The following is a 56,677-nucleotide window of genomic DNA, read 5'->3' on the forward strand; positions in this document are numbered from 1 at the left end:
GTAACCGTCTTCACGCAGGGCCAGTGCCGCGTGTACGCAGCAGTAGTCGAACTCGATGCCCTGGCCGATACGGTTAGGACCGCCACCCAGGATCATGATCTTGTCGCGGGTCGACGGATTGGCCTCGCACTCTTGCTCATAGGTCGAGTACAGATAGGCGGTGTCGGTGGCGAACTCGGCCGCGCAGGTATCAACGCGCTTGTAGACCGGGAACACTTCCAGCTTGTGACGGTGACGACGCAGGTTCTTGTCGGTGATGCCCAGCAGCTTGGCCAGGCGCTGGTCGGAGAAGCCCTTGCGCTTGAGGCGCAGCATCAGGTCCTTGTCGATCGCCGACAGGGCCAGGGTCTTGACCTTCTCTTCGTCCTTGATCAGGTCTTCCATCTGCACCAGGAACCAGTGGTCGATACCGGTCAGGGCGAAGATTTCGTCGCAGGTCATGCCCGAACGCATGGCGTCGGCGACGTACCAGATGCGCTCGGCGCCCGGTACGGTCAGCTCGCGCTTGAGGATGCTGGCAGCGTCAGGGCTGGCCAGGTCGACTTTCGGGTCCAGGCCGCTAACGCCGACTTCAAGGCCGCGCAGGGCTTTCTGCAGCGACTCCTGGAAGGTCCGGCCGATGGCCATGACTTCACCCACGGATTTCATCTGGGTAGTCAGGCGGGCGTCGGCTTTCGGGAATTTCTCGAAGGCGAAACGCGGCAGCTTGGTGACGACGTAGTCGATCGACGGTTCGAAGGACGCCGGGGTACGGCCGCCGGTGATGTCGTTCTGCAGTTCGTCGAGGGTGTAACCGACAGCCAGCTTGGCGGCGATCTTGGCGATCGGGAAGCCGGTGGCTTTCGACGCCAGGGCCGAGGAACGCGAAACCCGTGGGTTCATTTCGATCACGACCATGCGGCCGGTGTCCGGGCAGATACCGAACTGCACGTTGGAACCGCCAGTCTCTACGCCGATTTCACGCAGCACCGCCAGCGAGGCGTTGCGCATGATCTGGTATTCCTTGTCGGTCAGGGTCTGCGCCGGCGCCACGGTGATCGAGTCACCGGTGTGCACGCCCATCGGGTCGAAGTTTTCGATCGAGCAGACAATGATGCAGTTGTCCTTTTTGTCGCGGACCACTTCCATCTCGTACTCTTTCCAGCCGATCAGCGATTCGTCGATCAGCAGTTCCTTGGTTGGCGACAGGTCCAGACCACGGGCGCAGATTTCTTCGAATTCTTCACGGTTGTAGGCGATGCCACCACCGGTGCCGCCCATGGTGAAGGACGGACGGATGATGCACGGGAAGCCGAGCTTCTCGAGGACCGCGCTGGCCTCTTCCATGCTGTGGGCGATACCGGAGCGCGGGCATTCAAGGCCAATGGCCTTCATGGCGGTGTCGAAGCGCGAACGGTCTTCGGCCTTGTCGATGGTGTCGGCGTTGGCGCCGATCATTTCCACGCCGAACTTTTCCAGGACACCTTCGCGTTCCAGGTCCAGGGCGCAGTTCAGGGCAGTCTGGCCACCCATGGTCGGCAGCAGTGCGTCGGGGCGCTCTTTTTCGATGATCTTGGCAACGGTCTGCCACTTGATCGGTTCGATGTAGGTCGCATCAGCCATGGCCGGGTCGGTCATGATGGTGGCCGGGTTGGAGTTCACCAGGATGACGCGATAGCCCTCTTCGCGCAGCGCTTTGCACGCCTGGGCGCCGGAGTAGTCGAATTCGCAGGCCTGGCCGATCACGATCGGGCCAGCGCCGAGAATCAGGATGCTTTTAATGTCTGTACGTTTTGGCATGGGTTGTCACTCAATTCCGCAGGTCAGTCGGCAAGCCGCATTGAACAATCTTGGGGGCGGCACCTGAACGCGGCTTGCACCGGTCCAGGGCCTTCTCGCCAGGTGCTCAGCGGCGCTTGGCCATGGCATCGATGAAACGGTCGAACAGTGGCGCGACGTCGGTCGGGCCCGGGCTGGCTTCAGGGTGACCCTGGAAGCTGAACGCGCTCTTGTCGGTACGCTCGATACCCTGCAGGGTACCGTCGAACAGCGACTTGTGGATGGCGCGCACGTTGCCCGGCAGGGTCGCTTCGTCAACCGCAAAGCCGTGGTTCTGGCTGGTGATCATCACCACACCGGTGTCCAGGTCCTGGACCGGGTGGTTGGCGCCGTGGTGACCATGACCCATTTTCACGGTCTTGGCACCGGAGGCCAGGGCCAGCAGCTGGTGACCCAGGCAAATGCCGAACACCGGGATCTCGGTTTCGAGGATGTCCTTGATCGCCTGGATCGCGTAGTCGCAAGGCTCCGGGTCGCCAGGGCCGTTGGACAGGAACACGCCATCGGGGTTGAGCGCCAGGACTTCGCTGGCCGGGGTTTGCGCCGGCACCACGGTCAGGCGGCAGCCGCGGGCAACCAGCATGCGCAGGATGTTCAGCTTGACGCCGAAGTCGTAGGCCACCACGTGGTACGGCAGCTCGGCGGCTTCAATGGTGGCGTGGCTGTCGGTCTTCAGCTCCCAGACGCTGGAGCGCCATTCGTAGCTGCTCTTGGTGCTGACGACTTTTGCCAGGTCCATGCCCTTCAAGCCCGGGAATCCGCGAGCAGCGGCGATTGCCGCTTCTTCGCTGATGTTGTCGCCGGCAAGGATGCAGCCGTTCTGCGCGCCCTTCTCACGCAGGATGCGGGTCAGGCGACGGGTATCGATACCCGCGATCGCCACCACGTTGTTGGCCTTGAGGTAATCAGGCAGGGATTGCTTGTTGCGCCAGTTGCTCGCGATCAGAGGCAGGTCGCGAATCACCAGACCAGCCGACCAGACGCGGTCGGATTCGGCGTCTTCCGGCGTGGTGCCGGTGTTGCCGATGTGCGGGTACGTCAGGGTAACGATTTGCTGCGCATAGGAAGGGTCAGTCAGGATTTCCTGATAGCCGGTCATTGCGGTGTTAAACACCACCTCACCAACGGTCTGACCGTCGGCTCCAATGGCTTCACCGCGAAAAATGCTGCCATCGGCAAGGGCGAGTATGGCTGGCTTAGTCAAGAAGACCTCCCGTAAATCAAGCCTGAAGGGGCGATCGCAGGTTGCAAAAAAGCGGAATGACGTATAGACACGTCACCCCGCTTTCTTCGTCGAATTATCTGCGCGCTTTTAGTGGACACACTAAAGCTGTAGCTTACAGAAAAATGCTTTTTTGGTCTACCACTTAAGTGCCTGAAAGGCGCAGGAATGCGACAGGGCGCACTGGGAGGGTCTTGTGGGAGCGGGCTTGACCCGCGATTGCGGCGTGACAGACAAACCGCAATCGCGGGTCAAGCCCGCTCCCACAGGGGATATGGCGCAGATCAACGCAGGTCGAGCACGTCCTGCATGTCGTACAGGCCAGGCTCGCGCCCGTCCAGCCACAGGGCGGCACGCACCGCACCCCTGGCGAAGGTCATGCGACTGGAGGCCTTGTGGGTGATCTCCAGGCGCTCACCTTCAGCAGCGAACAGCACGGTGTGATCACCGACCACATCGCCGGCACGCACGGTGGCGAAGCCGATGGTCTGGCGATCACGCGCACCGGTCTGGCCTTCACGGCCATACACCGCCACTTCCCGCAGGTCACGACCCAGCGCACTGGCAACCACTTCACCCATGCGCAGCGCGGTACCCGACGGCGCATCGACCTTGTGCCGGTGGTGAGCCTCGATGATCTCGATATCCACGTCATCGCCCAGCACCCGCGCAGCCATGTCCAGCAGCTTCAGGCTGAGGTTGACGCCAACGCTGAAGTTGGCGGCGAAGACGATCGGAATGTCCTTGCCCGCCTCGACCAGCAACTGCTTCTCTTCAGCGGAGAAACCGGTGGTGCCGATGATCATCGCCTTGCCTGCCTTGCGGCAGAACGCCAGGTTCTTCAGGGTCACCGACGGGTGAGTGAAGTCGATCAGCACGTCGAACTCGTCGGCGACCTTGGCCAGGCCGTCGGACAGCAGCACGCCGATCCGGCCCAGCGCCGCCAGTTCACCGGCATCGGCGCCGACCAGCGAGCTGTCCGGGCGGGCGATCGCCGCGGTCAAACCGGCACCCGGGGCTTGCTGCACCGCTTCGATCAGGGTCTTGCCCATGCGCCCTGCCGCGCCCATTACCGCTATACGTCGCATGCCCTATTCCTTCTTACAGATCGCCGAAGAAGCGCTTCACGCCTTCGAACCAGCCATTGGCTTTCGGCGAATGGGAACTGTCGCCTTCCAGCGAATCACGCAGCTCTTCGAGCAGCTCGCGCTGACGACGGCTGAGGTTGACCGGAGTCTCCACCGCGACCCGGCACATCAGGTCACCGGCACCACCACCGCGCACCGGCGCCACACCCTTGCCACGCAGGCGGAATTGCTTGCCGGTCTGAGTGCCTTCCGGGATTTTCAGCTTGACCCGACCATCAAGGGTCGGCACTTCCAGCTCGCCACCCAAGGCGGCATCGGTGTAGCTGATCGGCACTTCACAGTACAGATGCTTGCCATCGCGCTGGAAAATCGAGTGCTCACGCACGTTGATCACAACGTACAGGTCGCCAGTCGGGCCACCCTGGGAACCAGCCTCGCCTTCGCCAGACAGACGAATACGGTCGCCGGTATCGACGCCAGCCGGGACCTTGACCGAAAGCGTCTTGTACTCTTCGATGCGGCCTTCGCCGTGGCACGAATCACACGGGTCGGTGATGACCTTGCCCTGGCCGTGGCAACGTGGGCAGGTCTGCTGGACCGAGAAGAAGCCCTGCTGCATGCGCACCTGGCCAATACCGCCACAGGTCGGGCAGGTCGAAGGCGACGAGCCTTTCTTGGCCCCGGAACCGTCACACGGCTTGCAGTTGACCAGCGTCGGCACACGGATGTTGACCGTGGTACCGCGCACGGCTTCTTCCAGGTTCAGCTCCAGGGTGTAACGCAGGTCGCTGCCACGCTGGGCGCCACCACGCGAACCACCACGGCCGCCGCCGAAGAAATCGCTGAACACATCACCGAAGATATCCGAGAAGTTCGCGCCGCCGAAACCGGCACCGCCACCACCCATGCTCGGATCCACGCCGGCATGACCATACTGGTCATAGGCCGCACGCTTGCTGGCATCGGAGAGCACTTCGTAAGCCTCGTTGGCTTCCTTGAATTTCTCTTCCGACGCTTTGTCATCAGGATTACGGTCCGGGTGATGCTTCATCGCCAGGCGGCGATAGGCCTTCTTCAGATCCGCTTCACTGGAGCCGCGCTCAACTCCCAGAACTTCGTAATAGTCACGCTTTGCCATAAGTCTTTGCACTCTTGAGGACGTTCGGCAAACCTCTGCGCATTCCGCGCTGTGCCGCCAGCACCTGCCTCACCTACCCTCCGGGCGGCTGACAGATGCTGTAAAAATTCGGGTATTGCAGACACGCCAACGCGGGAGCAAGCCCCCGCGCGGCGACATCCTACCAGCCAACCATCAAAAAACAGTCAATTGGCCGACAACCTGTAGCAATTACTTGTCTTTGACTTCTTCGAACTCAGCATCGACAACGTCGTCATGCTTGGCTTCCGGCTCGGCCTGCTGAGCGCCGCCCTTAGGCTGTTCAGCCGACTGCTCGGCGTACATCTTCTGGGCAACCGGAGCCGAAACCTTCGACAGCTCTTCGACCTTGGCGTCGATGGCAGCCTTGTCGTCGCCCTTGATGGCGGCTTCCAGGGCAACCACGGCAGCTTCGATCGCAGTCTTCTCGTCGGCAGTGACCTTGTCACCGGCGTCAGCGACCATCTTGCGAGTCGAGTGAACCAGTGCATCACCCTGGTTACGGGCAGTGGCCAGCTCTTCGAACTTGCGGTCTTCTTCCGAATTCGCTTCAGCGTCGCGGATCATCTGTTGAATTTCTTCATCAGACAGGCCGGAGTTGGCCTTGATCACGATCGACTGGGTCTTGCCAGTAGCCTTGTCCTTGGCGCCTACGTGCAGGATGCCGTTGGCGTCGATGTCAAAGGTCACTTCGATCTGCGGCACGCCACGTGGTGCTGGTGGAATGTCGGCCAGGTCGAACTTGCCCAGGGACTTGTTCTGCGCAGCCTGCTTGCGCTCACCTTGCAGCACGTGAATGGTCACGGCGCCCTGGTTGTCATCGGCAGTCGAGAACACTTGCGACTTTTTGGTCGGGATAGTGGTGTTCTTCTCGATCAGCGCGGTCATCACGCCACCCATGGTTTCGATACCCAGGGTCAGCGGGCTGACGTCCAGCAGCAGTACGTCTTTGACGTCACCGGCCAGTACCGCACCCTGGATCGCAGCACCCATGGCAACCGCTTCGTCCGGGTTGACGTCTTTACGGGCTTCTTTACCGAAGAAGTCGGTAACAGCTTTTTGCACCAGCGGCATACGGGTCTGACCGCCGACCAGGATCACGTCGTCGATCTTGCTGACGTCGATACCGGCGTCTTTCATGGCGATGCGGCATGGCTCGATGGTGCGCTGAACCAGGTCTTCTACCAGCGATTCCAGCTTGGCGCGGGAGATCTTCACGTTCAGGTGCTTGGGACCGGTAGCGTCTGCAGTGATGTACGGCAGGTTGACGTCGGTCTGCTGGCTCGAGGACAGCTCGATCTTGGCCTTTTCAGCGGCTTCTTTCAGGCGCTGCATGGCCAGCGGGTCACCTTTGAGGTTCATGCCGCTTTCTTTCTTGAACTCGTCGACGAGGTAGTCGATCAGGCGGATGTCGAAGTCTTCACCACCGAGGAAGGTGTCGCCGTTGGTGGCCAGCACTTCGAACTGATGCTCGCCATCGACTTCGGCGATTTCGATGACCGAAACGTCGAAGGTACCGCCACCCAGGTCATAAACGATCACGGTGTGATCGCCCTTGGCCTTGTCCATGCCGTAGGCCAGGGCAGCCGCGGTTGGTTCGTTGATGATCCGCTTGACGTCCAGGCCGGCGATACGGCCGGCGTCCTTGGTGGCCTGACGCTGGCTGTCGTTGAAGTAGGCCGGAACGGTGATCACCGCTTCGGTCACTGGCTCGCCGAGGTAGTCTTCGGCGGTTTTCTTCATCTTTTTCAGGATTTCAGCCGAGATTTGTGGCGGTGCCATTTTCTGGCCGTTCACTTCAACCCAGGCGTCGCTGTTGTCAGCCTTGACGATTTTGTACGGAACCATCTGGATGTCTTTCTGCACCACTTCTTCGTCGAAGCGACGGCCGATCAGACGCTTGACCGCGTACAGGGTGTTGTGCGGGTTGGTGACCGCCTGGCGCTTGGCCGACTGGCCAACCAGGATTTCGCCATCGTTGGCGTAGGCGATGATCGACGGCGTGGTACGAGCGCCTTCGGCGTTCTCGATGACCTTGACGTTGCCGTTTTCCAGAATGGAGACGCAGGAGTTGGTGGTCCCCAGGTCGATACCGATGATTTTACCCATGTTAACTCTCCCGAAACTTGAATTTGGTTGCCGCAGCAGTGGTGGCTAACTGCGGTAATACTTGAATGCTTGACACCTAGATGGGGGCGCCGAAAACGATTTCAAGCCTGCTCGTCAATCGACGGCGTAACCGCTGCCGGGGCCTTGCTGACCACGACCATGGCCGGGCGCAGCAGGCGGCCGTTGAGCTGGTAGCCCTTCTGGAACACCTTGAGCACGCTGTTGGGCTCGACCTCGGCGCTTTCCTGCATGGCCATCGCCTGATGGTGCTCGGCATTGAACGGTTCGCCGTGCGGATCGATGGCCTCGAGGTTGTAGCGCTTGAGGGTGTCGTGGAACATTTTCAGGGTCAGCTCGATGCCTTCACGCATCGGGCGAATGCTCTCGTCGTCCGCGCTGGACAGCTCCAGGCCGCGCTCGAGGCTGTCGATGACCGGCAGCAGGTCACCGGCGAATTTTTCCAGGGCGAACTTGTGCGCCTTTTCTACGTCCTGCTCGGCGCGGCGGCGCACGTTCTGCAGGTCGGCGGCGGTGCGCAGGGATTGATCCTGGGCCGCCGCCAGCTGCTCTTCGAGCACCTGCACGCGGGCGCTCAGCTCTTGGTCGCCAGTCGCTTCGGCGTTCAGATTCTGTTCATCCAGCTGTTCGTCAGCCATAAAATCTCTCCTCTCGAATAAGGTCTGCGAGCATTACTCGCGCGTCTGCCGGCTATATGGGGTCGCAAAACCCAGGTTCAAGGGCCTTCAAGACGGCTTGCTCACATTCGCTCATAACCCAGCGCAATCAGAACCGCGCCCTGATAACCAAATCGAACTAAACATCAGCATTGTCAGCGGATTTGAAAACACTGTATAAATAACCAGACCTAACGCCTGGGAGCCGCCCCAATGCTGGTGCACCTGTCCGTACACAACTACGCCATCGTCGAACACCTGGACCTCGAGCTCGCCCGCGGGATGAGCGTCATCACCGGTGAAACCGGGGCCGGCAAATCGATCATGCTCGACGCCCTGGGCCTGACCCTGGGCGATCGCGCCGACAGCGGCGTGGTGCGCCCCGGGGCCGACAAGGCCGACATCCTCGCCACCTTCGACCTGGTGGACATCCCCGAAGCGCGCACCTGGCTGGCCGAGCGCGACCTCGAAAGCGATGGCCCGTGCATCCTGCGCCGGGTGATCACCGCCGAAGGCCGCAGCCGCGGCTACATCAACGGCACGCCCTGCCCGCTCGGCGACCTCAAGGCCCTGGGCGAGCTGCTTATCGACATCCACAGCCAGCATGAGCACCAGTCGCTGCTGAAAACCGACACCCACCGCCGCCTGCTCGACGAATACGCCGGCGCCACCGACCTGGCCCGCCAGGTACAGCTGGCGGCCCAGCGCTGGCGCCAGACCCGCCAGGAGCTGGAACGGCTGTCCAATTCCGGCGATGAGCAGCGCGCGCAGCACCAGTTGCTCAGCTACCAGCTCGAGGAGCTGGACAACCTTGGCCTGGGTGAAAACGAACTGGAGCAGCTGGAGCAGGAACACAAGAACCTGACCAATGCCGAAGCGTTGTTCGGCATCTGCCGCCAGGTTATCGACCACTGCAGCGAAAATGATTCAGGCAACGTCCTCAACGCCCTGACTGCCAGCCTCAACCGCCTGACCGCCGTGCAGAATGCGCCCAAGGCCCTGGGTGAAGCCGCCACCATGATCGCCAGCGCACAGATCCAGGTCGAGGAAGCCGTCGGCGAGCTGAACCGCTTCCTCGACAACTTCGATGCCGACCCGGCGCGCCTGCAACAGCTCGAAGAGCGCCTCGACACTATTTATACCCTTGCTCGCAAACACCGGGTGCACCCCACCGAGCTGGCCAGCCTGCAGCAGCGCTTGATGGAAGAGCTGGAAAACCTCAACGCCAACGACGAATCGATCGAGCGCCTGGGTGAAGAACTGGCCGCCTATGCCCGCCATTACCAGGACAAGGCTGGCGAACTGAGCGCCTTGCGCCAGCACGCCGCCAGCCAGCTGGCCAGCGCGGTGGAGCAGGAAATCCAGCGCCTGGGCATGCCGGGTGGCCGCTTCAGCATCGAGTTGCACGCCAACAGCACCGACGAACTGCAGCCCCAGGGCCTGGAACAGGTCGAGCTGCTGGTCAGCGCCAACCCTGGGCAGCCGCTCAAGGCCCTGGCCAAGGTTGCTTCCGGTGGCGAGCTGTCGCGGATCAGCCTGGCGATCCAGGTGATCACCGCACAGACCTCGCGCATCCCGACCCTGGTGTTCGACGAAGTCGACGTGGGTATCGGCGGGCCCACTGCGGAGATCGTCGGCCAGTTGCTGCGCCGCCTGGGCGAGCGCGGTCAGGTACTGACCGTAACCCACCTGCCGCAGGTGGCTGCCCAGGGCCACCATCACCTGTTCGTGCATAAAGTACGTGACAGCGATGCCACCCATACCGCCGTGGCCAATCTGGGCAAGCGCGAGCGTGTTGAAGAGGTTGCCCGCATGCTCGGCGGTATCGACCTGACCAAAGAATCCCTGGCCCACGCACGCAAGATGGTGGTCACCAGCAAGGCCTGAAACACGCGGCTATAAAAAGCCATAAGCCAGAAAGCACGAAGGCGACCCCAGGGTCGCCTTCAGCACTTCTACAGCAATGTAATTATTGCTTACTTTTTCTTGCGTACGTACAGCACCAGATTGTGGTCCACCAGCTCGTAACCGTGCTCTTCCACGATTTGCTTCTGGCGCTTCTCGATTTCAGCGTCAAAAAACTCGATGACTTCGCCGGAGTCGACTACGACCATGTGATCGTGGTGACCACCGTCAGCCAGCTCGAACACGGCGTGACCGCCATCGAAGTTGTGGCGTACAACCAGGCCAGCAGCTTCGAACTGGGTCAGAACACGGTAAACCGTGGCCAGACCGACATCCTCGCCTGCTTCCATCAGCGCCTTGTAGACATCCTCAGCACTCATGTGACGCTGCTCGGTAGAGTCGAGCATCTGTAGAATTTTTACTCGAGGCAGTGTCACCTTGAGACCGGCTTTGCGCAGTTCGCTATTTTCAACCATGGTCAGCTTTCTCGCCGATGCTGCTTCGCAGCTTCTCTGAATACGGGTATGATCGGGGTTTACGTTGTCCAGCCAAGATAGTGGAAGTCGCCCACCGATGCAAAACACCAAGCTCTTGCTAACCAGCCTCACCTTCGTGGGACTGCTCGCACTCGCCGGTTGCTCGTTCCCCGGGGTTTACAAAATCGACATCCAGCAGGGCAATGTCGTCACGCAAGACATGATAGACCAATTGCGCCCCGGAATGACCCGTCGGCAAGTACGGTTTATCATGGGCAACCCGCTGATCCAGGATACTTTCCACACCAATCGTTGGGACTACCTGTACAGCCTGCAGCCCGGTGGCGGTGAGCGCCAACAGGAGCGCATGAGCATCTTCTTCAACGAGAACGATCAGCTCGCCAGCCTGTCCGGCGACTTCATGCCGGGTGTCAGCCGCGACCAGGAGATTCTGGGTGGCAGCAGCGACACCACTGTCAGCCCGGCCGGCACCACCGAACCCGCTGCGCAGGAAAAACCTGCCAAGCCAGGCTCGCTGGAAGCCACCATCCAGAAAGACGTGGACACCATCGAAGTGACTCCGGTACCCGTGCCAGAACCACTGGACACCTCGCCGCAGTAAGCCTGCAGCGCGTATAAAAAAGCCCGGATCAGTCCGGGCTTTTTCTTACCTGTAATTCAGCGTTTGGCTTTCTTGAATACCCTGGCGACCTTGGCGGCGCGCTGCTTGCGCACCTCCTTGGGGTCCACCAGCAATGGCCGGTAGATCTCGATGCGATCACCCGCCTCGACCTGGTGCGCTTCAGGGTTAGCGATCACCCGGCCAAAGATACCGATCGGGCAGGCTTGAATATCAGCCTCGGGAAAATGCGCGGCGATTCCCGAGAGTTTTACCGCTTCAGTGAGCGTCGTGCCCGTCGGCACCTCAACACTGAGCAGCACCTGCCGCTCGACCAGGGCGTACACCACCTCGACCGTTAGCAAGGCTTCAGACATGGAGCTGCTTGGCACGCTGACAGAAGGCATCGACCAGGGTGTTGGCGGCCTGGTTGAACAATGGCCCCAAGGTGGCACGGACCAGTGGCCCGGCATAATCGAACGACAGGTCGAGGCTGATCTTGCAGGCCTTCTCGCCCAATGGCTTGAATACCCAGACACCATGCAACTGGGTAAAAGGCCCTTCTTCAAGGTTCATTTCGATGGACTGACCCGGCACCAGCACATTGCTGGTTACAAACTGCTGGCTCATCCCCCCCTTGGCGACCTCCAGGCGCGCGCGCATGTGCGTGTCGCTTTCTTCCATCACGGTGCTGGACGAACACCAGGGCAGGAACTCCGGATAGCGCGCTACATCATTGACCAGGTCGTACAGGGCCTGGGCGGGATAGGGCAGCAAGGCCGAACGTTGAATATGGGTAGTCATCCAGGGGTCGATTCCAAAGCTGGGCGGCAAATACAACCAGAATGCCGAGGGGCGCCATCGAGCGCATCAAGAGCGCGCATTGTCCGGGATTCACGGCAACGGCTCAAGCACACTGCTACCCCGTAGCCGACAGCGCGGCGACTGCCTATAATGCCGCCCCTATGGCTAACCAAAAGAAACATCCGACAGGGACTATCGCGCAGAATAAAAAGGCGCGTCACGATTACTTCATCGAGCACAAGTTCGAGGCCGGATTGGTCCTGTCCGGTTGGGAAGTAAAAAGTCTGCGTGCCGGCAAGGCGCACCTGACCGACAGTTACGTGGTGCTCAAGGATGGCGAGGCCTGGCTGATGGGCAGCCATATCACGCCGCTGACAGCCGCCAGTACTCACGTCATCGCCGACCCGACACGTACCCGTAAACTGCTGCTCAACCGTCGTGAGCTGGAGCGCCTGCATGCGGCCGTCCAGCAAAAAGGCTACACCTGCGTGGCCTTGTCGATCTATTGGAGCAAGCACTTGATCAAGTGCGAAATCGCACTGGGCAAGGGCAAGAAGGAATACGACAAGCGCGATACCCAGCGCGAGCGCGATTCCGACCGCGAATTGCAGCGCGCGGTGCGCAACAAGGGCAAGGAAGACTGATTCCAGCCTGAAGCGCCTTTATCGCGGGGCAAGCCCGCTCCTACAGGAGCGGGCTTGCCCCGCGATTGCTAACGCCCGCTACGCCGCTCCGCCCGCGCCACCCGCTGAACCTCCTGGCGCACTTCGTCGAGCACCTCCTGCACATAGGTGATGTGCCGGTTGGACACTTCGCGAGCATCTTCCGCACGCCCTTCGACAATCGCCAGGTACAGCTCACGGTGCTGGCTGATGAGCATGTCGCGGGTTTCGGCGCGCTGTTTGTACATGCCGCCGATGTTGGTCACCACGTTGCGCTTGAGCAGGTCGAACAGGCCACGAATGGTGTGCAGCAGCACCGCGTTATGGCTGGCTTCGGCGATCGCCAGGTGGAAACGCGCATCGGCCGCGCCCTCCTCGGCCCGGTCCACTTCATCGGCGCGGGCGTAGCAATCCTGCAGGGTATCGAAGGCCGCCTTGAGCCGCTGGCGATCCGGCTCAGTGGCGCGGATCGCCGCATAATAGGCGCACGATGCCTCCAGGGTATGTCGGAACTCCAGCAAGTCGCGCTGTGCTTCGGGGTTGCTTTCAAGCAACTGCAGCAGCGGGTCGCTGAAGGTTGAGCCGAGCGATTCGGCCACATAGTTGCCACCGCCCTGGCGGCTGACCAACAAGCCCTTGGCCACCAGCTTCTGGATCGCTTCGCGCAACGACGGTCGTGACACGCCGAACTGCTCGGCCAGCGCCCGCTCTGCAGGCAGGCGCTGACCGGCCGTCAAGGTGCCTTCGAGAATCATCCCTTCCAGCCGCTCGACGATATCGTCGGACAAACGGCGTTGGCGGACCTGATCAAAAACCATCACATGCTCTCCACATCCCGAGTGCGTTCGGGGCTGTCTATTCTGGCGCATCCGCGACCCGCCGACACCCATCAGTTGGCAAATTTCCCTGCCGCTCAGTCCCGTGCTCCCGCACAAATCCGACGAAAGTTTTCCTGGGACAAATTGACACAGCCGCAGCGAGGCTTTTAACCTAGCGCCTCGACATTGTAAATTGGTCTTACCAATTATCCAATGCCAGTGCTGACCAACAACAATTAGGGGCCACCCCATATGCAAACCTGGCAACAGCTTTACAGTCCGCTTGGTAGTCTTGGCCTGTCCGCGCTCGCGGCAGTCATCCCGATCGTGTTCTTCTTCCTCGCGCTGGCGGTGTTCCGCCTCAAGGGTCATGTGGCCGGCAGCATCACGCTGGGCCTGTCGATCCTGGTGGCGATCTTTGCCTTCCAGATGCCTGCCGACATGGCGCTTGCCGCCGCCGGATATGGCTTTGCCTATGGCCTGTGGCCGATTGCCTGGATTATTGTCGCCGCCGTGTTCCTGTACAAATTGACCGTCAAGAGCGGCCAGTTCGAAGTGATCCGCAGCTCGGTGCTGTCGATCACCGATGACCAGCGCCTGCAGGTGTTGCTGATCGGTTTCTGCTTCGGCGCCTTCCTCGAAGGTGCGGCAGGCTTCGGCGCACCGGTGGCGATCACCGCCGCCCTGCTGGTTGGCCTGGGTTTCAACCCGCTGTATGCGGCCGGCTTGTGCCTGATCGCCAACACCGCACCAGTAGCTTTCGGCGCCCTGGGCATCCCGATCATCGTGGCCGGCCAAGTCACCGGTATCGACGCCTTCAAGATCGGCGCCATGACCGGTCGCCAACTGCCCCTGCTGTCGCTGTTCGTGCCGTTCTGGCTGGTGTTCATGATGGACGGCCTGCGCGGCGTCAAAGAGACCTGGCCTGCCGCACTGGTGGCCGGCTTGAGCTTTGCCGTAACCCAGTACTTCACCTCGAACTTCATCGGCCCGGAACTGCCGGACATCACCTCGGCCCTGGCCAGCCTGATTTCCCTGACCCTGTTCCTCAAGGTCTGGCAGCCCAAGCGCTCGTTCGCCAGCGCCACCGGCAGCGTTGGCGCCGCCGTGGTCCAGGGCGGCGGCAGCCAGCCTTCGCCGTACAGCTTCGGCGAGATCTTCAAGGCCTGGTCGCCGTTCCTGATCCTCACCGTGCTGGTCACCATCTGGACCCTCAAGCCATTCAAGGCCGCCTTCGCTGCTGGCGGTTCGATGTACAGCTGGGTGTTCAACTTCGCCATCCCGCACCTTGATCAACTGGTGATCAAGTCCGCACCGATCGTTGCCACCCCGACGGCGATCCCGGCGGTGTTCAAGCTCGACCCGATTTCCGCCACCGGTACCGCGATCTTCTTCTCGGCGCTGATCTCGATGCTGGTGCTGAAGATCAATTTCAAAACTGGTCTGACCACTTTGAAAGAGACCTTCTTCGAACTGCGCTGGCCGATCCTGTCGATCGGCATGGTCCTGGCCTTCGCCTTCGTCACCAACTACTCGGGCATGTCGTCGACCATGGCGCTGGTATTGGCCGGCACGGGTGCGGCATTCCCGTTCTTCTCGCCATTCCTTGGCTGGCTGGGCGTGTTCCTGACCGGTTCCGACACCTCGTCCAATGCCCTGTTCAGCTCGCTGCAGGCCACCACTGCGCACCAGATCGGGGTCAGCGACACCTTGCTGGTAGCGGCCAACACCAGCGGCGGCGTGACCGGCAAGATGATTTCGCCACAATCGATCGCCGTGGCCTGCGCCGCCACCGGCCTGGTCGGCAAAGAGTCGGACCTGTTCCGCTTCACCCTCAAGCACAGCCTGTTCTTCGCCACCATCGTCGGCCTGATCACCCTGATCCAGGCCTATTGGCTGACCGGCATGCTGGTTCACTAAAGTGTCAGGGGCCGGACGCGTTGTGGCGCGCCCGGCAGCCGCCCCTTTAACCAACGCTGCGAGACCCCATGATCATTTCTGCCTCTACCGATTACCGCGCAGCTGCCCAACGCAAGCTGCCGCCGTTTTTGTTCCACTACGCCGACGGCGGTGCTTATGCCGAGCACACGCTGCGCCACAACGTTCAGGACCTGGCCGGCATCGCCCTGCGTCAGCGCGTGCTGAAGAACATGTCCGAACTGAGCCTCGAAACCCAGCTGTTCAACGAAACCTTGAGCATGCCCGTGGCCCTGGCGCCGGTCGGCCTGACCGGCATGTACGCGCGCCGCGGTGAAGTGCAGGCTGCCCGTGCGGCAGCGGCCAAAGGCATTCCGTTCACCCTGTCGACCGTATCGGTGTGCCCGATCGAAGAAGTGGCACCCGCCATCGACCGGCCGATGTGGTTCCAGCTCTATGTGCTCAAGGACCGCGGCTTTATGCGCAACGCCCTGGAGCGCGCCAAGGCTGCTGGCGTCACCACCCTGGTGTTCACCGTCGACATGCCGGTGCCTGGCGCTCGCTACCGTGATGCCCACTCGGGCATGAGCGGCCCGAATGCACCGCTGCGCCGGGTCTGGCAGGCCATGACCCACCCGCAGTGGGCCGTGGATGTCGGCCTGCTGGGCAAACCCCATGACCTGGGCAATATCTCCGCCTACCGCGGCAGCCCGACGGGCCTGGCCGACTACATTGGCTGGCTGAGTGCCAATTTCGACCCGTCGATTTCCTGGAAGGACCTGGAGTGGATCCGGGAGTTCTGGGAGGGCCCGATGGTGATCAAGGGCATCCTCGACCCGCAAGATGCCAAGGACGCCGTGAAGTTTGGCGCCGACGGCATCGTCGTTTCCAACCACGGTGGCCGCCAGCTCGACGGCGTACTGTCCAGCGCCCGCGCCCTGCCGGCGATTGCCGACGCGGTCAAAGGCGAGCTGAAGATCCTCGCCGACTCCGGCATCCGCAGCGGCCTGGACGTGGTACGCATGATCGCCCTGGGTGCCGACACCGTGCTCATCGGCCGCGCATTCCTCTACGCCCTGGCCACCGCTGGCGAAGCCGGGGTGAAAAACCTGCTGGACCTGTTCGAGAAAGAAATGCGCGTGGCCATGGTGCTGACCGGCGCCAAGTCGATCAGCGAAATCAACCGCGACTCGCTGGTCCGCGAACTGGGTGCCTGATTGGTGCGCCTTCGAATCACAGCCTGATTGACCGGGGTACGCGGCGCACCAGACGCCACTGCCCCGCGAGGAGATTGCATGAGTCTGCCCGCCGCGTTCCTCGATTCGGTAGCCCGCCTGATACCCGGCGAGCGACGTTTCGACGACCCGCTCTCGACCCTGGCGTTCGGCACCGATGCCAGCTTCTACCGGCTGATCCCCAAGCTGGTGGTACGCGTCGAATCCGAAGATGAAGTGGTCGCCCTGCTCAAGTTGGCCCAGCGTGAGCGCGTGCCGGTAACCTTCCGCGCCGCCGGCACCAGCCTGTCTGGCCAGGCCATCAGCGATTCACTGCTGATCGTGCTCGGCGATAACTGGAACGGCCGCGAGATTCGCGACCAGGGCCAGCAGATTCGCCTGCAACCCGGGGTGATCGGTGCCCAGGCCAACGCCTGGCTGGCACCGTTCGGGCGCAAGATCGGCCCGGACCCGGCCTCGATCAATGCCTGCAAGATCGGCGGCATCGTCGCCAACAATGCCAGCGGCATGTGCTGCGGCACCGCGCAGAACACCTATCACACCCTGGCCGGGATGCGCCTGGTGCTGGCCGACGGCACGCGCCTGGACAGCGAAGATCCGGCCAGTGTCGCCGCCTTCGAACACAGCCACGCCGGCTTGCTCGATGAGCTCGCGCGCCTGGCTCGGGAAACCCGCGCCAACACCGAACTGGCAGCGAAGATTCGCCACAAGTACCGCCTGAAGAACACCACCGGCCTGTCGCTCAATGCCCTGATCGACTACGACCAGCCGCTGGATATCCTCAGCCACTTGCTGGTCGGCTCCGAAGGCACCCTGGGCTTTATCAGTGCCGTGACCTACGACACAGTGATCGATCACCCGAACAAAGCCTCGGCACTGATCGTCTTCCCGGATGTGGAAACCTGCTGCAACGCCGTCACCGTGCTGAAGAGCCAGCCGGTATCGGCCGTGGAGCTACTCGACCGGCGCAGCCTGCGCTCGGTGCAGGACAAGCCCGGCATGCCGGCCTTCGTCCAGCAACTGTCCGAAGGTGCCTGCGCGCTGCTGATCGAATCGCGGGCGGCAACCCAGGCGCTGCTGCACGAACAACTGGCGCAGATCATGGCCTCGCTGGCCAGCTTCCCGGTGGAACAGCAGGTCGACTTCACCGAAGACGCCAAAGAGAACGCCAAGCTCTGGGCCATCCGCAAGGACACCTTCCCCGCCGTCGGCGCTGTGCGCAAGACCGGCACCACGGTGATCATCGAAGACGTGACCTTCCCGGTCGAACAACTGGCCATTGGCGTCAATCGCCTGATTGCGCTGTTCGACAAGCACCGATACGACGAAGCGATCCTGTTCGGCCATGCCTTGGAGGGCAACCTGCACTTCGTCTTCACCCAAGGCTTCAACAGCGCCGAGGAAGTCGCCCGCTACCAGGCCTTCATGGACGATGTGGCGCAGCTGGTGGCGGTGGAGTTCGGCGGCTCACTCAAGGCCGAACACGGCACCGGGCGCAACATGGCGCCCTTCGTCGAGCTGGAATGGGGCAGCGAAGCCTACCAGTTGATGTGGCAGCTCAAACGCCTGCTCGACCCCAACGGCATCCTCAACCCGGATGTGGTGCTCAGTGAAGACCCGCAGATCCACCTGAAGAACCTCAAGCCGCTACCGGCGGCCGACGAGATCGTCGACAAGTGCATCGAATGTGGCTTCTGCGAACCGGTATGCCCCTCCAAAGGCCTGACCCTGAGCCCGCGCCAGCGCATCGTCATGTGGCGCGATATCCAGGCGAAAAAACGTGCCGGCAGCGACACCCGCGAGCTGGAACGTGACTACCAGTACCAGGGCATCGACACCTGCGCCGCCACCGGCCTGTGCGCCCAGCGCTGCCCGGTGGGGATCAACACCGGCGAACTGGTGAAAAAACTGCGCGCCCAGGCAGCCGCTCATGTGAAGACCGCCGACTGGCTGGCCGACAACTTCCACACTGCCCTCAGCGGTGCACGCTTTACCCTGCAGGCGGCCAATGGCGCCCGCCGATTACTCGGCGCGCCGCGCCTGAGTCGCCTGAGCGCCAGCCTGAGCACGCTCAGCCATGGCCGCGTGCCGCAGTGGACGCCGGCCATGCCGCAACCGCTCAAGGCCGTGCAGTTGACCCCGGCCAGCAACGACGCGCGGCCACGGGTGGTGTACCTGGCCGCCTGTGTTTCGCGGGTGATGGGCCCGGCGGCGACGGATCGCGAGCAGACCTCGCTGCTGGACAAGACCCGCGCCCTGCTGGAAAAGGCCGGCTATCAAGTGGTGTTCCCGGACAACCAGGACAGCCTTTGCTGCGGCCAGCCGTTTGCCTCCAAGGGCTACGCCGAGCAGGCCGAGCACAAGCGCCAGGAGCTGATCAACGCCCTGCTCCACGCCAGCCGCGGCGGCCTCGATCCGATCTACTGCGACACCAGCCCGTGCACCTTGCGCCTGGTTCAGGACCTGGCGGAAACGCGCCTGGACCTTTATGACCCGGTGCGTTTCATCCGCACCCACCTGGTCGACAAACTGGAGTTCACCCCCCAGGAAGAGCCGATCGCCGTGCACGTGACCTGCAGCACCCAGCACCTGGGCGAAAGCCAGGCGCTGATCGACCTGGCGCGGCGTTGCAGCAAGCAGGTGGTGATTCCCGAAGGTATTCACTGCTGCGGCTTTGCCGGCGACAAGGGCTTCACCACCCCTGAGCTCAATGCCCATTCGCTGCGCAGCCTCAAGGATGCGGTGCAGTACTGCAGTGAAGGAATCTCCACCAGCCGCACCTGCGAGATCGGCCTGTCGAACCATGGCGGGATCGATTATCACGGTCTTGTCTATCTGGTAGACCGCGTAACCCGGGCGCGAGCAATCTGAACCCTGGACCAGCAGTCGACGTCGCCCGACCGATAGCGTATACTGAACCTCGAGCGTTGAAAAACGCTTACAGCTAGAGCGCAACACATGGGGCCGATTAGGATTCGACGCCGGTAGTGAAACTCTAGGTGCATGCCGAGTTGGTAACAGAACTCGTAAATCCACTGTTGCAACTTTCTATAGTTGCCAATGACGAAAACTACGAGGGTTACGCTCTCGCTGCGTAAGCAGCTGAGCCCGCTCTCCTGGTAGCTTCGGCTCCAGCAATCACTAGGGGATGCCTGTAAACCCGAAGTGATTGTCATACAGAACAGGATCGCCGTGCAGTACGTTGTGGACGAAGCGGCTAAAACTTACACAACTCGTCCAAAGCACCCTGCCCGTCGGGCGGCTGCGGATTAACTCAATAGACACGGCTAAGCATGTAGGACCGACAGCGGATCACTGGCGGACGGGGGTTCAAATCCCCCCGGTTCCACCAAATACGCAAAAAGCGAAAAAGGCATCTGGCGCTCGCGCCGATGCCTTTTTTGTTGCCTTCTCGAAAGCATTGCTCAAGGACGAAGCCCATGCGCCCACTGATTACCTTGGCCCTGATGCTGCTGTGCGGCGCGCTGCAAGCCGCGCCACAGTGCGAGAACTTCCTCGGCGCATTGGGCACCTACCCCAAGGGCATCGAGTACCTGGGCTGCCACCAGGAACCCGAACTGCAGACGGCCCCCTTGATCGCGACCTACAGGGTCAAGGGCGTCGAAGCGGCTGTGGCCGAGCGTTACCTGCAGCAAACCTACGGCATGCCCCGCCTGCTGTTTATGTGCTGCATGTGGGACTCATTTCGCCACTTCCACCGCGACCGGCAGAGCGGCATCGGCTACGAAATCCTCATGGCTTCCGAAGAGACGCCGATCAACGAGCGCACGCAATGGGCACAGATCGGATTCTTCTACATCACCGTCAGCGTGAATACCCTGGAGCCCTGAGCGGACATCAGCCCTTGGCATACTGCAGCAGCACCTCCAGCGGATGGCGCAGCTGGCGGTCAGCCATGCGCTTGACCTGGCTGCGGCATGAATAGCCGGTCGCCAACGCCTCGCCCTGTTTATCCAGCTTGCCGGCCCAGGACTGCTCGAAGATGGTCCGCGAGGTGTCCTGGTTGCGCGCTTCGTGGCCGTAGGTGCCGGACATGCCGCAGCAACCGGTGGCTTCGGTGACCAGTTTCAGCCCCAGGCGGGCAAATACCTGTTCCCATTGACGGGTACTGGCCGGCACGTTGGTTTTCTCGGTGCAGTGGGCCAGCAGGCGGAAGGTTTCGCTGGCACTCGCGGCCTGTTCGGGCAGTACGTCGATCAACCATTCCTGCGGCAACAGGACGTTCGGGCAATCGCTCAGGCCATCAACCTTCTGGTACTCCTGGCGGTACACCAGGGTCATGGCCGGGTCGAGGCCGACCAGCGGCACACCGCAATCGGCCAGGGCCTTGAGCTGGTTGGCGTTGCGAATCGCCGCCTTGGCGAAGGCGCCGAGGAAGCCCTGGACATGCAAGGGTTTGCCGTTGGCGCTGTAGGGCGCGAGGAACACCTTATGGCCAAGACGGTGGGCCAGCTCAATGAACGACGCCAGCAAAGGGGTTTCGAAGTAACGGGTAAAGGCGTCCTGGACCAGCACGATGCTGCGCTCACGCTGGGCTGGGGTCAGCTCGCGCAGCGCCGGCACGCTGGCCGCGCGCACGTTGCAACGGGTCAGGGTGTTCTGCAGGTTGTAGCGGCTGATCAGCGGGCTATCGAGCATGCCGACATGGCGTTCGAGCAGGCGGCTGACCCATTTCGACCCCATCACCGCGTTGTACAACCCTGGCGCATAGGCCATGTAGGGAATGCTGAACTCCAGCGAACCGATCAGGTAGTCACGCAGCGGGCGCTGGTAACGACCGTGGTACAGCTCCAGAAAGCGTGAACGGAATTCCGGCACGTTGACCTTGATCGGGCACTGCCCGGCGCAGGATTTACATGCCAGGCAGCCGGCCATGGCCTCGTAGACTTCGTGGGAAAAGTCAGCCTCGCCACGGGAGCGCGCCTGGTTGTTACGCAGCCGTTTTGGCAGTTCCTTGAGCCAGGAGGCGTTCTTTTTCGCTGCGGCCAGCACGTCGATGTTGGCCGCCCCCTGCAGGCGCAACCACTCTCGGATCAGCGAGGCGCGGCCCTTGGGCGAATGCTGGCGCTCGCGGGTGGCCTTCCACGATGGGCACATGGCGTCGTTGGGGTCGAAGTTGTAGCAGGCGCCGTTGCCGTTGCAGTGCACGGCGCTGCCAAAGCTTTGCCAGACCCGCTCATCGATCTGCCGGTCAAAATCGCCGCGCATCGGTGCTTCGTTGACTTTGATCAGGCCCTGCTCGCTGCCTGGCGGGGTGCAGATCTTGCCGGGGTTGAGCTGGTTGTAGGGGTCGAACGCGCCCTTGAGCGACTGCAGTGCCGGGTACAGTTCACCGAAGAAATCCGGCACATATTCCGAGCGCAAGCCCTTGCCGTGCTCGCCCCAGAGCAGGCCGCCGTAGCGATGGGTCAGCGCCGCCACGGCATCGGAAATCGGCTTGACCAGCGCCGCCTGGGCCGGGTCTTTCATGTCCAGGGCCGGGCGCACGTGAAGCACGCCGGCATCGACGTGGCCGAACATGCCGTAGGCCAGGCCGTAGCTGTCGAGCAAGGCGCGGAAGTCGGCAATGTAGTCGGCCAGTTGCTCAGGCGGTACTGCCGTGTCTTCGACGAACGGCTGCGGGCGCACTTCGCCTTCGACGTTGCCGAGCAGGCCCACCGAGCGCTTGCGCATGGTGTAGACCCGGGTCACGGCGTCGGCGCCTTCGGCCAGGGTGTGGCCCAGGCGCTCAACTCCGGTGTCGGCCTGCAGGTGGGCGACGAAGGCTTGCACCCGCGCGTTGACTTCGGCCGGGTCATCACCGCAGAACTCCACCAGGTTGATGCCCAGGGTCGGGCGCTCAGCTTGGGCAGGGAAGTACTCGGCGACGCTGTGCCAGACGATGTCCTTCATCGCCAGCATCAGTACCTTGGAGTCCACTGTTTCGATCGACAGCGGCTTGTGCGCCATCAGCGCATTGGCGTCGCGCAGGGCGTCCATGAAGCTGCTGTAACGCACGTTCACCAGCACCGCGTACTTGGGAATCGGCAGCACGTTGAGCTTGGCCTCGACCACATACCCCAGCGAGCCTTCGGCGCCGCACAGTACGCTGTTGAGGTTGAAGCGGCCCTGCTCGTCACGCAGGTGCGCCAGGTCGTAACCGGTCAGGCAGCGGTTGAGCTTGGGGAAGATGGTCTCGATCAACTCGCCCTGGGTTTGCTGGATCTGCCGGGCCATGCGGTACACCTCACCGCTGCGCCCTGGCTGCGCGCAGGCCTGCTCCAGCGCCTGGTCGTCAATCGGCAGGGTGTGCAGGCGCTCGCCGCCGAGCAGCACGCTGTGCAGTTCGAGCACGTGATCGCGGGTCTTGCCGTAGGTGCAACTGCCCTGGCCGCTGGCATCGGTGTTGATCATGCCACCGACAGTGGCGCGGTTGGAGGTCGACAGCTCCGGGGCGAAGAACAGCCCGTGAGGCTTGAGCGCGGCGTTGAGCTGGTCCTTGACCACCCCGGCCTGGACTCGCACCCAGCGCTCCTCGACGTTGATCTCGAGGATGTTGTTCATGTGCCGCGACAGGTCAACGACGATGCCATCGGTCAGCGACTGACCGTTGGTGCCAGTACCGCCACCACGGGGCGTGAGCTTGACCTGGCGAAAGCGCGGTTCGGCGGTCAGCGTGGCAACCCGCGCGACGTCGTCGGCATCCAGCGGGAACACCGCCGCTTGCGGCAGGCGCTGGTAGATCGAGTTGTCGGTGGCAAGCACCGTGCGGGTGGCGTAGTCGGCGCTGAACTGGCCACGGAAACCGCTGGCGCGCAGGGCGGCAAGAAAATCGGCGTAGTCGGCAGCAGGGGCGCTGGTCGGCAGTTGGGCGATCATCAAAGGATGGCCTCTTTAATTTGGCTAATCACGGGAATATCGGAACACTTGCTGGCTGAGCATAATTAGGTCAGCCTCAAGACACTGATATGCCAATGATCCCGGAGCGTGCCGCTGGGGACAACTGGATATTTCTGCCGCTATCGATGACTTTTACGAATGAATTACCGCCACCTCACGCCGTCCATGTCATTGCTGCTGGCTTTCGAAGCCGCTGCCCGGCATGAAAGCTACACCCGCGCCGCCACCGAGCTGTCACTGACCCAAAGCGCGGTGAGCCGCCAGGTGCAGGCGCTGGAGCAGCAACTGGGCCTGACCCTGTTCCGCCGCGAAGGCCGTCAGGTGCGCCTGACCGATGTCGGCAGGCTGTATCAGCGGGAAATGAGCGAAGCCCTCGGGCGGATTCGCAGCGCCACCTTGCAGGCCATGGCGTACCAGTCCGGCGAAGGCAGCCTGCGCCTGGCGACCCTGCCGACCTTCGGCTCCAAGTGGCTGATGCCGCGCCTGCATGAGTTCTACAAGCTGCACCCGGGCATGCTGGTGCACATCAATTCACGCATCGAAGCCATCGATTTTGAAACCAGCGGCATCGACGCCGCCATCGTCGTCGGCAATGCCGACCTGCCGGGGCTTGTCTGTCATCGCCTGCATGCCGAAGAGTTGCTGGTGATCCTCTCGCCGGACACCGCCGCCAGCCAGGCCGACTGGTCACCGGCACACCTGCGCGAACAGTTGCTGCTCAACGTGGCCAACAACCCCAACGCCTGGGGCGAATGGTTTTCCCACCATGGCCTGGCGCACCGCAGCATGCGCCTGGGGCCCAGCTTCGAGCTGACTTCGCACCTGATCCAGGCGGTGCGCGCCGGCATCGGCATCGGCCTGGTGCCGCGCATCCTGGTGACCGACGAGCTGGCCAGCGGTGAACTGGTCAGCGTCGGTGCACCCTTTGCCAGCCAGCGCAGCTACTACCTGATCTACCCGCCACGCAACCAGTCGCTGCCGTCGCTGACGGCGTTTCGCGGCTGGTTGCTGGGGCAAATCTGAAGCCCAGGCTCAGATGCTCAGGCAGATCTTGCCGAAGTGCTGGTTGCTTTCCTGGTAGCGGAAGGCCTCGACGATCTGCTCCAGGTCGAAGGTCTTGTCCACCACCGGACGCAGGCCATTGGCATCAATGGCGCGAACCATCGCCTGTTGCTGCGCCCGGCTGCCGACCAGCACGCCTTGCAGGCGAATCTGCCGCACCAGGGCCTGGACCAGCGGCAGGTTGCCCGCCACGCCGGTGAGGATGCCGATCAGCGACACATGCCCGCCAATACGCGCAGCGATCATCGACTGCTCAAGGGTCGCCGGGCCGCCCACCTCGATCACATGATCGACGCCGCGGTTGGCGGTGAGCTGGCGTACCTTCTCGCCCCAGGCCGGGGTGCTGCGGTAGTTGATCAGGTGGTCGGCACCGAGGGCCTTGAGGCGCTCGAGCTTCTCGTCACTGGAGGACGTGGCGATCACCGTGGCACCGGCCAGCTTGGCGAATTGCAGGGCGAAAATCGACACGCCACCGGTGCCTTGCACCAGTACGGTATCGCCTGGCTTGAGCGAGTCATCGGCCATCAGTGCGCGCCAGGCGGTGAGGCCGGCGGTGGTCAGGGTCGCCGCTTCGGCGTGGCTGTAGCCCTTGGGCGCATGGGTGAAAGAGGTCGCACGGGCAGTTACCTGTTCGCGGGCATAACCGTCGATGCCATCACCCGGGACCGTGGCGAAACCTTCGACCAGCGGCTGACCGTCCAGCCAGTCCGGGAAGAACGTGCTGACCACCGCATCGCCAACGGCGAACTCGCTCACGCCAGCACCCACTGCGGTCACCACACCGGCGCCGTCGGCCATGGGAATACGCGGCGCAGTCGGCCCCCACATGCCACTGACCACGGCGAAGTCGTGATAGTTGAGCGAGTTGGCGTGCAGGCGCACGCTGATTTCGCCGGCTTGCGGCGCCGCAGCCTCACGGGTGCCGACCTGCACCTTGTCGTAACCACCGCCGGTCTGGACGATAATGGCCCTGCTGGTCATGGAAACCTCCTGAGTCGATAGACAAATAGCTGACCAGTCTTTGCCTGCCCCTGCCCCAGGTCAAGCACCAGCGCTTGCATAGTTCGCCAGCAAACCACAATAATGCGACTAATTATCAATTACTCAATATTGCCCCACCATGCCCGCTCCCGATCATGCTGCCCTGCACGCGCTCTACAGCGAACATAACGGTTGGTTGAAGAACTGGCTGCGTGCCCGCCTGGGCAATGCCAGCGACGCCGCCGACCTGGCCCAGGACACCTTTATCCGGGTTTTGAACGCGCGCAATGCCGACACCATTCGCGAGCCGCGCAGCTACCTGGGGGCCATTGCCCATGCGTTGATGATCGACAAGTTTCGCCGCAAGGCGCTTGAACAGGCGTACCTGGACGAACTGGCGCTGCGCCCGGAGCGGGTCGCCGAATCGCCGGAAAGCCGCTTGCTGATCCTCGAAGCCTTGCTGGCCGTGGACCAGATGCTCGATGGTCTGGGCGAGCGTACGCGCACTATCTTCCTCACCGTACAGCTCGAAGGCCTGAGCTATGTGGCCACTGCCGAGCGCCTGGGGGTGTCGGTGACCACGGTGAAGAAGCACCTGATCCGCGCCATGACCCACTGCCTGCTGCTGACGGACGACTGACATGGCCCAGCCGCTGGACGCTCGCACCCTCGAAGCTGCCGCCACCTGGTACGTGCAGCTCAACGCCGCACCGCCCAGCGCTGCCCAGGTGCAGGCCTGGCAAGATTGGTTGGGCAAGAGCCAGGCCCATGCCCAGGCCTGGGCGCGGGTAGAAAAGCTGCAGCGCCAGCTGGGGCGCCTGCCCGCCGATGTCGCCCTGCCGACCCTGGCCGGCGTGCGCGCCCGGCGTCGCGCCGTGCTCAAGACCCTGGCGCTGCTGATGGCCGTCGGTGCAACGGGATGGGCTGTACGGGAAAGTACTCCGGGCCAGGCCTGGATGGCCGAGCTGCGCACCGGCAAGGGCCAGCGCCGCCAAGTACGCCTCGACGATGGCAGCCAGCTCGAACTCAATACCGACAGCGCGGTGGATATCCGCTACGACGGCCAGCAACGTCTGCTGCGCCTGTACAGCGGCGAAATCATGGTGCAGACCGCCCGTGATAGCGCGGCTCGCCCGTTCATTGTCGAAACGGCCGAAGGCCAGGTGCGCGCCCTCGGCACGCACTTCAACGTCCGTAGCGACAATGGCCTGAGCCGGGTCAGCGTGCTGGAACATGCGGTTGAAGTGCATCCGCTCGACCAGCCGCTGTTGATGCTGCGCCTGGAGGCCGGGCAAAGCGTCAGCTTCGACCGCAAGCAGATTGCCGCCGCCCATAATGCCCTGCCCGGCACGGGTGCCTGGACCCAGGGCATGCTGACCGTGATCGAATGGCGCCTGGAGGACTTCATCAGCGAACTGCGCCGTTACCGTCCCGGCGTGCTGCGCTGCGCCGAAAGCGTCGCCGACGTGCGCCTGTCCGGCGCCTTTCGTATCGACGACACCGACACCATCCTGGAAAACCTGGGCATGTCGTTGCCGGTCAGGGTGCGTTACCTGACCCGCTACTGGGTCAGCATTGAAGCTGTCTGAAGAAATTTCGCACAAAGGGTTGCCGATTTTCATTCTCATTCGGCTACGCAGGTAAAGCGGCACATTTCGACCGCCCCCTCTGCCCAGCCAATCGAAGGAAATCCTGCATGACCCCGACTTGTCCGCGCGCCCCCCGCCCGCTGGTTCGCGCTGTCCACCTGGCGCTGTTCGGCCTGACCCTGGCGCCGCTGCCGCTGCTCGCGCTACTGCCCGCCGAGGCCATGGCGCAGAGCGCCAGCACGCACTTCCAGATCGCCCCGGGCCCGTTGGGCACCGCCCTGAGCCTGTTCGCCACCCGCGCCAACATCACCCTGTCGTTCGATGCCCGGCAGACCCAGGGCCAGCAGTCGGCCGGCCTGCAAGGCAACTACTCGGTGGAAGAAGGCCTGGCGCGCCTGCTCAGCGGCACCGGCCTGCAGGCTCAGCGCCAATCCAACGGCGGCTACGTATTGGTGCCGGCCAACGCGGGCGCAGCGATGGAGCTGGGCGCCACCAGCATCAATGCCCTGGGCCTGGGTGAGACCACCGAGGGCACCCATTCCTACACCACGGCGGCAACCCGCACCGCGACCAAGCTGCCGCTGTCGATCCGCGAAACACCGCAAACCATCACCGTGGTCACCCGCCAGCAGATGGACGACCAGGGCGCCCAGAGCATTGCCGATGTGTTGCGCAACACCCCCGGCGTATCGGCGCAAACCTACGACAGCGACCGCACCGAGTTCACCAGCCGCGGCCTGGTGATCACCAACTACCAGTACGACGGCGTCAACACCGTGTATGACGGCGTGTATGGCGAAGGCACCGCGCATGTCGACATGGCCATCTATGACCGGGTGGAAGTGCTCAAGGGCGCGACTGGTCTGATGACCGGCTCCGGCGACCCGTCGGCCACGGTCAACCTGATTCGCAAAAAACCTACCGCGCAGTTCCAGGGTTCGCTCACCGGCAGTGCCGGCAGTTGGGACAACTACCGTGGCGAAGTCGATGTCTCCGGCCCGATCAACAGCAGCGCCAGCGTGCGTGGGCGCTTCGTCAGCGCGCAACAGGACAAGAAGGGCTACCAGGACCACTACCAGCAAAGCAAAGAGGTGTACTACGGCATCCTCGAGGCCGACATCACCCCCGACACCCTGCTGACCGTCGGCATCGACCAGCAGACCACCACCCCGCGCGGCAGCTCATGGACCGGTAACCCGGTGTACTACACCGACGGCGGCCGCACCGACTTCTCCCGCTCGTTCAACCCGGGCGCCGACTGGAGCCGCCGCGACTTCCAGAACCGCACCTACTTCGCCTCGCTGGAACAGGCGCTGGCCAATGACTGGTCGCTCAAGCTGACGGTCAACCAGTTGCAAAGCGACCACGACACTCGCCTGGCCTCGGCCAGCGGTGGCGCGCCGGATCGCAATGGTGATGGCATGTCGTTCTTCTGGGGGCGCTGGGAAGGTCATCGGGTACAGAACAGCGCCGACCTCAACCTCTCCGGCCCGTTCACCCTGTTCGGTCGCCAGCATGACCTGGTCGTCGGCCTGGACACCAACCACTCCCGCCAGACCGGCGCCACCTGGGACACCAGTGAGTTTGCCATGGTGCCAGGCAGCATCTTTGACTGGGACGGCCACATCGCGGTGCCGCAGTTCCCGAAAAACGGCAAGTACGAGCAGAAGAAAAGCCAGAACGGCGCCTACCTCGCCACCCGCCTGCACCCGACCGACGACCTGTCGGTGATCCTCGGCACCCGGGTCAGTACCTTCAAGTACGACGACAACTACGACTACGACGGCCTCAACCCGACCTTTCAGGACAGCCAGTCCGGCTACAAGCAACATGGCGTGGTCACCCCGTATGCCGGTATCGTCTATGACCTCGACGACACCTACTCGGTGTACGCCAGCTACACCTCGATCTATCAGCCACAGAGCAACAAGGACAGCAACGGCGCCACCCTCGAGCCGGTCGAAGGCGACAGCTACGAAACCGGCCTGAAAGCGGCCTACTTCGACGGCAAGCTCAACGCCAGCCTGGCGCTGTTTCGCATCGAGCAGGACAACATTGCCGAATCGATCGGCACCAACCCTGCGACCAACGAAGGTATCTACAAGGCCACCAGTGGCGCCACCACCCAGGGCATCGAACTGGAAGTTGCCGGTGAACTGCAGGAAGGCTGGAACCTCTCGGCAGGCTACACCTACGCCCGCTCGCGCGATGCCGACGAGCAGCACATCTATGGCTACCCGATGAGTACCAGCAAGCCCGAGCACCTGGTGCGGATGTTCACCACTTACCGCCTGCCGGGGGTACTGGACAAGGTGACCGTGGGCGGTGGGATCAACTGGCAGAGCGCGTTCTACGGCAAGATCTACAACCGCTCGGTGAACGACTACACCTTCATCAAGCAAGGCGGCTACACCCTGGTCGACCTGATGACCCGCTACCAGTACAACGAGCAGCTGAGCTTCACGGTCAATGCCAACAACGTGTTCGACAAGCGTTACCTGAGCGGGCTGGGCAACTTCGAAACCACCTACTACGGTGACCCGCGCAATGTGATGCTGACGACGCGCTGGGAGTTCTGAGGCCTCATCGCGGGGCAAGTCGGACCGCCGCACCGCCGCTCCTACTGGTGGTGGTGCGGCGGTCCGACTTGCCCCACGATGAATTCAACTCAATGGTCGAGCATCACCTGCAACGCCCGGCAATCCGCCGCATGCCAGTCGGCCAGCTGCGGCCAGGGATTGTCCGGCAGGTTGACAAGAATCGTCCGCGCCCCCGCCGCCCGGCCGCAATCCAGGTCAAAGCGATAATCGCCGACCATGACCATCTCGGTCGGCGCCACGTCCCAGGCTTTGGCCAGCTTCAACAAGCCACCCGGGTGCGGCTTGGGCGGGGCTTCATCACGGCCGACGATGTGCTCGACGGCAAAGCAGTCGGCCAGGCCGATCGCTTTCAGGGTGATGTGCGCCAGTTCACGGGCGTTACGGGTCAGAATGCCCAGTTGGCAACCGCGCGCCGCCAGATCGCGAACCAGCTCCACCGCGCCGGTGGCCGGGCGCGAACCGATCGCCAGCTCACGCTCATGTTCCAGCAGCCAGGCATGCTTGGCCGCGGCCTCGGCGGCCGGCAAAGCGGCCAGGTGGGTAAGGATGTCGTGCGTCTGCGGAATCTCCAGCGCCTCCTTGATCGCCGCAAAATCATGCACGGCAACGGTCAGGGTGCCGTCCATGTCGAACACCCAGTGGCGAATCTGCTGCAGGCTCATTGCCAATCCTTGCGATGTCGAATCAGGCCTTCCTGGCACGACGACGCCACCAGTTGCCCGGCCTGGTTGTAGATGTTGCCGCGGGCAAAACCACGGGCATTGCCGGCCCATGGGCTGTCCATGGCATACAGCAGCCACTGGTCGGCACGCAGGTTGCCGTGGAACCACAGCGCGTGATCGAGGCTGGCGATCTGCATGTCTTTCTGCCACACCGATTTTCCGTGGGGCAGCAGCGAGGTGGTCAGCAGGCCAAAATCTGACGCGTAAGCAAGCATGTACTTGTGCAGCGCCGGCACGTCCGGCAGGTTGCCATCGGCGCGGAACCAGACGTACTTCACCGGTTCGCCCGGCTTGGGGTTGAACGGATCCTCGGCGGTCACCGGGCGCATTTCGATCGGTTTGGCGCAGAGCATCTTGTCGCGGATCGCCTCGGGCAGGCGATCGGCCATGCGCTTGGCCAGTTCGACTTCCGACGGCAGGTTCTCCGGGCCGACCACCTTGGGCATCTGGCTCTGGTGCTCGAAGCCTTCTTCGTCGTACTGGAACGAGGCGCTGCAGGTGAAGATGGTCTGGCCCTTCTGGATCGCGGTCACCCGCCGGGTGCTGAAACTGCCGCCATCGCGCACACGGTCGACCGAATAGACCACCGGCATGCTGGCATCACCCGGGCGCAGGAAGTAACCGTGCAACGAATGCACATGCCGCGCCTCCTCGACCGTCTGGCTGGCCGCCGACAGCGACTGGCCCAGCACCTGGCCGCCGTACAGCTGGCGGAAACCCAGGTCCTGGCTTCGCCCGCGGAACAGGTTTTCCTCGATCGATTCCAGGCTCAACAGGTCAACCAGATCGTCCAACACGTGGCTCATTCAAGATTCTCCAAGGCAATGCGCAACTGCAGCAAATAATACAGGGTTTGTCATTGCCGGCCTGTATGTTGTGCAATTCAGCCGCGCAGGGTGGCCTGCCACTGGGCGCGGTCGATGCGGTACAGCACGTGGGGGCGCAAGGGGTGGCCTGGCTCAAGTTTCGGGTGCTCGAAGCTGCCGGCCAGATCCTGCTGCATGCCGATGGCCTGCATGACTTTCTGCGACGCCAGGTTGCTTTGCGAGGTGAACGACACCACCTGCTCCAGGCCCAATTGCGCGAACGCGCAGCGCAGGCTGGTCCAGGCCGCCTCGCTGGCAAAGCCCAGCCCCCAGTGGCGTCGGGCCAGGCGCCAACCGATCTCCACGGCCGGGGCGAAGTCGGCATCAAAACTCACATTGAGCAGGCCGGTCATGCCGATGAAAGCGCCGGTGTCCTTGCGCTCCAGGGCCCACAGGCCATAGCCGTACTCATTGAAGTGACCACGAATACGGCCGATCAGCGCGGCGCTCTCCAACCGGGTCAACGGCGCAGGAAAATAGCGCATGACCATAGGGTCGGCGCACATGGCAGCAAATTCGGCGAGATCGTCATCCTGCCATTGGCGCAATTGCAGCCGTGCGCTTTCCAGTTGCAATATCGGGGTCATGCTCGGCTCCTTATCCACAGCCTGCAGTTTACAGCGTAGGCTGTTCATTGGCTGCTGGCGTCCCGGTGCGGGTAGCACAACAAGGCAAGGAGCTGGCAAGATCAACGCTTGCTCTGACCAAGACCCCGCCATGCCCCTGCCGCTGATCTACCACGACGACTACAGCCCGGCGTTCCCTGCCGAACACCGTTTTCCGATGGACAAGTTCCGCCTGTTGCGCGATCACCTGGTCGCCAGCGGCCTGACCACGGATGCGGCGTTGCTACGCCCAGAAATCTGCCCCAACGACATCCTTGCCCTGGCCCATGACCGTGCCTACATCGAGCGCTACATGCACGGCGAGCTGTCGCGCGAAGACCAGCGCCGCCTCGGCCTGCCCTGGAGCGAAGCCCTGGCGCGGCGTACCGTGCGCGCGGTGGGCGGCTCGCTGCTGGCCGCCGAGCAGGCGCTTGAGCACGGCATCGCCTGCCACCTGGCCGGCGGTACCCATCACGCCCATTACGATCACCCGGCCGGTTTCTGCATCTTCAATGACCTGGCGGTGATCAGCCATTACCTGCTTGAAGCCGGGCGGGTACACAAAGTGCTGATCTTCGATTGCGACGTGCACCAGGGCGACGGTACCGCGCGCATCCTCCATAACACCCCGGACGCCATTACCGTGTCACTGCATTGCGAGCAGAACTTCCCGGCGCGCAAGGCCGAAAGCGACTGGGACATTCCCCTGCCCCGCGGCATGGGTGACCAGGCTTACCTGAAGGTGGTCGATGACGCGCTCAATTACCTGCTGCCGTTGTACCGCCCGGACCTGGTGCTGTACGACGCCGGGGTCGATGTGCACAAGGATGATGCTCTCGGCTACCTGCAACTCACCGACGAAGGCGTCGCGGCGCGCGACGAAAGCGTGCTGCGCCACTGCCTGGGGCGTGACATTCCGGTAGTCGGGGTGATCGGCGGAGGTTACAGCAAAGACCGCGAGGCCCTCGCCCGCCGTCATGGGATACTGCACCACAGCGCCAGCCGCGTGCTGGGTTACTCACAATGACTGTGGAACCGCCTGTGGATAACCTGCTGGAAACCCCCTCAACGCCTTTAACCACCTGGCCTTGAGCCTGCTGTTCATTTTTTGATCAGTGTTTCCGGGCGCCTCGCTAAGGTAGAATGCCGGCTCTTTTTCCCAGCTTGCAGCCGACCATGACCGACACCCGCGCCACCGACCGCCCACACGTTGCCATTATCGGAGGCGGGCCGGCCGGGCTGATGGCCGCCGAAGTGCTGAGCCAGGCCGGAGTCGCCGTCGAGTTGTACGACGCCATGCCCTCGGTGGGCCGCAAGTTCCTCCTGGCCGGGGTCGGTGGCATGAACATCACCCATTCCGAGCCTTACCCGGCGTTTATCTCCCGTTATGCCGAGCGCGCCGGCGAAGTCGCCCACCTGCTCGAAGGCTTCGATGCCGATGTGCTGCGCCAGTGGATTCACGACCTGGGTATCGAAACCTTTGTCGGCAGTTCCGGCCGGGTCTTCCCCCGCGACATGAAAGCCGCACCGTTGCTGCGCGCCTGGCTCAAGCGCCTGCGTGACGCCGGGGTCGTTATCCACACCCGCCATCGCTGGTTGGGCTGGAACACCGAGGGCGCCTTGCGGATCGCTTATCCACAGGGCGAACTGACACTCAAGCCGGCCGCCACCGTGCTCGCGCTGGGCGGCGGCAGTTGGGCGCGGCTGGGTTCCGATGCCGCCTGGCTGCCCTGGCTACAGGCGCAGGGCGTGCAGATTGCGCCCTTGCAGGCGGCCAACTGCGGCTTCGAGGTCGAAGGCTGGAGCGCAGTGCTCAAGGACAAGTTTGCCGGCGCGCCGCTGAAGAACATCGCCCTGAGCCTTGATGGCCAGAGCCCGCGCCTGGGTGAGTGCGTGGTCACCGCCCAAGGCCTGGAAGGCAGCCTGGTGTATGCCTGGTCGGCGCAGATCCGCGAAGCGATCAACCACGATGGTAGCGCCAGGGTGCTGATCGACCTGCTGCCCAACCGGCCTGTGGATAAAATCCAGCAGGCCCTGGCCAAACCGCGAGGTTCCCGCTCGATGGCCAAGCATCTGCACAGTCAGCTTGGCCTGGACGGGGTCAAGGCGGCGCTGCTGCGCGAGCAGACCGATCAACAGACCTTTGCCGACCCGGCGTTGCTGGCGCAGGCGATCAAGGCTTTGCCGGTCACCCTGGTGCGCCCTCGCCCGCTGGATGAAGCGATCAGCAGTGCCGGTGGGGTGACCTTCGAAGCGCTGGATCCGCGCTTGATGCTCAAGCAGCTGCCTGGGGTGTTCTGTGCCGGCGAGATGCTCGACTGGGAGGCGCCGACCGGCGGCTATCTGCTGACGGCCTGTTTTGCCAGTGGGCGCAAGGCCGGGTTGGGCTTGCTGGACTGGCTCAAGGCCTAAGGGAAGGCTTCGCCTTCCATCGCCGGCAAGTCCGGCTCCCACAGGTTATCGCTGCCCTCTGTAGGAGCGGGCTTGACCCGCGATGGCGTACTCAAGGCTTGCGCTTGCGCGGCCCGGTGTTGAAGGTCGGCACCTTGCGCACCGGCTTGGCCTGCGGCGCCGCTGCCGGCGCTTCTGCACTGTCCAGCCAACGCCCGAGGCTGCGTTTGCTGCTGTTTTCCTTGGGCTTCTTCGGCTTTTTCGGCTTCTTCAGCACCTGGCCATTGGCATCGGTCATCGGCACTTTGTGGTCCGGAATGAAATCCGGCTCTTCATGGCGCGGCAAGGTCTTGCGGGTCAGGGTTTCAATCGCCGACAGCAGTTGAACCTCGTCGGCACACACCAGCGAAATCGCCTCACCACTGTTGCCCTTGCGCCCGGTACGGCCGATGCGGTGAATGTAATCCTCGGCCACGATCGGCAGGTCGAAGTTGACCACCAGCGGCAAGTCGTCGATATCCAGCCCACGTGCTGCCACGTCGGTGGCGACCAGGATCTGGATCTCGCGGGCCTTGAAGCTGTCCAGGGCTCGCTGGCGAGTGGCCTGGGGCTTGTCGCCGTGAATACCGTCGGCGTTGACGCCCTGGCCACGCAGGCGCTCGACCAGTTGATCGACGCCATTGCGGGTCTTGGCGAACACCAGCACCTGCTTCCAGCGCTGCTTGCGCATCAGGTGGCTGAACAGCTCCGGTTTGCGCTTCTTGTCCACCGGCACGATCCACTGTTTGACGGTGCTGGCGGTGACGTTGCGCGGGCTGACTTCAATGCTCAACGGGTCATTGAGGGTCTGCGCGGCCAGTTGGCGGATCTCATCGGAGAACGTCGCCGAGAACAACAGGGTTTGCCGACGTGCCGGCAAGGCGGCGTATACCGCGCGCAGCTCTTCGGCAAAGCCCAGATCGAGCATGCGGTCGGCTTCATCGAGCACCAGCGCCTGCAACTGATTGAACTTCACCGCGTTCTGGCGGAACAGGTCGAGCAGGCGGCCCGGGGTGGCCACCAGCAAGTCGATACCCTTGCGCAGCTTCATCATCTGCGGGTTGATGCTGACGCCGCCATACACCGCATAGGTGCTCAGCGGCAGGTGCTCGGCGTATTCGCGAATGTTGGCGTGAACCTGTTCGGCCAGCTCGCGGGTCGGTACCAGCACCAGGGCGCGCACCGAGTTGCTGGCAACCTTGGCCCCTTCCAGAGTCAGGCGCTGCAGCAGCGGCAGGGCAAAACCTGCGGTCTTGCCAGTGCCGGTCTGGGCGGCGGCCATCAGGTCGCGGCCGGCCAGCACGGCAGGGATGGCCTGGGCCTGGACCGGCGTCGGGGTGTTGTAGCTCAGGCGCTCGAGCGCGCGCAGCAAGGGTTCGATCAGGCCGAGTTGGGCGAAAGTCATGGCAATACCGTGTGGGGAATTCAGCAATGGCGGCAGTTTACCCTGTTCGCGCCCGGCGCGTGGCTTCGTCGGCTTTAACCCGGCTGCTCGAAGCGGACCTTGACCAGGCGATCAAGCCCTTCCCCAAGGAAGAACGAGAAGGGCCTGCCACTCTGGTATGCATAACTGCCACAGGCATCTAACACCGAAGGTTCGCGCCTGATGAAGTAGGAATACGGGCTATACCTGATGGTACCGAGCGAGCCGAACTCGAACACCAGACGATCGGCCTGGGCTCTTTCCTGTACCGCCTCGGGCCGCAGGATACGCACTCGCATACCGCCCATTTCCAGGCGTTCAAGCAGGTTGCGATCATCGAGAAACAGCTGTGCAGGCGCCTGGAGCTGCTCACCACCGGGGGTGCGCAGTTTCATTTCACCCCGCAGGTCCGCGCCACTGACATCGAATTCGGTCACGTCGAAGGGCAAGGCCGCAAGCAGCCTGGCATTGGCTTCGCAGATCATCTCGGCCTGCAGGCGCTGATCAACTGGCGGGCCCTCGATACGCCGCAGACGCACATCGGTCCCTGGCAAAAAACTGAACTGCAAGGTCAGGCTCACTTCACCCTGCGCAACGATGTCTTTTGACGCAGGACCAAAATCATGAACGCCCAAGCCCAACTGCCTGGCCTGGCGCATGTCGACCACCAGCCGGCCACTGAGCAGGGCCGTCTCTCGGGCCGGCTCGAAGGACTCGAAAAGCGCCCGCAGATCCTGACGCTGCCTGGCATTCAGGGCATCATCAGCAATACGTACCTGCAGCGCTCGCGTGCTGTCGGGGTCGAGCACCAGTTCGATCTGTTGCGAATCGATCTGCAGCTCCGCCAGGGCTTGTTGCAAAGCTTGCAGGTAACGCGGATCGATTTCGTCAGTACTGTTTTCACGGGTGACCGACTCCTGGAAATACAGGGTCATAAAGGTCTTCCTGTCGTCGCGAAGCATGACTATGCACACCGCTATCAGCGCCATGTAGCCAACGATCTTCACTGCCTCCTTGGCAAAACGTCCTTTCATTTACAGAGTTCACCTTCCATGTCGCCAACGGGTTTGGCTTTTTCCACTGCTGGTCGGCGCCACTGCGGCACACCGATCAACACCACGGCGCCAATGATAACCGCCATTGCCACGCATTCCTCGTAACCGATCTGTTCACCGGCAAAAACAATACCCAGCAACACCGCCACCGCCGGGTTGACATAGGCATAGCTGGTGGCAGCGGCCGGGCGCACGTGCTTGAGCAGGTACATATAGGCGCTGAAGGCCAGGATCGAGCCAAAGAACACCAGGTAGGCCAGCGCGCCCCAACCGGCGGCGGTGGGCATCTGGGTCATGCGTTCGCCGCTCAACACGCTGCCGAGCAGCAGGACCACGCCGCCGACGAGCATTTCTGCGGCACTGGCCATCGGCCCCTGGGGCAACGGCAGGCTCTTGCTCCATACCGAGCCAAAGGCCCAGGAGGCGGCGGCAAACAGGATCAGCGCGGCACCGACAGGGCTGGCCTGCAGGTTGGAGCCCAGGTTGAGCAAGGCGATGCCAACCAGGCCGAGGACGATCCCGGCCCATTCCAGGCGGGTGTTGCGATGGCCCCAGAGCAGGCCGAACATCAAGGTGAACAGCGGCACCGTGGCCACCGCCAGCGCCGCCACACCAGAGGCCACGCCCGCATGTTCGGCCAGGGTCACGCCACCGTTGCCGCAACTGAGCAGCAAGACGCCGATGACACCCGCCGCCCGCCATTGCGACCAGGTCGGTGCAGGCGCCCCGCGCCAGCGCAAAAAGCCATAGAGCAAGGAACCGGCGATGACAAATCGCACCCCGGCCATCAGCAACGGCGGCCAGGACTCGACGCCGATGCGAATCACCAGGTAGGTCGAGCCCCAGACCAAGTACAAGGCGAGAAAGGCGCCAATCAAAACTAACGGGAAGCGACGGGAGGCAGGCATGGGGGGCTCGAATTATCGTTGTCGGGCAGTTAGTTTAGAAAGGCGGCACGCTAAACATAAGTTACAAAACTTGTTTAAACCAACCGTACACTTTTGAAACAACGGTTCTTATGGCCTTGCGCCTTTGAATCGACGACAACCCTCTGGAAGCCCATGGACAAGTACGATCGCATGCTCCTCAGCGCCCTGCTGGACAACGGCCGCGCCTCCTTCGCCGAGCTCGCGCGCAAGGTCAATCTCTCCGCCCCGGCGGTGGCCGAACGGGTGGCCAAGCTTGAGGCCAGCGGGGTGATTACCGGCTATCAGGCCAAGGTCGACCTGGAGAAGATCGGCCTGCCGATCCAGTGCGTGATCGAGCTGCGCCTGGCCAGCCATGGCAACCAGCAGACCTTTGAGGAGCTCACGCAGATCCCGCAGTTGACCGAGTGCCACCGGGTGACCGGCGACCCCTGCGTGATCATGCAGGCGGCCGTGGCCTCGATGCCGGAGCTGGAGAAATTGATCAACCGCATCGCCCAGTTCGGCTTCAGCAAGACCTCGATCATTCTCTCCAGCGCCGTGGAGCGGCGCCTGCCGCTGGGCCACCTGGAGCCCAACGGCAAGAAGGCCTAGCGATAGTTTTTCAGCGCTTCGCCGATCTTCGCCGCGGGGACTTTCTGCAGGCTGCAGAACAACTGGTGGGAGACGCCGTTGACGCCCTGCTGGCGCAATTGCCCGGCCAGGTGCTGGGCCAGGTTGGCGGCCATTTCAGCATCGGCCATGGCCCGGTGCGCGGTGCCGGTGTCAGGCAGGCCGGCCCAACGGGTCAGGGTGCCCAATTTGTGGTTAGGCGCCGAGGGCATCAGGCGCCGCGCCAGCAACATCGAGCAGGCGAACCGCTGGCTGCGGCTGCGGCCGATCTGCGACAGCTCGTAGTCCCAGAACTTCTGGTCGAACGAGGCGTTGTGGGCGAGCATTGGCGTATCGCCGACGAACTCGGCCACCTCGTTCATCACCCGGGCAATCGGCGGCGCGCTGCGCAGCATGGCGGTGGTGATGCCGGTCAAGCCGGCGACAAACGCCGGTACCGGCACCCCGGCATTCATCAGGCTTTGATAGCGCTCGACGATACGCCCGCGCTCCAGCATGACCACCGCCACCTCCGTGGCCCGGCAACCGGCACCGGGTGAAATGCCGGTGGTTTCAAAGTCGATGACAGCGATACGTTCCAAAACGACAACCTCAGAAATCTTAATGCTTGAGCAGCAGGCTGCCCTCGATGGGCACATAACGGCTGGCAGCGCGAATCAGTGAATTGGCGGTCAGCCCCGGCACGCCATAGGCGACGGCCTGAATGCCGTGGCGGCTGATGACCCGCTCGAGCAACAGGTCGAAATCACCATCACCGGAGGCCAGCACCACCTCATCGACCCGCGCGGCGGCGTCGATCACATCGAGGGTGATGCCCACGTCCCAGTCGCCCTTGGCCGAGCCGTCGCTGCGCTGGATATAGGGTTTGAGTTTGACCGTGAAACCAAGGTTGCGCAGGATCTGCTGAAACTGCTGTTGCTTGCTGTCGCCGCGGTCGATGGCGTAGGCCACCGCTTCGACGATCTGCCCGTGCTGGCTGATGTCGGCCCACAGCGCCGCATAGTTGAAGTGGCAACCGTAGGCCTGGCGCACGGTGTAGTAGAGGTTTTGCACATCGGCGAATACCGCGATCTTCTTCACCGCTTTTCCTCATGGCGCACAGCGCTGTTGCCGGCCGCCGCACACCGGGGCCGTTTCGGCGCCCAGTATGCCAGCCTGCGAGCCATGCGGGTAAGCGCGGTCAGACGAAGCTGTCGTCGTCGCCGCCGAAGAAGCCGCCGTCGTCGCTGCTGTAGTCGCCGTCCATGAAGCCGCCCTGGTCATTGCCGTAGCTGCCGTTGTCGGCGGTCAGGCGTTGCTCGTCATTGCTGCCCCAGCCATTGGTGTCACTGGCCGGCGCCGGCTCTTCCTTGATTACTTCGACCACCTCTTCAGGCTGTGAGTGATGGTTGAACAGGCTGCTGATGCCTTGCGCCAGCATCACCCCACCCGCCACGCCGGCAGCGGTTTGCAGTGCACCACCGAGGAAGCTGCTGGCCCCACTGCGGGCGGGAGCCTGGGCCGGTGCGGCGTTGAAGCCCTGCTGCTGCGCCGGCGGGTTGAATGACGGGCGCGATGGTTCGCGCCAACCGCCGCCACTGGCTGGCGGGTTGGCCGGTGCCTGGCTCTGCAGCGGCTGTGGATCACGGGTGCCACTGCCGAAGATACTCGACAAAAAGCCGCCGCTGCTGCTCGGTGCGGTGGCTGCGACCTGGGCCTTGGCCTGCTTCAGCTCGGCCTGCAGTTGCTGGTTCTGTTCGTCCAGGCGCTTGAGCGCCGCTTCCTGCACCAGGATCGCCTGAGCCATGTAGTAAGGCGCCGCCGGTTGCTGCTGCAGGTGTTCGGCAATGCGTGCCTGGGCCTGGGCATCGCGTGGCACGGCCGGGTCCTCGGCTTGCTTGAGTCGACCGAACAGGCCGTCGATCAGGGTTTGTTCTTCACTGTTCATGGGCAACCTCACTGCAAAACCGGAAAAATCGAGTACAGGTAAAATGGGGTGCCAGGACGATAGATTCAACACAAGCCGGGATTAAACTTTCTTCAGGTTGGCCAGCGCCTGGGCTAAAGTGACGCCCTGCTTTTCTTCAATGCGATATCGACCGATGAATCCGCTTAGTGTTCTGCGCGACTCCGTGTATTTCTTCCGCCGCCACCTGCTGAGCATTGCCCAGCTGTGCCTGCCGCTGGTGGTGCTCGAAGCACTGTGCACCCAACTGCTGAACCAGCAACTGGGCGAGGATGCCTCTCCAGGCTACGGCATGCTGGTCAGCCTGCTGTTCTACCCGTTGTACAGCGCCGCGCTGATTCTCTACCTCGACACCCGCAGCAATGGCTACACCCCGCTCAAGCGCAACCTGCTGGCCATGGCCTTGCGCCTGTGGCCGTCATTCGCCCTGATGGTGATGCTCAGCTCGCTGCTGATCATGGCCGGCGCCGCGCTGTTCATCATTCCCGGCATCTGGGTGATGATCCACCTGGTGTTTGCTGAATACGCCCTGGTGCTGCGTGGCCTGCCACCGATCGAAGCCATGCGTACCAGCTTTCAGATGACCACCGGCAACTTCTGGCGCATCTTCAGCTGCATCCTCGGCGTGCTGGCACCGCTGTGGCTGATCGACGGCCTGAGCATGATGCTGGTGCCCGAGCCTTCGCCGCTGGCGCAACTGGCCCTCGACAGTGCCAACAGTTTCCTGCAGCTGTTCAGCACCGTGGTGATGTTTCGTCTGTACATGCTGGTCAGCGAGCCGGTTGCAGAGCCACCGGTGTCCTGACTGGTTTGCGGACGAACGGCTCGGGTATGCTTGGCGGTGACCTGCCAAGCCAAGCCGAGCCGATGACCCGACTACTGCGCAACGCCCTGCTGACCCTGCTTGTTCTGTTCGCCCTGTTGTGGCTGCTGGCCACGCAACTGAGCTGGCAACCCAAGCCGCGCGAAACCCTGCCGGTTAGCTGTCGCGCCAGCAATGCAGTGCTGGTGCCGGGCCAGGTGCTCAAGGTGATGACCTGGAACGTGCAGTACCTGGCCGGCAAACGCTACGTGTTCTGGTACGACCAGGGCCGTGGCGACGACACCCGCCCTACCGCCGAAGACCTCGCCTTCAACCTCGATGAAGTGGCACGGGTGATCCGCGCCGAACAGCCGGACATCGTCCTGCTCCAGGAGCTGGACAACAACGCCAAGGCCAGCGACTACCAGGACCAGCTGGCACTGCTGCGCGAGCGTCTGGTGGATATCTATCCGTGCGCGGTGCAGGCCTACGACTGGAAAGCCGATTTCGTCCCCGACTGGCATATTTTCGGCAGCGTCGGCCGCAGCCTGGCGACCCTCAGCCGCTACCCGATCAAGCAGGCCGAACGCGTGCAATTGCCGGTCGCCGCCGGCAACGCCCTGCAGCGCTTGCTACAACCTCAGCAAGCCATCCTTGCCAGCTACCTGCCACTGCGCGACGGCGGCCAGCTAGCGGTACTCAACACCCGCCTCGCCCCCTTCGAGGCGGGCAGCGATATCCAGCGCCAGCAGGTGCAACAGCTAACGCGGCTGCTCGACAAGCTCGAAAGCCAGGGCACCCCCTGGTTGATCGGCGGCGACTTCAACCTGCTGCCGCTCGGCCAGTACCGGCGCCTGCCGGCCGAACTGCGCGGTCAGTACAGCGCCGACAGCGACTTGCACCTGCTCTGGGACAAGTACCCGATGATCCCCAGCAACGCCGAAGCCAGCAGCGCCGACCGCGCGGCCTGGCTGACCCACTACCCCAACGACCCTAATCTGCAAGGGCCGGACCGCACCCTCGATTACCTGTTGTACAGCCCGAAGCTGCAGCGTTTGGGGGCACGGGTGATTCAGCAGGACACCCTGGAAATTTCCGATCACCTGCCGGTAACGGCGCGCTTGCTGTTGCCTGCGCAGCCGTGATTATTTGCGTGGCTTGGCCCGCGCGGTAGCCTCGGCGACCAAAGGGTCATCCGGCCAATAGTGCTTGGGGTAACGCCCCTTCAGATCCTTCTTCACCTCGGCGTAGGTGCTGCGCCAGAAATTGGCCAAGTCCTGGGTCACCTGCACCGGCCGCCGGGCGGGCGACAGCAGGTGCAGCAAGACCTGTTGCCGTCCCTGGGCAATGCGCGGGGTTTCGGCCAGGCCGAACAGCTCCTGCAGGCGCACAGCGAGGATCGGCGGGGTTTCGCTGTAGTCCAGGCGGATGTTCGAACCCGAGGGCACGCTCAGGTGCACCGGCGCCCATTCATCCAGGCGCTGGGGCAGCGGCCAGGGCAGCAGGTTGCGCAGGATCGACGAGAGGTCGAGCTGGGCGAAATGGCTCAGGCGGGTGACCTTGCCCAGGTAGGGTTGCAGCCAGTGCGAAAGGCTTGCCAACAGCGCGGCGTCGCTCAGGTCCGGCCATTCACTTTCACCCTGGGTTGCCAGGTCGAGCTGGCGCAACAGCGCCACACGCGCCTGCCACTGGCGCAGCTCGGGGGTCCACGACAGCAGCTCCAGGCCCTTGCGCCGCACCAGTTCCAGCAGCGCCCGGGCGCGGGCGTCTTCATCCAGGCCGGTCAGCGGCTCTCGGCTGAGCACCAGCTCACCGACCTTGCGTTGACGTTCGGCACGCAACACGTTTTCGCGTTCGTCCCAGTCGAGGATATCCAGGCTGCGCACCTGTTCGGCCAGGACCCCGTCGAACAACGCCGGGTCGAAATCGGCGGCCAGATAAATGCGCTCCTCGCGCTGGCCCTGACGGCTGCCCAGGTCGGCGATCACCAGCCACGGATGTTTCATCAAGGCATCGGCTTCGCCGAACAACGCGGCACGGCCGTTGGCCAGGCGATATTCAGCACCGCCGGCACGCCGCTGTTGGGCAACCCGGTCCGGGTAGGCCAGCGCCAGCAAGGCACCCAGCCAGCGCGAATGGTCAGGGTCGGCTACAGCTGAAGTGGCTTTGCCACGCAAATAGCCACGGTACTGACGGGCCAGTTGCCGGGCGCGCTGCACACCGCCCTGCCCACCCTTGGCCGCGCGGGTTTCGCCGCTGAGCAGGGCCAGGCGGCTGTGCAGGTCGGCACCGCCGCCGCGCAGGATGTCACGCTCACCGAGCAATGCGGCGACATCACAAGCCATGTCGGCCAGGCCCAGGTCCTGGCCGCGCAGCAGCAGGTGGGCAATGCGCGGATGCGCCGGCAATTCGGCCATGGCCTGGCCGTGAGCACTGAGGCTGTCCTGGCTGTCGGCCTTGAATGCGCCCAAGCGCTGCAACAGATCCAGCGCCTGGCCGTAGGCGGCAGCAGGCGGCTGGTCGAGCCAGCACAGTTGCTCGGGGGCGACGCCCCAGCGCGACAACTGCAGGGCCAGGCCGGCCAAATCGGCCTGGAGGATTTCGGCAGCGCCGTACGCCGCCAATTGCTCATGCTGGGCTTCGGACCACAAGCGGTAGCACACGCCGGGCTCTAGCCGGCCGGCCCGGCCGGCGCGCTGGGTGGCGCTGGCGCGGGAGATACGCTGGGTGTCCAGGCGGGTCATGCCACTACCGGGGTCGAAGCGCGGCACCCGGGCAAGGCCGGCATCGACCACCACCCGCACGCCATCGATGGTCAGGCTGGTCTCGGCGATGTTGGTCGCCAGCACCACCTTGCGCAGGCCGGCGGGAGGCGTGTCGATGGCGGCGCGCTGGGCATTGAGGTCGAGCTCGCCGTGCAGTGGGCAGAGCAAGATGTCACGGCGCTCACCGAGGGCGTCCTGCAAGGCCTGATGCACCCGGCGAATCTCCGCCTGTCCCGGCAGGAACACCAGCACGCTGCCCGACTCATCAGTGATGGCCTGAAGCACCGTATCGACCACCCGCGGCTCGATGAACTCGCCCGGCTGGAAAGGGCGGCCCCAACGCACATCGACCGGGTACATGCGCCCTTCGCTGCTGACTACCGGGGCGTCGTCGAGCAAGCTCGACAGACGCTCGCCCTCAAGGGTCGCCGACATCAGCAGGATTTTCAGCGGCGGCTCGTCGCGCAGCAACTCACGGCCGTTGAGGCTCAGGGCCAGGGCCAGGTCGGCATCGAGGCTGCGCTCGTGAAATTCATCGAAAATCAGCAGACCCACGCCATCCAGGGCCGGATCGGCCTGCAGACGGCGGGTGAGAATCCCTTCGGTGACTACCTCGATCCGCGTGTTCGGGCCAACCTTGCTGTCCAGGCGAATGCGGTAACCGACCGTTTGCCCGACCTGCTCGCCCAGCTCACTGGCCAGCCGCTCGGCTGCCGCCCGTGCCGCCAGGCGCCGTGGTTCAAGCATGAGAATGCGCTGCCCGGCCAGCCACGGCTCATCGAGCAGCGCCAGCGGTACACGGGTGGTCTTGCCAGCGCCGGGGGGCGCTTCGAGCACTGCTTCGTGGCGCTGGCCCAAGGCCTCGCGCAAGGCCGGCAGTACGGCATCGATCGGTAATGATTTCATGGTGGTCCTCAAACAATCCGCCGAGTATAACGGCGAACCGAGCCCGCCTTATCATGGTCTTAGCTGTAGATACCGGCTCTTTGCCTGTATCGTTGCGGCCTTCATTCCGGAGATTTCCATGCGTATTCCCTCCCGTGTCATTGGCGGCGTCGTGGTCGCCACCCTGCTGACCCAACTGACGGCCTGCGGCACCCTGTTCTTTCCCGACCGGCGCGGCCAGATCGAAGGCAAGATCGACCCGGTGGTCGCCGCCCTCGACGCTATCGGCATCCTCTTCTATGTGATTCCCGGCCTGATCGCCTTTGGCATCGACTTCGCCACCGGCGCCATCTACCTGCCTGGCGGCACCACTGCCCAGGTCGCGCCCGAGAAGCTCAATGAAGCCATCAGCGCCGACGGCAAAGTCGACAACAGCAAGCTGCAGGCTATTCTCGAAAGCGAACTGGGCCAGCGCCTGCCACTCAACGACCCGCGCCTGATCCAGCACAAGGGCAGCGTCGAACAACTGGCCATGTACGGCCTCAAGCCCGCGGCTTGACCTCTGACAGGAAGCCACCTTCGGCATGACTCCCTCGGCTGAACACCAACGCCTGCTGCGCCTGGCCACCCGCGCCTCGCTGGCGGTGGCCAGTATCCTGATCCTGACCAAGGCGGTGGCCTGGTGGCTCAGCGGTTCGGTCAGCCTGCTGGCCGGGCTGACCGATTCGGCCCTCGATGGCGTGGCGTCTTTCCTCAATTTGCTGGCGGTGCACTATGCCCTGCGCCCGGCCGATGACGATCATCGCTACGGCCACGGCAAGGCCGAGGCCATGGCGGGCATGGCCCAGGCGCTGTTCATTGCCGTCAGTGCGGTGCTGATTGGCGTGCAGGCGGTGGAACGGCTGCAGAATCCACAACCGTTGGCAGAAACCGGCGTTGGCATTGCAGTGATGGTGCTGTCACTGGTGCTGACCATTGCCTTGCTGATGCTGCAGGGCAAGGTAATCCGCATCACCGGCTCGAACGCGGTGCGCGCCGACTCACTGCATTACCGTTCCGACCTGCTGCTCAACGGCAGCATTCTGGTCGCCCTGGTGCTGGCGCGCTTCGGCTGGCCGCAGCTGGATGCGATTTTCGGCCTGGGCATCGCCCTGTACATTCTCTGGAGCGCCCTGCAGATTGGCCGCGAGAGCAGCTCGATCCTGATGGACCAGGAACTGCCCAGTGACATCAGCGAGCAGATGCTGGCGCTGGCCTGCAGTGTGCCCGGGGTGCGTGGCGCCCATGACTTGCGCACACGGGTATCGGGTAGCCACTGGTTTGTGCAATTGCACCTGGAGTTGCCCGGGGACCTGCCGCTGACCCAGGCCCATGCCTTGTGTGACCAGGCTGCGGCGGCGATCAACAGCCAGTATCCGAAGGCGGAAGTACTGGTGCATGCTGATCCGGTCATGTGAAGCCATTGGCAAGGCTGAGCCTTGCATCGCCGGCAAGGCCGGCTCCCACAATGGAACTGCATGCACCGTTAAACTGTGGGAGCTGGCCTTGCCAGCGATGGGCTGCGCAGCAGCCCCCGGTTCAGTTGACGCTATACCCCCGCCCACTCAAACAAGCACCCTGCGCCCGCCGATAGTTATCGGCCACTTGCGCCGATGGCGCGTAGCTGGCCGCCGCCGGGTCAAACCCGGTCTGCTGCACCGCCCAGCGATGGCATTCATAACGGTCACGATCAAGCTGCTGAGGGCTCTGGCCCTGAGCCGGGTAAGCGATCACCTCATAACCGGGGCCGCTCTGCTGCGGCGCACTGGCCGTCGGTGGATTGACCACCACGTATTCGCGGCTGTCCTCCAGGTATTGATAATACGTACCCGCCGCAAGGAACAACAACGCACTGCCAATCCACACTTCGCGCGCGTAATCGGGCAGGTAGTTGACCCGCACGCCATACGGCGGCGTCACCACCACATAGCGCGGGCCTTGCGGGCGATACCAGTAGCCGCCGGAATAAAAGTAATCATGCCCGCGATAGGGCACTTTCCAGTAGCGGTCGGGGAAGCGCTCGATGGTCTGCCCCGGACGATACTGCGGCCCCGGGCCCCACCCATTGCCATGGCCATCCGGACGCCCGGCGCCACCGGCCTGGTAATAGCGGTTGTCGTTGCGTCGCGGAATGTCCTGGTAGTAGCCGGTACGCGGCGCCTGGGTCTGACGCACTTCATCGGGCCGCGACTGCAACGGTGAAGCCCCCTGCCCTTCGGCAAGCAGCGGCAGATTGACACTCATGCACAGCAAACCAACACCCGCCATACGCCAGACGCGCGACTTCATGCTTTTCCTCACGGACCGATAACAAGGGGCCTGGATTACTTTATCAGGCCGTCTGCTACGGGGTATCGGCCGCCAGATGAAATTTGCCAGGCAATAAAAAAGGGAGACCCTGGGGTCTCCCTTTGAGAATTTTGTCCGTGCTCGGCGCTTGTGACACCGGCTCACCTCACGCCGTCTTGTGGACAGTGTGTAGCCCGGGGGCCGAGCACAACCGGGTGGGGTTGCTGGCCGCGGCGGGCCTGATTAGGCCCGCCGTACTGGACTGATGTCCGGGCAGTGATTCTGGTGATAAGAATACGGCGAAGGCAGCGACAGATGATTGCTAAGATTGCTCAATTAAATATAACTTGCGCAATTTTTGCCTAAAGATTGATAATTCGACGCAATCGAAACAGAAAAGGCCAACCCCATGAGCAAGCTTGACCGCTATGACCTGAGCATTCTTGCCGAATTGCAGCGCGATGCGCGTATCTCCAACCAGGAACTGGCCGAACGCATCGGCCTGTCGCCTTCGCCCTGCTCGCGCCGGGTCAAGCAACTGGAAGACGACGGCTACATTGCCCGCCAGGTCGCCCTGCTCGACCGCAAGAAGCTCGGCCTGAGCCTGACCGCCTACGTACTGATCGGCATGGACCGCCACACCCCCGAGCGCTTCGAGACCTTCGAGGCGGCGATCCGCAGCCTGCCGCAAGTACTCGAATGCAGCCTGGTCACCGGGATGGATGCCGACTACCAGCTAAAGGTCGTAGTGCCCGACATGGACCATTACCAGCAACTGCTGCTCGGCCACCTGACGCGCATTGAAGGCGTAACCAGCGTGCGCTCCAGCTTCGTCCTCAACCAGGTACTGGCCAGCACCGAACTGCCGCTCACGCACCTGCGTTAGTCAGGCTGGCAAGGGGGGCGTATAATCGCGCGCCTCAACCTGCCGGAGAGTATCGATGGATCCTGCGTTGTTCGAAGAGTGGATGATGACCATCCTGGTCACCATCCTGATTGGTTTCATGGGTTTTATCGTCTGGGACCTGGCGAAAAAATCCAAAGCCGGCAAGTTCGGCACCTTCATCCTGTTTTTCGTGCTGGGCCTGGGCATCCTCGCCTTCATCATCAAAAGCGTGGTGATCGGCTTTATCGAAGGCGTTTAAAGCTTGGCCGGCACTTCCCGCCACTGGCCTTGATCAAGGCCATCCAGGCTCCAGTCGCCGATCCGTACGCGCACCAGGCGCAGGGTCGGCAAGCCGACGGCAGCGGTCATGCGCCGCACCTGACGGTTGCGCCCTTCCTTGATCACCAGCTCCAGCCAACTGGTCGGTATGCTCTTGCGAAAGCGTACTGGCGGGTTGCGTGGCCAAAGGTCGGGCTCGTCGAGCTGACGGGCCTGGGCCGGCAAGGTCGGGCCGTCGTTGAGCTCGACACCCTCGCGCAGACGCTGCAACTGCTCCGCGCTCGGTTCCCCCTCCACTTGTACCCAATAGGTTTTCGCCAACTTGTGCTTGGGGTCGGCAATCCGCGCCTGTAATTGGCCATCGTTGGTCAGCAGCAGCAAGCCCTCGCTGTCACGGTCCAGGCGTCCGGCCGGGTAAATGCCGGGGATGGCGATGAAGTCCTTGAGGGTCGCGCGCCCTTCGCCGTCGCTGAACTGGGTCAGCACGTCAAAGGGCTTGTTGAACAGGATCAACCGCGGCTCGGCCGGCGGCGCCTTGGGCAGGCGACGCGGACCGGCGGGCTTGGCCGCGGGACGCCGCGGCTTGGTGCGTGGGGGTAACGGCATGGGGCCTCAGCGGAACGGCGGCTCGTCAAAACTGCGCAGTTTACGCGAGTGCAACGAGTTGAGCTCGGTACGCAGCAGGTCGAGGGCGGCGATGCCGATGTTCAGGTGCTGGCTGACCGCCCGGTTGTAGAAGGCGTTGGCCGCCCCCGGCAGTTTGATCTCGCTGTGCAGCGGTTTGTCGGAAACGCACAGCAAGGTGCCGTACGGAACCCGCAAGCGATAGCCCTGGGCGGCGATGGTGCCGCTTTCCATGTCCACCGCCACTGCCCGCGACAGGTTGATCAACGGTCGCTCCTGGGCCCAGCGCAGCTCCCAGTTGCGGTCGTCGTAGGTCAGCACGGTACCGGTGCGCAGGCGCTTTTTCAGCTCGTCGCCGCGCTCGCCGGTAACCTGCGCCGCCGCCTCCTGCAACGCCAGTTGCACTTCGGCCAGGGCCGGAATCGGAATGTTCGGGGGGACCACCCGGTCGAGAATCCCGTCGCGGCGCATATAGGCGTGGGCCAGCACGTAGTCGCCAATGGTCTGCGATTGGCGCAGGCCACCGCAGTGGCCGATCATCAGCCAGCAGTGCGGGCGCAGCACCGCCAGGTGGTCGGTGATGTTCTTGGCGTTGGACGGGCCGACGCCGATGTTGACCAGGGTGATACCGTCGCCGTCGGCGGCGATCAGGTGATAGGCCGGCATCTGGTAGCGGTGCCAGACCACCCCGGCGACCAGGGCCTGGGCTTCGCCGTTGTCCATGGCCTTTTCGATAATCACATTGCCCGGCAAGACCATGCGCACGAAGCGCGGATCATCACGCAGTTGCTCAAGACCGTGGGTGATGAACTGGTCGACATAGCGGTGATAGTTGGTCAGCAGGATCCACGGCTGCACATGGCGCCAGTCGCTGCCGGTGTAATGCACCAGGCGGCGCAGGGAGAAGTCCACCCGCGCGGCGTCGAACAGTGCCAGCGGCAGTGGGTCGACGTTGGCCCAGTCGTACAGGCCGTCGGCAATGCCGTCGGTGGCGGCGGACAGGTCGGTGCTGGGGAATACCCGCGCCAGCGCCGCGGCAGTGATGCCGGTACCGGCCAGCTCGTCGCCCTGCTCGACCACATAAGGGTAAGGAATGTTCTGCTGGCTGACGCCCACTTCGACCGTGACAGTGAAGTCACGCATCAGCGGCTTGAGCTGCTCGAGCAGGTAACCACGGAACGCCGCCGGCTGCGTCACGGTAACGCTGTAGGTGCCAGGTAGCTGAACCTTGGCGTAAGCGCGGGTAATCGCCGGCACTTCGCCATGGTATTGGTAGGTCAGGCGCAGTTCGGGGTAGCGGAACAACGCCCGCTCCTCGGCATCCGGCTCGGTGCGGTCCTTGAGGTAGCGCTTGAGCGCCTGACTCAAGGCCGCGGTGGCGTGTTCGTGCAGGGCCGCCAGGCGGTCGACGGCCTGCTCGGCGGTTTCTACGACAACGAAGGCTTCATCAGTACGGCTCACAATGTACTTCCTGTCTGACATGCATGCCCCCATCTTGCCTACATCCGTCAGCAAAGGCACGCACGTTAGAGCGGCCAATTCGGGGTCGAGCGTTGCACCAGCGCCGCGACATCGATGCCACGGGGCAGCACGCCGTATACCCGGCCGCTGCCACTCAGGCGGCTGGCGATAAAGGCATCGCTGACCACCGCGTTACCGGCTTCGAGCAGCAGCTTGGCCTGCAGGCCGACGGCAATGTCTTCCGTGAGCTGGCGGGCGCGGTACTGGCTGTCAGCGGTGTCGGCAAACGCCGCCTTGAGGTTGCCGATATGTGCAGCCAGTCGGTGATCGCCATGGCCATCACCAAGCTCGGCAAACAGTGTGTCGAGTACGCCGGGCTCCTTGGACAAGGCGCGCAGTACGTCCAGGCACTGGACGTTGCCCGAGCCTTCCCAGGTCGAGTTGACCGGTGCCTCGCGGTACAGCCGCGGCAGGATGCTGTCTTCGACATAACCGGCACCGCCCATGCATTCGGCCGCCTCATTGATCATCGCCGGCGCCCGTTTGCAGATCCAGTACTTGCCCACGGCGGTGATCAGCCGGGCAAAACGTGCCTGGTGCGGATCATCCGGCTGGTCGAGGGCGCGGCCCATGCGCAGGCTCAAGGCCAGCGCCGCTTCGCTTTCCAGGGCCAGATCGGCCAGCACGTTCTGCATCAATGGCTGCTCGGCCAACAGCCGCCCACCGACCTGGCGATGGGCGCAGTGGTGAGCAGCCTGGGTCAGGGCCTGACGCATCAGGGCGCTGGAGCCGACCATGCAGTCGAAGCGGGTCATGGCGACCATTTCGATGATGGTCGGCACCCCACGGCCTTCCTCACCGATCATCCAGGCCAGGGCGCCACGGAACTCGACTTCGCTGGAAGCGTTGGAGCAGTTGCCGAGCTTGTTCTTCAGGCGCTGGATATAGAACTGGTTGCGGCTGTCATCCGGGCGGTGGCGCGGCAGCAGGAAACAGCTGAGGCCCTTGTCGGTCTGGGCCAGGGTCAGAAAGGCATCGCACATTGGCGCCGAGCAGAACCACTTGTGCCCGACCAGTTCATAAGCCTGGCCCGGGCCTGGTGCACCGACCGGATAGGCACGTGTGGTATTGGCGCGCACATCGGTGCCGCCCTGCTTCTCGGTCATGGCCATGCCCAGGGTCACACCGACCTTGTGGCGATCGCCAATATTGCGCGGGTCGTATTCCGTTGCCAGGACCTTGGGCAACCAGTACTCGGCCAGTTCCGGCTGCAACTTGAGCGCCGGCACAGCGGCAAAGGTCATGGTCAGCGGGCAGCCACTGCCGGCTTCGGCCTGGCTGTGCAGGTAGGTCATCGAGGCGCGGGCGACATGGGCGCCCTCACGCGGGTTGGCCCAGGGCAACGAGGGCAGGCCATGCTCGATGGCCGTGCGCATCAGCTCGTGATAGGCCGGATGAAACTCCACCAGGTCGATGCGATGGCCATAACGATCATGACTGCTGAATTGCGGCTTGTTCTGGTTGGCCAGAAAGCCTGCGGCCATCAGCGGCCCGCCGGCCAGGGCGCCGTACGCGTCGATGCGGTCCTGTGCCCAGCCTGCACCGTAGCGCCGCGACCACTCCTGCAGCGGCAGATCGATGCGGTACAGGTTGGCGCCATCCAGGGACGGCGGCTGGTTGGTGACCTCATGGGTTTCAGCGTACTGGTGCAGGTTCATCGAGGGGCCTCCTGGATCCTGGCGTGTCTGAAATTTCAGTGAATCACGCCCTGCCCCCCTGTCAAAGTGACAAAAACGCCTAACTAGCCGTGATTTAGCCCCGGCCTGGCCATGCCCAACTGCGCCTGGGGCGGGCTCAAGGGCACGCTCAGGCTCAGCTCGAAGCGGCTGCCCAGCCCCGGATTTGACTCGTGCTGCAGGCGCGCGCCGATCAGCTCGGCCAACTGCCGGCAAATCGCCAGGCCAATGCCCAGGCCACCGTACTCACGAGTCATCGAGCCATCGACCTGGAAGAAGCGCTGATACAGGGTGGCTTCATCAAGGCGATCGAAACCGATGCCGCTGTCGCTGACACTGATGCTCAAGCGCAGTTGATCCGGGCCCAGGCGGGCACCGCGTACCTGCAACATGACCCCGCCCTGGTGAGTGAACTTGATGCCGTTGTCCATCAAGTACCCCAGGCACATGGCCAGTTTGTGCCGGTCGCCGATCAGCACATCGGGCAGTTCCGCCGGGGTATCCAGGCTCAGGTACAAGCCCTTGGCCATGGCAGGCGCGGCATGCTCGGCGCGTACCTCCTGCAGCAGCGAACGCAGGCTGAACGGGGCGTTCTGGGCGCTCAGGCGGCCGGCCTGCAGCTCGGTGAGGATGAGGATGTCATCGACCATGCCCATCATGTCCTGGGCTGCGGAACTGGCGGTGTGCTGGTATTGGGCCAGCTCGCCGTCCAGCGGCATGGTCTGCATCAGCTCCAGCGAACCGATCACGCCATTCATCGGCGTGCGCAGCTCGTGGGTGACGGTGGCCAGGAACTGGTCTTTCAGGCGGTTACTGTTGGCCAACTGGATGTTGAGCTGCTCCAGGGTGCGGCCGGTTTCGCGCAGCGTCCGAGCCTGCTCGTCACGCATGCTGTTGATGCGGTCGGCCAGCGCCAGGGACAACAGGCCGACCTCCAGCGCCGAACCGATCTGGCTGGCGTACATGGTCAGGAACACGTTCGGCAAATAGCCCAGCACCATCAGGGTATTGACCAGGCCGCCGAGCAAGAACGCCGACCAGGCAATGATGAAGTAGCGGGCCACGCGCAAACCGCGGTGCCAGGCGAAAATCCCGGCGGCGAAGATACACACGGTGAACAGCAGCGCCAACGCCGTGGCCAGGCGCAGGGCTACGCCATAACTGCTCGTCAGCGACAACAGCATCACCAGCGCACCACAGCCCATCAGCACCTTGAGCACGGCGTCGAAGGCACGGCTGTGATTGCGCACCTGCAGAAAGCTGCGGGCAAACTGGCAACCGAACAGGCCCGCCGCACCAATGAACATCGGTGTGGCGGCGTTGGCCCACCAGGGGCTGTCCGGCCAGAAATAGGCCACGCCGGCACCGTTGACCGAGACCTGGTACAGACCGAACGAGGCGATATAGAGGATGTAATACAGGTAACTGGTATCGCGCACGCTGAGGTAGATGAACAGGTTGTACACCAGCATCCCCAGCAACACGCCGTAGATCAGGCCCAGCACATACAGGCGGGTCGGTTGCGCTTCCATATAGGCCTGCGCCGACCACAGGGTCAACGGCGCCTGCACTGAACCCTGGCTGTGCAAGCGTAGATAGGCCGTGGTTGTCTGGCCGGGGGCAAAGGGCAGTTCGAAGAGGTAGTTGTTCTGTTTGATTTGCCGGCTGGCGTAAGGCAGGGCGTCGCCGGTGCGTTGGGCCAGGCGAAAGGTACCGCTGGCGTCCGGCAGGTAGAGTTCAAGGTGATCAAGTGGCGGATAGGCCAGCTCCAGCAACCAGGCGCGGGGGGCTGCCGATGGCAAGGCGGTGTAGCGCAGCTGGATTTTCAGCCAGAACACCGAACTGGAATAGCCGGCGTTGAGGACTTCGGCCCGGTGCGGGCGAAAATGCTCGCTGAATGACGGCGCACTGACCTGCGCAATGCTGGCGTTGCCATCGCGGTCTTCGAACACTTGCATCACCTGCCCCAGCGGCAAGCTGCGGGTGGAGTCGTCGAAATCGACCGCCGTGGCCAGCAACGGCAGCCAGCCCAGCACAACAATCAGCAAATAGCGCATACAGCCCCAGCATGGTCTGTCCCGGTCGCGTCGCGTAGCCTCCTGTCCGTTTGAGGCGACGTAATCCGGCAGTACCCGTTATCGGTTTATTCGAGCACTCTAGCATAGCTTTCCGAGCCTGCCAGACGCCACTGAAAACTTTACGCCAAAGGCTCTAGAACGGCACTTTCAGCGATTCTTGCAGGACCTTTCAAACGCCCGTTGAAAAATCCCCGGCGCCGGGGCGGACCCAGCAAAAGCGTTTGGTGATAAGCTCGCGCACCATGAATACCTACAGCTCCCGCCCCGTTGTCCTCTGTCTCTCCGGCCACGACCCCAGTGGCGGCGCCGGCTTGCAAGCAGATATCGAAGCCCTGATCGCGCAAGGCTGTCATGCCGCTCCGGCCGTGACCGCCCTGACCGTCCAGGATACCGTCAATGTCAGCGACTTCCGCGTCCTCGACCGCGAGTGGGTACTGGCCCAGGCCAATGCCGTGCTTGCCGATTCGACGGTAGCGGCCGTCAAGCTGGGCATGCTCGGCTCAATCGAAATGGTCGACACCGTGGTCGAACTGCTCAGTGCCCATCCGCATCTGCCGCTGGTCTGCGACCCGGTCCTGCGCGCTGGCGGCGGTGGCCGCCTGGGCAAGGATGAAGTCGGCTACGCCATGCGCGAGCGCCTGTTGCCACTGGCAACCATCGCTACCCCGAACCTTCCCGAAGCACGCATCCTGGCCGAACTGCCCGAAGGCAGCGCCGATGAATGCGCAGAAAAGCTCCTGCCGTTTGTCAGACACCTGCTGATCACCGGCGGTCACGGTGACGAACACGAAATCCACAACCGCCTGTACAGCCGCGACGGCCAGCGTCACACCTGGACCTGCCAGCGCCTGCCCGGCAGTTATCACGGCTCCGGCTGCACCCTGGCCAGTGCCCTGGCCGGCCGCTTGGCCCTGGGCGAACAGTTGCAAAGCGCGGTGCGTTCGGCCCTGGATTACACCTGGCGCACCCTGCGCGATGCCGAGCAACTGGGCAAAGGCCAGTACGTGCCACGCCGCTTGCCACTGGATTTCTGTTCCTGATCTTCGCTTGAGGTCTACACCATGAAGTTACGCGGCCTGTATGCCATCACTGACAGCCAGTTGCTGGCCGGCAAGTTTCTGCCCTATGTCGAAGCGGCCCTGGACGGCGGCGTGACCTTGCTGCAATACCGCGACAAGAGCCAGGACGCGTCCCGCCGCCTACGCGAGGCCGAGAGCCTGGCCGAGCTGTGCGCACGCTACAAGACCCAGCTGATCATCAACGACGACGCCGAACTGGCTGCACGCCTGGGCGTCGGCGTCCACCTGGGCCAGACCGACGGACCGTTGACCCCGGCCCGCACCCTGCTCGGGCGCAACGCCATCATCGGCTCAACGTGCCACGCCCAACTGGAGCTGGCCGAGCAGGCCGCCCGTGAAGGCGCCAGCTACGTCGCCTTCGGCCGCTTCTTCAATTCGGTCACCAAACCAGGGGCGCCCGCCGCCGATACCGCCCTGCTGGAACACGCGCGCAACCGTATCAAGCTGCCGATCTGCGCGATCGGCGGCATCACCCTCGACAACGCCGCCCCGCTGGTCGCCCACGGCGCCGACCTGCTGGCGGTGATTCACGGCCTGTTCGGCGCCGACAGCACGCAGGAAGTCACCCGCCGTGCCCGCGCCTTCAACGCCCTGTTCGCTTCTGCCTGATTGAGAGAGCCCATCATGTCTCGTTCCGAAACCCTGTTTGCCAACGCCCAGAAACACATCCCCGGTGGCGTCAACTCGCCGGTGCGGGCGTTCAAGAGCGTTGGCGGCACGCCGCTGTTCTTCAAGCACGCCGCCGGTGCCTATGTCACTGACGAAGACGACAAGCGCTACGTGGACTACGTCGGTTCCTGGGGCCCGATGATCCTCGGCCACAGCCACCCGGATGTACTGGAGTCGGTGCGCAAGCAGCTGGAACATGGCCTGTCCTATGGCGCGCCAACCGCCATGGAAACCGAAATGGCCGACCTGGTCTGCTCGATCGTGCCGTCGATGGAGATGGTCCGCATGGTCAGCTCCGGCACCGAAGCGACCATGAGCGCCATCCGCCTGGCCCGTGGCTACACCGGCCGCGACAGCATCATCAAATTCGAAGGCTGCTACCACGGCCACTCCGACAGCCTGCTGGTCAAAGCCGGCTCCGGCCTGCTGACGCAAGGCGTACCGAGCTCTGCCGGGGTGCCGGCAGCCTTTGCCAAACACACCCTGACCCTGCCGTTCAACGACATCGACGCGGTCGAGAAGATGCTCGCTGACGTCGGCCAGGACGTCGCCTGCATCATCGTCGAGCCGGTCGCCGGCAACATGAACTGCGTGCCGCCGGCGCCAGGCTTCCTCGAAGGCCTGCGCGCGTTGTGCGACAAGCATGGCGTGGTGTTGATCTTCGACGAAGTGATGACCGGTTTCCGCGTCGCCCTGGGCGGCGCCCAGGCTCATTACGGGGTGACCCCGGATCTCTCGACCTTCGGCAAGATCGTCGGTGGCGGCATGCCGGTGGGCTGCTTCGGTGGCAAGCGCACGATCATGGAACAGATCGCGCCGCTGGGCCCGGTCTACCAGGCCGGCACCCTGTCGGGCAACCCGCTGGC

The 56,677-nt window shown here is 63.4% G+C and carries 50 protein-coding genes and 1 other RNA gene (2 of these 51 only partly in view); 24 read left to right on the forward strand and 27 right to left on the reverse strand.

Translation table 11 applies throughout. The features are described 5' to 3' along the window. The 6 genes from carB to grpE form a co-directional block, all read right to left on the reverse strand. Positions 1 to 1,779, reverse strand: the 5' portion of a protein-coding gene (carB, locus tag NLX68_RS18115) for a carbamoyl-phosphate synthase large subunit (RefSeq protein ID WP_254285110.1). It extends 1,443 nt beyond the left edge of the window; the window shows 1,779 of its 3,222 coding nt (coding positions 1-1,779); its start codon is at positions 1,777 to 1,779; its stop codon lies beyond the left edge, outside the window. A 106-nt stretch (positions 1,780 to 1,885) separates the two neighbouring features. Further along, positions 1,886 to 3,022: a glutamine-hydrolyzing carbamoyl-phosphate synthase small subunit gene (gene carA / locus NLX68_RS18120; RefSeq protein ID WP_010222969.1), complete on the reverse strand. Its 1,137-nt coding sequence runs from the start codon at positions 3,020 to 3,022 to the stop codon at positions 1,886 to 1,888. A gap of 302 nt (positions 3,023 to 3,324) precedes the next feature. Further along, positions 3,325 to 4,128, reverse strand: a complete 804-nt coding sequence (dapB, locus tag NLX68_RS18125) for a 4-hydroxy-tetrahydrodipicolinate reductase (RefSeq protein ID WP_254285111.1) — start codon at positions 4,126 to 4,128, stop codon at positions 3,325 to 3,327. Between the two features lie 13 nt (positions 4,129 to 4,141). Then, positions 4,142 to 5,266, reverse strand: a complete 1,125-nt coding sequence (dnaJ, locus tag NLX68_RS18130; protein WP_010222967.1) for a molecular chaperone DnaJ — start codon at positions 5,264 to 5,266, stop codon at positions 4,142 to 4,144. A gap of 210 nt (positions 5,267 to 5,476) precedes the next feature. Then, positions 5,477 to 7,393 carry a molecular chaperone DnaK gene (gene dnaK, locus NLX68_RS18135; protein WP_254285112.1) on the reverse strand — a complete coding sequence of 639 codons (1,917 nt, stop codon included), beginning with the start codon at positions 7,391 to 7,393 and terminating at the stop codon, positions 5,477 to 5,479. A gap of 101 nt (positions 7,394 to 7,494) precedes the next feature. Next, entirely contained in the window at positions 7,495 to 8,049 is a 555-nt protein-coding gene (grpE, locus tag NLX68_RS18140) for a nucleotide exchange factor GrpE (protein WP_010222965.1), read from the reverse strand. A gap of 231 nt (positions 8,050 to 8,280) precedes the next feature. Between grpE and recN the strand changes: the two genes are divergently transcribed. Then, positions 8,281 to 9,954, forward strand: a complete 1,674-nt coding sequence (gene recN, locus NLX68_RS18145; protein WP_254285113.1) for a DNA repair protein RecN — start codon at positions 8,281 to 8,283, stop codon at positions 9,952 to 9,954. Positions 9,955 to 10,043: 89 nt separating this feature from the next. On the opposite strand, the gene fur is transcribed toward recN, so the two are convergent. Further along, on the reverse strand, positions 10,044 to 10,448 hold the full coding sequence (gene fur, locus NLX68_RS18150; RefSeq protein ID WP_254285114.1) for a ferric iron uptake transcriptional regulator: 405 nt from the start codon (positions 10,446 to 10,448) through the stop codon (positions 10,044 to 10,046). Between the two features lie 97 nt (positions 10,449 to 10,545). Between fur and NLX68_RS18155 the strand changes: the two genes are divergently transcribed. Next, positions 10,546 to 11,070 (forward strand): outer membrane protein assembly factor BamE, encoded by a 525-nt coding sequence (locus NLX68_RS18155; protein ID WP_254285115.1) that lies wholly within the window; start codon positions 10,546 to 10,548, stop codon positions 11,068 to 11,070. A gap of 56 nt (positions 11,071 to 11,126) precedes the next feature. On the opposite strand, the gene NLX68_RS18160 is transcribed toward NLX68_RS18155, so the two are convergent. Further along, complete coding sequence (locus NLX68_RS18160; protein ID WP_254285116.1) at positions 11,127 to 11,444, reverse strand: RnfH family protein; 318 nt, start codon at positions 11,442 to 11,444, stop codon at positions 11,127 to 11,129. Further along, complete coding sequence (locus NLX68_RS18165; protein WP_010222960.1) at positions 11,437 to 11,871, reverse strand: type II toxin-antitoxin system RatA family toxin; 435 nt, start codon at positions 11,869 to 11,871, stop codon at positions 11,437 to 11,439. Before NLX68_RS18165 ends, NLX68_RS18160 begins: the two co-directional genes overlap by 8 nt. A gap of 161 nt (positions 11,872 to 12,032) precedes the next feature. On the opposite strand from NLX68_RS18165, the gene smpB reads away from it, so the two are divergent. Further along, complete coding sequence (gene smpB / locus NLX68_RS18170) at positions 12,033 to 12,515, forward strand: SsrA-binding protein SmpB (RefSeq protein WP_010222959.1); 483 nt, start codon at positions 12,033 to 12,035, stop codon at positions 12,513 to 12,515. A 68-nt stretch (positions 12,516 to 12,583) separates the two neighbouring features. Here smpB and NLX68_RS18175 read toward each other — a convergent pair whose 3' ends face one another. Then, a complete protein-coding gene (locus NLX68_RS18175; protein WP_254285117.1) occupies positions 12,584 to 13,351 on the reverse strand; it encodes a GntR family transcriptional regulator in 768 nt (255 codons plus the stop codon). 252 nt (positions 13,352 to 13,603) lie between these two features. Between NLX68_RS18175 and NLX68_RS18180 the strand changes: the two genes are divergently transcribed. The 5 genes from NLX68_RS18180 (at position 13,604) to NLX68_RS18200 (ending at position 20,354) form a co-directional block, all read left to right on the forward strand. Next, entirely contained in the window at positions 13,604 to 15,271 is a 1,668-nt protein-coding gene (locus NLX68_RS18180) for a lactate permease LctP family transporter (protein WP_254285118.1), read from the forward strand. 68 nt (positions 15,272 to 15,339) lie between these two features. Then, complete coding sequence (lldD, locus tag NLX68_RS18185; protein WP_254285119.1) at positions 15,340 to 16,485, forward strand: FMN-dependent L-lactate dehydrogenase LldD; 1,146 nt, start codon at positions 15,340 to 15,342, stop codon at positions 16,483 to 16,485. Between the two features lie 78 nt (positions 16,486 to 16,563). Next, positions 16,564 to 19,374 carry an FAD-binding and (Fe-S)-binding domain-containing protein gene (locus NLX68_RS18190; RefSeq protein WP_254285120.1) on the forward strand — a complete coding sequence of 937 codons (2,811 nt, stop codon included), beginning with the start codon at positions 16,564 to 16,566 and terminating at the stop codon, positions 19,372 to 19,374. Between the two features lie 89 nt (positions 19,375 to 19,463). Further along, positions 19,464 to 19,855, forward strand: a transfer-messenger RNA (tmRNA) gene (gene ssrA / locus NLX68_RS18195). Between the two features lie 88 nt (positions 19,856 to 19,943). Then, positions 19,944 to 20,354, forward strand: a complete 411-nt coding sequence (locus tag NLX68_RS18200; protein ID WP_254285121.1) for a DUF4952 domain-containing protein — start codon at positions 19,944 to 19,946, stop codon at positions 20,352 to 20,354. A 7-nt stretch (positions 20,355 to 20,361) separates the two neighbouring features. Here NLX68_RS18200 and NLX68_RS18205 read toward each other — a convergent pair whose 3' ends face one another. Then, positions 20,362 to 23,382, reverse strand: coding sequence for an FAD-binding and (Fe-S)-binding domain-containing protein (locus NLX68_RS18205; RefSeq protein WP_254285122.1), 3,021 nt, complete (start codon positions 23,380 to 23,382; stop codon positions 20,362 to 20,364). A 159-nt stretch (positions 23,383 to 23,541) separates the two neighbouring features. Here NLX68_RS18205 and NLX68_RS18210 point away from each other — a divergent pair, with 159 nt between their 5' ends. Beyond that, positions 23,542 to 24,426 carry a LysR substrate-binding domain-containing protein gene (locus tag NLX68_RS18210; RefSeq protein WP_254285123.1) on the forward strand — a complete coding sequence of 295 codons (885 nt, stop codon included), beginning with the start codon at positions 23,542 to 23,544 and terminating at the stop codon, positions 24,424 to 24,426. 9 nt (positions 24,427 to 24,435) lie between these two features. On the opposite strand, the gene NLX68_RS18215 is transcribed toward NLX68_RS18210, so the two are convergent. Further along, positions 24,436 to 25,446, reverse strand: a complete 1,011-nt coding sequence (locus NLX68_RS18215) for an NAD(P)-dependent alcohol dehydrogenase (protein WP_010222950.1) — start codon at positions 25,444 to 25,446, stop codon at positions 24,436 to 24,438. Positions 25,447 to 25,585: 139 nt separating this feature from the next. Between NLX68_RS18215 and NLX68_RS18220 the strand changes: the two genes are divergently transcribed. The 3 genes from NLX68_RS18220 to NLX68_RS18230 all read left to right on the forward strand — a co-directional run bounded on the left by NLX68_RS18220 (position 25,586) and on the right by NLX68_RS18230 (position 29,614). Beyond that, positions 25,586 to 26,086: a sigma-70 family RNA polymerase sigma factor gene (locus tag NLX68_RS18220; protein WP_254285124.1), complete on the forward strand. Its 501-nt coding sequence runs from the start codon at positions 25,586 to 25,588 to the stop codon at positions 26,084 to 26,086. 1 nt (position 26,087) lies between these two features. Beyond that, positions 26,088 to 27,035, forward strand: coding sequence for a FecR domain-containing protein (locus NLX68_RS18225; RefSeq protein ID WP_254285125.1), 948 nt, complete (start codon positions 26,088 to 26,090; stop codon positions 27,033 to 27,035). A 107-nt stretch (positions 27,036 to 27,142) separates the two neighbouring features. After that, on the forward strand, positions 27,143 to 29,614 hold the full coding sequence (locus NLX68_RS18230) for a TonB-dependent receptor (protein WP_254285126.1): 2,472 nt from the start codon (positions 27,143 to 27,145) through the stop codon (positions 29,612 to 29,614). Positions 29,615 to 29,703: 89 nt separating this feature from the next. Here NLX68_RS18230 and NLX68_RS18235 read toward each other — a convergent pair whose 3' ends face one another. From NLX68_RS18235 to NLX68_RS18245, 3 genes are all read right to left on the reverse strand, one after another. Next, complete coding sequence (locus NLX68_RS18235; RefSeq protein WP_254285127.1) at positions 29,704 to 30,297, reverse strand: HAD family hydrolase; 594 nt, start codon at positions 30,295 to 30,297, stop codon at positions 29,704 to 29,706. Further along, positions 30,294 to 31,163 (reverse strand): acyl-CoA thioesterase II, encoded by an 870-nt coding sequence (gene tesB, locus NLX68_RS18240; protein ID WP_010222945.1) that lies wholly within the window; start codon positions 31,161 to 31,163, stop codon positions 30,294 to 30,296. Before tesB ends, NLX68_RS18235 begins: the two co-directional genes overlap by 4 nt. Positions 31,164 to 31,240: 77 nt before the next feature. Beyond that, the gene (locus tag NLX68_RS18245) at positions 31,241 to 31,810 is read right to left on the reverse strand and encodes a GNAT family N-acetyltransferase (protein WP_010222944.1); all 570 of its coding nucleotides are present in this window, start codon (positions 31,808 to 31,810) and stop codon (positions 31,241 to 31,243) included. Between the two features lie 130 nt (positions 31,811 to 31,940). Here NLX68_RS18245 and NLX68_RS18250 point away from each other — a divergent pair, with 130 nt between their 5' ends. Beyond that, positions 31,941 to 32,855, forward strand: coding sequence for a histone deacetylase (locus NLX68_RS18250; RefSeq protein WP_254285128.1), 915 nt, complete (start codon positions 31,941 to 31,943; stop codon positions 32,853 to 32,855). Between the two features lie 149 nt (positions 32,856 to 33,004). Continuing rightward, positions 33,005 to 34,240, forward strand: a complete 1,236-nt coding sequence (locus NLX68_RS18255) for a TIGR03862 family flavoprotein (protein WP_254285129.1) — start codon at positions 33,005 to 33,007, stop codon at positions 34,238 to 34,240. A 91-nt stretch (positions 34,241 to 34,331) separates the two neighbouring features. On the opposite strand, the gene NLX68_RS18260 is transcribed toward NLX68_RS18255, so the two are convergent. From NLX68_RS18260 to yedA, 3 genes are all read right to left on the reverse strand, one after another. Next, positions 34,332 to 35,663 (reverse strand): DEAD/DEAH box helicase, encoded by a 1,332-nt coding sequence (locus tag NLX68_RS18260; RefSeq protein WP_254285130.1) that lies wholly within the window; start codon positions 35,661 to 35,663, stop codon positions 34,332 to 34,334. Positions 35,664 to 35,737: 74 nt separating this feature from the next. Next, positions 35,738 to 36,715, reverse strand: a complete 978-nt coding sequence (locus NLX68_RS18265) for a hypothetical protein (protein WP_254285131.1) — start codon at positions 36,713 to 36,715, stop codon at positions 35,738 to 35,740. Next, complete coding sequence (yedA, locus tag NLX68_RS18270) at positions 36,712 to 37,644, reverse strand: drug/metabolite exporter YedA (protein WP_254285132.1); 933 nt, start codon at positions 37,642 to 37,644, stop codon at positions 36,712 to 36,714. Before yedA ends, NLX68_RS18265 begins: the two co-directional genes overlap by 4 nt. A gap of 153 nt (positions 37,645 to 37,797) precedes the next feature. Between yedA and NLX68_RS18275 the strand changes: the two genes are divergently transcribed. Beyond that, positions 37,798 to 38,256 (forward strand): Lrp/AsnC family transcriptional regulator, encoded by a 459-nt coding sequence (locus tag NLX68_RS18275; protein ID WP_254285133.1) that lies wholly within the window; start codon positions 37,798 to 37,800, stop codon positions 38,254 to 38,256. Here the strand turns inward: NLX68_RS18275 and NLX68_RS18280 are convergent. The 3 genes from NLX68_RS18280 to NLX68_RS18290 all read right to left on the reverse strand — a co-directional run bounded on the left by NLX68_RS18280 (position 38,253) and on the right by NLX68_RS18290 (position 40,201). Next, entirely contained in the window at positions 38,253 to 38,855 is a 603-nt protein-coding gene (locus NLX68_RS18280; RefSeq protein WP_010222937.1) for a PolC-type DNA polymerase III, read from the reverse strand. The two genes, NLX68_RS18275 and NLX68_RS18280, sit on opposite strands and share 4 nt — an antisense overlap. A 19-nt stretch (positions 38,856 to 38,874) precedes the next feature. After that, positions 38,875 to 39,354, reverse strand: a complete 480-nt coding sequence (locus NLX68_RS18285) for an NYN domain-containing protein (protein WP_036996945.1) — start codon at positions 39,352 to 39,354, stop codon at positions 38,875 to 38,877. A gap of 100 nt (positions 39,355 to 39,454) precedes the next feature. Then, positions 39,455 to 40,201 carry a DUF2076 domain-containing protein gene (locus NLX68_RS18290; RefSeq protein WP_254285134.1) on the reverse strand — a complete coding sequence of 249 codons (747 nt, stop codon included), beginning with the start codon at positions 40,199 to 40,201 and terminating at the stop codon, positions 39,455 to 39,457. A 154-nt stretch (positions 40,202 to 40,355) separates the two neighbouring features. On the opposite strand from NLX68_RS18290, the gene NLX68_RS18295 reads away from it, so the two are divergent. Then, positions 40,356 to 41,024, forward strand: coding sequence for a hypothetical protein (locus NLX68_RS18295; RefSeq protein WP_254285135.1), 669 nt, complete (start codon positions 40,356 to 40,358; stop codon positions 41,022 to 41,024). A gap of 62 nt (positions 41,025 to 41,086) precedes the next feature. Beyond that, positions 41,087 to 42,166: an endonuclease/exonuclease/phosphatase family protein gene (locus tag NLX68_RS18300; protein ID WP_254285136.1), complete on the forward strand. Its 1,080-nt coding sequence runs from the start codon at positions 41,087 to 41,089 to the stop codon at positions 42,164 to 42,166. Here the strand turns inward: NLX68_RS18300 and hrpB are convergent, their stop codons facing one another. Then, positions 42,167 to 44,692 carry an ATP-dependent helicase HrpB gene (gene hrpB, locus NLX68_RS18305; RefSeq protein ID WP_254285137.1) on the reverse strand — a complete coding sequence of 842 codons (2,526 nt, stop codon included), beginning with the start codon at positions 44,690 to 44,692 and terminating at the stop codon, positions 42,167 to 42,169. It abuts the gene before it with no gap. Between the two features lie 118 nt (positions 44,693 to 44,810). Here hrpB and NLX68_RS18310 point away from each other — a divergent pair, with 118 nt between their 5' ends. Together NLX68_RS18310 and NLX68_RS18315 are read left to right on the forward strand one after the other, a co-directional pair. Continuing rightward, positions 44,811 to 45,230, forward strand: coding sequence for a hypothetical protein (locus NLX68_RS18310; protein WP_010222930.1), 420 nt, complete (start codon positions 44,811 to 44,813; stop codon positions 45,228 to 45,230). A gap of 25 nt (positions 45,231 to 45,255) precedes the next feature. Then, complete coding sequence (locus NLX68_RS18315; protein ID WP_254285138.1) at positions 45,256 to 46,128, forward strand: cation diffusion facilitator family transporter; 873 nt, start codon at positions 45,256 to 45,258, stop codon at positions 46,126 to 46,128. 121 nt (positions 46,129 to 46,249) lie between these two features. On the opposite strand, the gene NLX68_RS18320 is transcribed toward NLX68_RS18315, so the two are convergent. Continuing rightward, positions 46,250 to 46,999, reverse strand: a complete 750-nt coding sequence (locus NLX68_RS18320) for a DUF6515 family protein (RefSeq protein ID WP_254285139.1) — start codon at positions 46,997 to 46,999, stop codon at positions 46,250 to 46,252. 409 nt (positions 47,000 to 47,408) lie between these two features. Between NLX68_RS18320 and NLX68_RS18325 the strand changes: the two genes are divergently transcribed. Continuing rightward, positions 47,409 to 47,885, forward strand: coding sequence for an Lrp/AsnC family transcriptional regulator (locus NLX68_RS18325; protein ID WP_010222927.1), 477 nt, complete (start codon positions 47,409 to 47,411; stop codon positions 47,883 to 47,885). A 55-nt stretch (positions 47,886 to 47,940) separates the two neighbouring features. Then, entirely contained in the window at positions 47,941 to 48,144 is a 204-nt protein-coding gene (locus NLX68_RS18330; RefSeq protein WP_010222926.1) for a DUF2788 domain-containing protein, read from the forward strand. On the opposite strand, the gene NLX68_RS18335 is transcribed toward NLX68_RS18330, so the two are convergent. The 4 genes from NLX68_RS18335 to NLX68_RS18350 all read right to left on the reverse strand — a co-directional run bounded on the left by NLX68_RS18335 (position 48,141) and on the right by NLX68_RS18350 (position 54,042). Further along, positions 48,141 to 48,707 carry a pseudouridine synthase gene (locus NLX68_RS18335; RefSeq protein ID WP_174242340.1) on the reverse strand — a complete coding sequence of 189 codons (567 nt, stop codon included), beginning with the start codon at positions 48,705 to 48,707 and terminating at the stop codon, positions 48,141 to 48,143. The genes NLX68_RS18330 and NLX68_RS18335 overlap by 4 nt on opposite strands. 69 nt (positions 48,708 to 48,776) lie before the next feature. Next, on the reverse strand, positions 48,777 to 50,270 hold the full coding sequence (gene amn / locus NLX68_RS18340; protein WP_254285140.1) for an AMP nucleosidase: 1,494 nt from the start codon (positions 50,268 to 50,270) through the stop codon (positions 48,777 to 48,779). Positions 50,271 to 50,314: 44 nt separating this feature from the next. Next, positions 50,315 to 51,967: an acyl-CoA dehydrogenase family protein gene (locus NLX68_RS18345; protein WP_254285141.1), complete on the reverse strand. Its 1,653-nt coding sequence runs from the start codon at positions 51,965 to 51,967 to the stop codon at positions 50,315 to 50,317. 83 nt (positions 51,968 to 52,050) lie between these two features. Beyond that, positions 52,051 to 54,042, reverse strand: a complete 1,992-nt coding sequence (locus NLX68_RS18350; RefSeq protein WP_254285142.1) for a hybrid sensor histidine kinase/response regulator — start codon at positions 54,040 to 54,042, stop codon at positions 52,051 to 52,053. A 263-nt stretch (positions 54,043 to 54,305) separates the two neighbouring features. Here NLX68_RS18350 and NLX68_RS18355 point away from each other — a divergent pair, with 263 nt between their 5' ends. The 3 genes in view from NLX68_RS18355 to hemL are tightly spaced (at most 21 nt apart) and all read left to right on the forward strand, a layout consistent with a single transcriptional unit that may run on beyond the window. Then, on the forward strand, positions 54,306 to 55,103 hold the full coding sequence (locus NLX68_RS18355) for a hydroxymethylpyrimidine/phosphomethylpyrimidine kinase (protein WP_100782771.1): 798 nt from the start codon (positions 54,306 to 54,308) through the stop codon (positions 55,101 to 55,103). 21 nt (positions 55,104 to 55,124) lie between these two features. Continuing rightward, on the forward strand, positions 55,125 to 55,751 hold the full coding sequence (gene thiE, locus NLX68_RS18360; RefSeq protein ID WP_254285143.1) for a thiamine phosphate synthase: 627 nt from the start codon (positions 55,125 to 55,127) through the stop codon (positions 55,749 to 55,751). Between the two features lie 15 nt (positions 55,752 to 55,766). Continuing rightward, on the forward strand, positions 55,767 to 56,677 hold the 5' portion of the coding sequence (gene hemL, locus NLX68_RS18365) for a glutamate-1-semialdehyde 2,1-aminomutase (protein ID WP_254285144.1). Its footprint extends 370 nt past the window's final position; 911 of the gene's 1,281 nt are visible here — the first part of the coding sequence; the start codon lies at positions 55,767 to 55,769; its stop codon lies beyond the right edge, outside the window.

This window comes from Pseudomonas sp. SBB6 (assembly GCF_024213215.1).
In the GTDB taxonomy this organism is placed as follows: Bacteria; Pseudomonadota; Gammaproteobacteria; order Pseudomonadales; family Pseudomonadaceae; genus Aquipseudomonas; species Aquipseudomonas donghuensis.

Bases quoted from the DNA above. Each gene is read 5' to 3' on its own strand.
- grpE (WP_010222965.1), bottom strand. From the start codon at position 8,049: ATGGCTGACGAACAGCTGGATGAACAGAATCTGAACGCCGAAGCGACT.
- dnaK (WP_254285112.1), bottom strand. From the start codon at position 7,393: ATGGGTAAAATCATCGGTATCGACCTGGGGACCACCAACTCCTGCGTC.
- NLX68_RS18200 (WP_254285121.1), top strand. From the start codon at position 19,944: ATGCGCCCACTGATTACCTTGGCCCTGATGCTGCTGTGCGGCGCGCTG.
- NLX68_RS18275 (WP_254285133.1), top strand. From the start codon at position 37,798: ATGGACAAGTACGATCGCATGCTCCTCAGCGCCCTGCTGGACAACGGC.
- dapB (WP_254285111.1), bottom strand. From the start codon at position 4,128: ATGCGACGTATAGCGGTAATGGGCGCGGCAGGGCGCATGGGCAAGACC.
- NLX68_RS18225 (WP_254285125.1), top strand. From the start codon at position 26,088: ATGGCCCAGCCGCTGGACGCTCGCACCCTCGAAGCTGCCGCCACCTGG.
- recN (WP_254285113.1), top strand. From the start codon at position 8,281: ATGCTGGTGCACCTGTCCGTACACAACTACGCCATCGTCGAACACCTG.
- NLX68_RS18205 (WP_254285122.1), bottom strand. From the start codon at position 23,382: ATGATCGCCCAACTGCCGACCAGCGCCCCTGCTGCCGACTACGCCGAT.
- NLX68_RS18155 (WP_254285115.1), top strand. From the start codon at position 10,546: ATGCAAAACACCAAGCTCTTGCTAACCAGCCTCACCTTCGTGGGACTG.
- fur (WP_254285114.1), bottom strand. From the start codon at position 10,448: ATGGTTGAAAATAGCGAACTGCGCAAAGCCGGTCTCAAGGTGACACTG.
- NLX68_RS18265 (WP_254285131.1), bottom strand. From the start codon at position 36,715: ATGAAAGGACGTTTTGCCAAGGAGGCAGTGAAGATCGTTGGCTACATG.
- NLX68_RS18310 (WP_010222930.1), top strand. From the start codon at position 44,811: ATGCGTATTCCCTCCCGTGTCATTGGCGGCGTCGTGGTCGCCACCCTG.
- NLX68_RS18160 (WP_254285116.1), bottom strand. From the start codon at position 11,444: ATGTCTGAAGCCTTGCTAACGGTCGAGGTGGTGTACGCCCTGGTCGAG.
- amn (WP_254285140.1), bottom strand. From the start codon at position 50,270: ATGTCAGACAGGAAGTACATTGTGAGCCGTACTGATGAAGCCTTCGTT.
- NLX68_RS18320 (WP_254285139.1), bottom strand. From the start codon at position 46,999: ATGAAGTCGCGCGTCTGGCGTATGGCGGGTGTTGGTTTGCTGTGCATG.
- dnaJ (WP_010222967.1), bottom strand. From the start codon at position 5,266: ATGGCAAAGCGTGACTATTACGAAGTTCTGGGAGTTGAGCGCGGCTCC.
- hrpB (WP_254285137.1), bottom strand. From the start codon at position 44,692: ATGAAATCATTACCGATCGATGCCGTACTGCCGGCCTTGCGCGAGGCC.
- NLX68_RS18300 (WP_254285136.1), top strand. From the start codon at position 41,087: ATGACCCGACTACTGCGCAACGCCCTGCTGACCCTGCTTGTTCTGTTC.
- NLX68_RS18180 (WP_254285118.1), top strand. From the start codon at position 13,604: ATGCAAACCTGGCAACAGCTTTACAGTCCGCTTGGTAGTCTTGGCCTG.
- NLX68_RS18330 (WP_010222926.1), top strand. From the start codon at position 47,941: ATGGATCCTGCGTTGTTCGAAGAGTGGATGATGACCATCCTGGTCACC.
- yedA (WP_254285132.1), bottom strand. From the start codon at position 37,644: ATGCCTGCCTCCCGTCGCTTCCCGTTAGTTTTGATTGGCGCCTTTCTC.
- NLX68_RS18165 (WP_010222960.1), bottom strand. From the start codon at position 11,871: ATGACTACCCATATTCAACGTTCGGCCTTGCTGCCCTATCCCGCCCAG.
- NLX68_RS18290 (WP_254285134.1), bottom strand. From the start codon at position 40,201: ATGAACAGTGAAGAACAAACCCTGATCGACGGCCTGTTCGGTCGACTC.
- NLX68_RS18230 (WP_254285126.1), top strand. From the start codon at position 27,143: ATGACCCCGACTTGTCCGCGCGCCCCCCGCCCGCTGGTTCGCGCTGTC.
- NLX68_RS18295 (WP_254285135.1), top strand. From the start codon at position 40,356: ATGAATCCGCTTAGTGTTCTGCGCGACTCCGTGTATTTCTTCCGCCGC.
- thiE (WP_254285143.1), top strand. From the start codon at position 55,125: ATGAAGTTACGCGGCCTGTATGCCATCACTGACAGCCAGTTGCTGGCC.
- NLX68_RS18210 (WP_254285123.1), top strand. From the start codon at position 23,542: ATGAATTACCGCCACCTCACGCCGTCCATGTCATTGCTGCTGGCTTTC.
- tesB (WP_010222945.1), bottom strand. From the start codon at position 31,163: ATGAGCCACGTGTTGGACGATCTGGTTGACCTGTTGAGCCTGGAATCG.
- NLX68_RS18235 (WP_254285127.1), bottom strand. From the start codon at position 30,297: ATGAGCCTGCAGCAGATTCGCCACTGGGTGTTCGACATGGACGGCACC.
- NLX68_RS18355 (WP_100782771.1), top strand. From the start codon at position 54,306: ATGAATACCTACAGCTCCCGCCCCGTTGTCCTCTGTCTCTCCGGCCAC.
- NLX68_RS18260 (WP_254285130.1), bottom strand. From the start codon at position 35,663: ATGACTTTCGCCCAACTCGGCCTGATCGAACCCTTGCTGCGCGCGCTC.
- NLX68_RS18250 (WP_254285128.1), top strand. From the start codon at position 31,941: ATGCCCCTGCCGCTGATCTACCACGACGACTACAGCCCGGCGTTCCCT.
- NLX68_RS18190 (WP_254285120.1), top strand. From the start codon at position 16,564: ATGAGTCTGCCCGCCGCGTTCCTCGATTCGGTAGCCCGCCTGATACCC.
- NLX68_RS18175 (WP_254285117.1), bottom strand. From the start codon at position 13,351: ATGGTTTTTGATCAGGTCCGCCAACGCCGTTTGTCCGACGATATCGTC.
- NLX68_RS18220 (WP_254285124.1), top strand. From the start codon at position 25,586: ATGCCCGCTCCCGATCATGCTGCCCTGCACGCGCTCTACAGCGAACAT.
- lldD (WP_254285119.1), top strand. From the start codon at position 15,340: ATGATCATTTCTGCCTCTACCGATTACCGCGCAGCTGCCCAACGCAAG.
- NLX68_RS18325 (WP_010222927.1), top strand. From the start codon at position 47,409: ATGAGCAAGCTTGACCGCTATGACCTGAGCATTCTTGCCGAATTGCAG.
- smpB (WP_010222959.1), top strand. From the start codon at position 12,033: ATGGCTAACCAAAAGAAACATCCGACAGGGACTATCGCGCAGAATAAA.
- NLX68_RS18350 (WP_254285142.1), bottom strand. From the start codon at position 54,042: ATGCGCTATTTGCTGATTGTTGTGCTGGGCTGGCTGCCGTTGCTGGCC.
- NLX68_RS18215 (WP_010222950.1), bottom strand. From the start codon at position 25,446: ATGACCAGCAGGGCCATTATCGTCCAGACCGGCGGTGGTTACGACAAG.
- NLX68_RS18255 (WP_254285129.1), top strand. From the start codon at position 33,005: ATGACCGACACCCGCGCCACCGACCGCCCACACGTTGCCATTATCGGA.
- NLX68_RS18345 (WP_254285141.1), bottom strand. From the start codon at position 51,967: ATGAACCTGCACCAGTACGCTGAAACCCATGAGGTCACCAACCAGCCG.
- NLX68_RS18245 (WP_010222944.1), bottom strand. From the start codon at position 31,810: ATGACCCCGATATTGCAACTGGAAAGCGCACGGCTGCAATTGCGCCAA.
- NLX68_RS18315 (WP_254285138.1), top strand. From the start codon at position 45,256: ATGACTCCCTCGGCTGAACACCAACGCCTGCTGCGCCTGGCCACCCGC.